Origin of the sequence: Azohydromonas australica DSM 1124 (assembly GCF_000430725.1) — a bacterium.
Lineage (GTDB): Bacteria > Pseudomonadota > Gammaproteobacteria > Burkholderiales > Burkholderiaceae_C > Azohydromonas > Azohydromonas australica.
Genome location: NZ_AUMO01000065.1, coordinates 12,292 through 62,097 on the forward strand (window position 1 = coordinate 12,292; position 49,806 = coordinate 62,097).

Consider the following 49,806-nt stretch of genomic DNA (forward strand, 5'->3'; position numbering starts at 1 on the left):
CGGGACCCTTCCGCGAACACCGTGTACTTGCCCAGCAGTTCCATGCCGAGCTGGAAGTTCTCGGTGGGCTCGCCGTCCTTGCTGATGCCCATGTTCCCCGTGGCGATGCCGCGCACGGCGCCGTCCTCGGTGTACAACACTTCCGCCGCGGCGAAGCCGGGGAAGATCTCCACGCCCAGGCCTTCAGCCTGTTCAGCCAGCCAGCGCGTCACCTCGCCCAGGCTGACGATGTAGTTGCCGTGGTTCTTGAAGCAGTCGGGCAGCAGGCCGTGCGGGGTGGTCTTGAAGCCGGTCTCGGAGAGGAACAGGAACTCGTCCTCGGTCACCGGCTGCTTCAGCGGCGCGCCTTTGTCCTTCCAGTCGGGGAACAGCTCGGTGAGCGCGATGGGGTCCATGATCGCGCCGGAGAGGATGTGCGCCCCGGGCTCGGAGCCCTTTTCCAGCACCACCACCGACACCTCGCGGTCCGCCGCGGCGGCGAGCTGCTTGAGCCGGATGGCGGTGGCCAGCCCCGCGGGGCCGGCGCCGACGATCACCACGTCATAGTCCATGGACTCGCGTGGGCCGTACTGTTCGAGCAGTTGCTGCGGCGTCATCGATTTAGGTGTTGTCTGGTGGCAAATCCTTCGATCTTAGTTCGCCCACCCCGGGTTGGCGGCTACGCAAAAGCCGCAGCGCGCCCGGTGCCGGGGCTGCTCCGGAAGGCCCTCGTCGGCGTGCTATCTTGGCCGGCCCCCTTGCCAGCAAACGAGAAGGCTGCCGCCTCATGAGTTACGAGATTGACCTTTCGGGCCGCGTGGCCCTTGTTACAGGCGCTTCAGGTGGTCTGGGCGCCCAGTTCGCGCGCGTGTTGGCGCGTGCCGGCGCGGGCGTGGTGCTCTCCGCGCGCCGCGTGGAAAAGCTCAAGACCCTGCGCGCCGAGATCGAGTCCGAGGGCGGCGATGCCCACGTGGTCGGCCTGGACGTGACCGATCCCGACAGCATCCGCGCCGCCGTGGCGCATGCCGAGACGGAGATGGGCGCCATCGACATCCTCGTCAACAACGCCGGCGTCAACGCCCAGCAGAAGCTGCTGGAGGTCACGCCCGAGGACTATGACTACGTCATGAAGTGCAACCTGCGCGGGGCCTTCTTCGTGGCGCAGGAAGTGGCCAAGCGCATGATCGGCCGCTCGCAGGGCGCCATGCCCGGCACCTTCACCGGCGGGCGCATCGTCAACATCGCCGCCATGGCCGCGCAGCGCGTCCAGGCCGAGGCCGGCGCCTTCGGCATGAGCAAGGCGGCGCTGCTCTACATGACGCGCGCCATGGCGCTGGAGTGGGGCGGCTACGGCATCAACGTCAACGCCATCTGCCCGGGCTACGTCGACACCGAGCAGAACCACCACGAGTGGACCCGCGCCAGCGCGCAGGACTTGGTCAAGATGACGCCGCGCAAGCGCATCGGCCGTCCGCAGGACCTGGACTCCGTGCTCATGATGCTCTGCGCCAACGAGAGCCACTTCATCAATGGCGCCGTGATCTCGGCGGACGACGGCTTTGGTGTGTGGTAATGGCGATGCGTGAACTGACGCCCGCCGAGGGGCGTGTGCTGGCGGTGCTGGTGGAGAAGCAGGCGACCGTGCCCGACACCTATCCGCTCTCGCTCAACGCCCTGGTGGCGGGCTGCAACCAGAAGACCGCGCGCGACCCGGTGATGAGCCTGTCCGAGGCCGACGTGCTGGAGGCGCTGGAGGGGTTGCGCGAGCTGTCGCTGGTCAACGAGGTCAGCGGCATGCGCGTGACGCGCTACGACCACAACGCCGCGCGCGGCCTGGGCGTGCCCGGCGCGGCCGCAGCGCTGCTGACCACGCTGCTGCTGCGCGGCCCGCAGACCGCCGCCGAGCTGCGCGCCAACTGCGAGCGGCTGCACCGCTTCGCCGACACCTCCTCGGTGGAAGGCTTCCTGGAGGAGCTGGCCGAGAAGGAGCCGCCGCGCGTGGTGCGCCTGGCACGTGCGCCGGGGGCCCGCGAGGCGCGCTGGGCGCAGCTGCTCACCGGCGCGCCCTTGCTGCCCGTGGCCAGCGCCGAAGAGCTGGCGGCGCCGAAGCTGGCGCGTGCCGACGAGATCGCCGCGCTGCGCGCCGAAGTGGCCGAATTGCGCGCGCTGGTGCTGCGCCTGGCCCAGGAGCTGGGCATGGAAGCCCCGCTCAAGTCCGAGTCCTGACCCGTTTTCCGCCGATGCGCTTCGACCTGCCCGAGCTCAAGCAGCCCGTCTTCGAGATGCGGATCCCGATCCGCTGGGGCGACATGGACGCCATGGGCCATGTCAACAACACCGTCTACTTCCGCTACCTGGAGATCATCCGGGTGGAGTGGCTGCAGTCGCACGGCGTGCCGCCCGACCCTGGCGGCAGCGGCCCGGTGATCGTCAACGCCTTCTGCAACTTCCTGCAGCAGCTGGAGTACCCCGGCGAGCTGCTGGCCAAGCTGTACGTGGCCAGCCCGGGGCGCACCAGCTTCGAGACCTACACCACGCTGGAGCGCGCAGACCGTCCTGGCGAGATCGCCGCCAGCGGCGGGGCCAAGGTGGTGTGGGCCGACTCGGCCACCAAGCGCTCCGTGCCGCTGCCGGACTGGGTCAAGGCGCTGATGGCGTGAGGTCCGTTCGGGCCGGGCCTGTCCAGGGGCCCGGCGCGAACGGGACAGAGGCTGGGAAGGGGGCTCAGGCGCTCAGCAGCTTGTGCACCAGCTCCGGCGTGGTCGAGGCGCCGTACTTGCGCATCAGCCGCGCGCGGTACACGTCCACCGTGCGCGGGCTGATGTTGAGCTTGCGGCCGATGAGCTTGCTGGTGAGACCCTCGATGAGCAGCGCGGCGATCTCGCGCTCGCGTGCCGTGAGTTCGCAGCCCAGGCGCCGGCGCGGGGACATGTCCTCGAAGCTCCAGATGCCCGCGGCGTGCGGCTGCGCCGGGTCCAGCGCCCGGCCCGAGACGTGGCACCAGAACAGCTCGCCGCGCTGCGGCCCGCCCACGCGCTTCATCACGCGCTCGTCGGCGTACCAGCCCTGCTGGTCCAGGCTGGCCACGATGCGCTGGCCGGTGCGCTCGAATTCCTCCACGCTCGGGTACAGCAATTCGAAAGAGCGGCCCACCAGGTCTTCCCGTTCCGCCCCGAACATGGCCAGCATGTGGCGATTGCAATCCAGCATCTGCCGATTGCGGGAAATCACCAGCCCGATGGGCGCCAGGTCGAAAGCGGTACGGTAGTCCAGGGGCGCCAATTCAGGCGCATTCGGCATCGGCAATTGCATTTGTTATGACTCCGTGATCGGCTTTAGGCAATTCTACTTAACAACTACTTAATGCGTTAAGTAGTACATTGCGATCCGTTCCAAGTAGGAGACCCCGGATGAACAAGCTCTACCCGAGCGCCGCAGAAGCGCTGAAGGGCATCGTCAGAGACGATCAGCTCCTGGCCGTCGGTGGCTTTGGCCTGTGCGGCATTCCCGAAGCGCTGATCGCCGCGCTGCGCGATACCGGCGTGAAGAATCTCACCGTCATTTCCAACAATGCCGGCGTGGACGGATTTGGCCTGGGCCAGCTGCTGGAAACCCGCCAGATCAAAAAGATGATTTCCAGCTACGTGGGCGAGAACAAGGAGTTCGAGCGCCAGTACCTCGCCGGGGAGCTGGAACTGGAATTCACGCCGCAGGGCACGCTGGCCGAGAAACTGCGCGCCGGCGGTGCCGGCATTCCGGCCTTCTTCACCCGCACCGGCGTGGGCACGCTGGTGGCGGAAGGCAAGGAGACGCGCGAGTTCGACGGCCATACCTACATCATGGAGCGCGCGCTCAATCCCGAGGTGTCGCTGGTCAAGGCCTGGAAGGCCGACCGGAGCGGCAACTTGGTGTTCCGCCGCACCGCGCGCAACTTCAACCCGGCGGTGGCCATGGCCGGCAAGATCACCGTGGTGGAAGTGGAGCAGATCGTCGAGGTCGGCGAGATCGACCCGGATGCCGTGCACCTGCCGGGCATCTACGTGCATCGCCTGGTGCTCAATCCGCATCCCGAGAAGCGCATCGAGAAGCGCACCACCCGTCCGGCCGCCTGAAGGAGAAGCAACATGCCCTGGACCCAAGACCAGATGGCCGCCAAGGCCGCGACCGAGCTGCAGGACGGCTTCTACGTGAACCTCGGCATCGGCATCCCGACGCTGGTGGCCAACTTCGTGCCGCCCGACAAGGAAGTGTGGCTGCAGAGCGAGAACGGCATGCTGGGCATCGGCCCGTTCCCGACTGAGGACGAGGTGGACGCCGACCTCATCAACGCCGGCAAGCAGACCGTCACCACCATCGCCGGCTCCAGCATCTTCGGCTCGCACGAGAGCTTCGCGATGATCCGCGGCGGCAAGATCAACCTGAGCATCCTGGGCGCGATGCAGGTCAGCGAGAAGGGCGACCTGGCCAACTGGATGATCCCCGGCAAGATGGTCAAGGGCATGGGCGGCGCCATGGACCTGGTGGCCGGCGTGCCGCGCGTGATCGTGGTCATGGAGCACGTGGCCCGCAAGAAGGACGGCACCACGGACCTGAAGATCCTGCCCAAGTGCACGCTGCCGCTGACTGGCGTGGGCGTGGTCAACCGCATCATCACGGACCTGGCGGTGATGGACGTCACCCCCGAGGGCCTGAAGCTGGTCGAGCTGGCGCCCGAGGTCACGCGCGAGTACGTGCAGGAACGCACCGGCGTGACGCTGCTCTGAAGCCGCTGCTGCACCGATGAGAAAGCCGCCCTCGGGCGGCTTTTTCCATGGCGCCGCCGCCGTTCACAGCCACCACGACCACAACCGCGCCGCCTGCTCCGCCAAGCGCTGCTTCAAGGGCCGCCGCGCCCACTCGGCCGGGTCGATGCGCTGCGAGGCCGCCAGGTCGGCGTTGAACACCTCGCGCATGCGCGCGCCGAACACCGGCCCCAGCACCACGGCGTTGAGCTCCTGGTTGTGCAGGAAGCTGCGCCAGTCCAGGTTGGTGGAGCCGACGGTGGACCACACGCCGTCGATCACCGCCGTCTTGGCGTGCAGCAGCGCGTCGCGGCGCTCGTAGAGCTCCACGCCCGCGTCGAGCAGCGCCTGGTAGTAGGCGCGCCCGGCGGCCAGCACGAAGCTGCTGTCGCTGCGGCTGGGCAGCAGCATCTTCACCTTCACCCCGCGCCGGGCGGCGTCCTGCAGCGTCTGCAGCAGCTGCGGATCGGGCACGAAGTAGGCGGTGGTGATGAAGATCTCGGTCTCCGCGCTGCGCAGCGCCGAGATCAGCGTGGCGTAGATGAAGCTGTAGGGCTCGTCGGGGGCGCTGCCGATGGCGCGCACCACCTCGCTGCCCTGCGGCTGCAGCGCCGGGAAGTAGTCGCGCGCAGGCAGCTCGGGGCCGCGCTGCGCGCTCCAGGTCTGCATGAACAGCCGCTGGTACTCGGCCACCACCGGGCCCTCGATCTGCACCTGCGTGTCGCGCCAGGGCAGGGCGTCGCGGGCGCGCTGGCGCTGCTGCTGCTCGCTCACCGAGCGCCCGCGCGAGCCGGAGCGCGAGAGCGAGCCGCCCGAGTAGACGCTGCTGATGTTGATGCCGCCCAGGAAGGCGACGCGCCCGTCCACCACCACGAGCTTCCTGTGGTCGCGCTGGTTGACGTTCCAGCCGCGGCGCACGTTGAGCGGGTTGACCGGGTTGAACTCCAGCACCTGGGCGCCGGCCTCGCGCAGCGGGTCGAAGAAGCTCTTGGGCGTGCCCAGGCTGCCCACGCTGTCGTAGAGGAGGTTGACCTGCGCGCCCGCGCGCTGGCGTTCCAGCAGCAGTTCGCGGAAGCGCTGGCCGACCTCGTCGTCCTCCAGGATGTAGAACTCCACGTTGACGTGGTCGCGCGCCGCGCGGATGGCGCTGAACATGGCCTCGTAGGTGGCCGGGCCGTCCTGCAGCAGCTGCGCGCGGTTGCCCGCCACCAGCGGCGAGCCCACCAGGGCTTCCTCCAGCGCGAGGTGGCGGTCCAGGACATTGGTGGGCGCGCCGCGCGCCTGCAGTCGCTCGAGGATCGCCTTGCTCTGCGCCGCCGACAGCGGCCCGCGCGCGCCCTCGATCTGCACCGGCCGCCGCTGCACCGCCATGTCCGGCACGATCACCGGCAGCCCGCCGCAGCCGGTGAACCACAGGCACAGCAGGACCCACGACAGACGCTGGAGCAGCCGCCGGCACCAGGGCATGGCGCTCATGGCAGGGTCCTTGCTGCGGGCGGCTCTTGCATGCCCGCGTCAGGCAAGCGGTATGCGCGAACAAGGAGAAAAACATGTCAGGGCCCTGTGTCAAGGGGATGGCCGCCACGGCCTGCGTATCTACAGCCTTCGCGTCGAAGCCCGCCCCCGGCCGCCGGAAAGCACGGCGCCAGGTGCTGCTGTCGGGCCTGGTGGCCGTGGCCCTGGCGGGCTGCTCGGCGCTCCCGTCCGGACTCCTGGGCCGTGTGTCCGGTCCCGCGGCACCGGCCGGTCCGGTGTTCAGCCGCATGGCCGTGGCCGCCGCGCACCCGCTGGCGGCGCAGGCCGGGCTGCAGATGCTGCGCGAGGGCGGCTCCGCGGTGGACGCCGCCGTGGCGGTGCAGATGGTGCTGACGCTGGTGGAGCCGCAGGCCAGCGGCATCGGCGGCGGCGCCTTCCTGCTGAGCTGGGACGGCACGAAGGTGCAGGCTTTCGACGGCCGCGAGATGGCGCCCGGCGCCGTGACGGAAAACCTGTTCCTGCGTCCGGACGGCACGCCCATGCCCTTCGCGCAGGCGGTGGTGGGCGGCCGTTCGGTGGGCGTGCCGGGCGCGGTGGCGATGCTGGAGGCGGCGCACCGGCAGCATGGCCGGCTGCCCTGGGCACACCTGTTCGAGCCGGCCATCCGGCTGGCCGAGGAGGGTTTCAGCGTCTCGCCGTACCTGCACCGCCAGCTGGTGCAGGAGAAGGCGACGCTGGCCAGCCGCCCGCAGGCCGCCGCCTACTGGTTCGGCCCCGACGGCGAGCCCTGGCCGGTAGGGCATCGGCTGCGCAACCCGGCGCTGGCGCAGGTGCTGCGTGCCATCGCGCGCGACGGCGCCGCCGCGTTCTACGAAGGGCCGGTGGCAGCGGACATGGTGGCGCGCGTGCACGGCCATCCCGGCAATCCCGGCCACCTGACGCTGGCCGACCTGGACGGCTACGTGCCCAAGGAGCGCGAGCCGATCTGCACCCTGTGGAAGGTGAGATTCAAGGTCTGCGGCTTCCCGCCGCCGTCCTCGGGGCATCTGGCGGTGATGCAGATCCTGGGCGTGCTGGAGCGGCTGCCCCGGGCCGGCGAGCCGCTGCGGCAGGGGCTGCCGGCGCCGGACTGGCTGCACGCCTACACCGAGGCGGCGCGGCTGGCCTTCGCGGACCGCGCCGCCTACGTGGGCGATCCGGACTACGTGCCCGCGCCGGGCAACGACTGGCGCTCGCTGCTCGATCCGGGCTACCTGGCCCGGCGCGCCGCGCTGGTCGGGCCGCAGAGCATGAGGACTGCGCGGCCCGGCAACCCCGGGCCGCTGCCCCAGGCGCAAGCGCCGATGGCCGAGCAGCCGGAGTTCGGCACCAGCCACGTCAGCATCGTGGACGCGCAGGGCCGGGCGGTGTCCATGACCACCACCATCGAGGCCGTCTGGGGCTCGCGGCTGATGTCGGACGGCGGTACCGGGCTGCCCGGCGGCTTCATGCTCAACAACCAGCTCACCGACTTTTCGTTCGCTCCCAGCGACGCCCAGGGCCATCCCGTGGCCAACCGCGTGCAGCCGGGCAAGCGCCCGCGCTCCAGCATGAGCCCCACGCTGGTCTTCGACGCACGCGACGGCACGCTGCTGATGACGCTGGGGGCGCCCGGCGGGGCCGGGATCATCCACTACACGGCCAAGACGCTGTTCTTCACGCTGGGGGCGGGCCTGGCGCCGCAGCCGGCCGTGGACCTGCCCAACTTCGCCAGCATGAACGGCCCCACGCTGCTGGAGCGGGGACGCTTCCCGCCGGACACGCTGCAGGCGCTGCGCGAGCGCGGGCACGAGGTGAACGAGGCGGCGCTGGACAGCGGCATCCAGGCGCTGCTGCGCACGCCGCGCGGCTGGATCGGCGCGGCCGATCCGCGGCGCGAGGGGGTGGCGGTCGGGGAGTAGTTTTCCGTTCGCCCTGAGCTTGTCGAAGGGCCTGTCGGTCAGTTGGGCAACGGGGCTTCGACAGGCTCAGCCCGAACGGGGCATTTGCAATGACGCTGGTATTCAGCCCGCCGTCGCCTGCGCCGCCTCGCGCACCAGCGCCGGGCCGCGGTAGATCAGGCCGGTGTAGATCTGCACCAGGTCCGCGCCGGCCTGCAGCTTGGCCTTGGCGTCGGCGCCGCTGAGCACGCCGCCCACGCCGATAACGGGATAGCCGCTGCCCAGGGCCGCGCGCAGCTGCGCGATGACGCGGTTGCTGGCCTCGAACACCGGGCGGCCCGAGAGGCCGCCGGTTTCCTCGGCATGCTGCAGGCCCTGCACCGCGTCGCGCGCCAGCGTGGTGTTGGTGGCGATGACGCCGTCGATGCCGTTGGCGCGCAGCGTGGCGGCGATCACCTTCACCTGCGCCTCGTCCAGGTCGGGCGCGATCTTCACGAACATGGGCACGGTGCGGCCGTGCTGGCGCTGCAGCGCCTGGCGGCGCTCCTGCAGCTGCGACAGCAGCGCGTCCAGCGCCTCGTCGCTCTGCAGCGCGCGCAGGTTCTTGGTGTTGGGGCTGGAGATGTTGACCGTCACGTAGTCGGCGTGCGGATACACGCCGTCCAGGCAGATCAGGTAGTCGTCGACCGCGTTCTCGATCGGCGTGGCGGCGTTCTTGCCGATGTTCAGTCCCACCAGCCCGCCGCCGGCGCGGAAGGACTTCGCGCGCTGCACGTTGGCCAGGAACGAGGCCAGGCCCTCGTTGTTGAAGCCCAGGCGGTTGATCAGCGCATCCTTCTGCGGGATGCGGAACATGCGCGGCTTCGGGTTGCCCGGCTGGCCCTTGGGCGTGACGGTGCCGACCTCGATGAACCCGAAGCCCATGGCGCCCAGGCCGTCGATGCAGCGGCCGTTCTTGTCCAGCCCCGCGGCCAGGCCGACCCGGTTGGGGAAGCGCAGCCCCGCCACCGTCACCGGCGCGCTCACGCGCGGCTGCGACCACAGGCATTGCGCAGGCGTGTTCTGCAGCCGCGCGATGGAGTTGAGCGTGAGTTCGTGGGCCTGCTCCGGATCGATACCGAAGAGGAAGGAGCGGGTGAGGGCGTAGGGGACCAAGGACATCCCCGGATTGTCTCAAACGGGGTCATCGATAATCCGCGCCCATGAACCAGGACGAACTCAAGGCCCTCGTGGGCCAGGCCGCTGTCGCGCACGTGGTGCCCGGCAGCGTGGTGGGCGTGGGCACGGGCTCCACGGTGAATTGCTTCATCGACGCGCTGGCCCGCATCAAGGACCAGATCGCCGGCGCGGTGTCGAGCTCCGAGCGCAGCACCGAGCGGCTCAAGGCGCACGGCATCCCGGTGCTGGACGCGGCCACGGTGGAGCGCATCCCGGTGTACGTGGACGGCGCCGACGAGATCGACCACGGCGGCTTCATGATCAAGGGTGGCGGCGCGGCGCTGACGCGCGAGAAGATCGTCGCCGACCTGGCCGATCGTTTCGTCTGCATCGCCGACGAGTCCAAGCTGGTGCCCGTGCTGGGCACCTTCCCGCTACCGGTGGAGGTGGTCGCCATGTCCGCGGCGCAGATCGCGCGCCGCTTCAAGGCCCTGGGCGGCGAGGCCACGCTGCGTCCCGGCGTGCTGACCGACAACGGCAACCCCATCCTCGACGTGCGCGGCCTGCGCATCACCGACCCGCTGGCGATGGAAACCGAGATCAACCAGTGGCCCGGCGTGGTGACGGTGGGCATCTTCGCCCGCCACAAGGCGCAGGTGTGCCTGCTGGGCACGGCCGAAGGCGTGAAGACGCTGACGTTCTGACCGGTGCGGCCTCGGGTGGCCCCGGCGCTGCCCGACGCTTCAAGTGACGGCGCCTTCAGGCGCCGTCTTCGCTTTCAGCCCCGGCCTGCGCCTTGCGTGCCTTGCGCACGCTGAAGCGCGCCGGGTCCACCGACTCCACCAGCTCCGCCTCCAGTGGGAAGGGCCCGCCGCTGGCCCAGGCCGCGATCAGCTCGCCCAGCAGCGGCGCCCAGCCGATGCCGCGCGAGGCCAGCGCGGTGCACACGTACAGGCCCGGCAGCCGGGGAAGGTCGCGCACGCGCTGCGCGGACGCGCCCGGCACGGGCACCGCGCCCACCACGGGCAGCCGGTCGTCGGCCAGCGTGCGCCAGCCCACGCGGCCGGACAGCGGCACGGCTTCCGCATCCACCTCGATGCCCAGCCGGCGCAGCCGCTGCAGGTTGAACTGCTGGTCGGCGTCGCGCAGCGCGGGATCCGGATCTTGCAAGCTGGCCGTTGCGCCACATACGAGGTTCCCATCCTTCAGCGTGAGGGCGTAGCCGCCGCCCGCGACGGGAATGCGCGGGCGCTGAAGCCCCGGCGTTTCGCCCGGCACGATGGTCACCTGGCCGCGCTGCTGGCCCAGTGGCCAGTGCGGCGTGTTGCCCAGCAGCGGTTCCAGCAACGTACAAGTTTGTCCCGCATTAGCCAACACCACGGCGCTGGCCTGCGCGATCTCCTGACCACGGGCATCCAGGACGGACCAGCCCTCATCCAGTTGCTGCAGTGCGTGCGCCAGCACGCCGGTGCGCAGCGTGATGCCGGGGCGGTCCAGCCAGTGGCGCACCAGCGCGCCCGGCTGCAGCCAGCCGCCGCCGGGGTAGAACCAGGCCGGCTCCCGCAGCGGCAGGCCGCAGCACTCCGCAGCTTCAGTGGCGGTGAGGGCCTGCACGTAATTGAGCGGCAGGCCTTGCGCCGAGGCGAGCGCCTGCATGGCCTGCAGGTCCGCATCGGCGCCGGCCAGGCGCAGCAGGCCTTCCAGCTGGCCGGGGATGCGGCCGGCGGCGATCAGCGGCGCGTAGCTGCGCTGCGCCAGCAGCGCGGCGGCGCGGTTGAAGCGGGCGTGCGGCCCGTCCTGGCCGTTGACCACGCCGTGGAACAGGCCGCCGCGGTTGCCGGAGGTTTCGCTGGCCGGCTCCAAGTGGCGCTCCAGCACCGTGCACTGCCAGCCGGCGGTGGCCAGGGCCTGCGCGCAGGCTGCGCCGGCCAAGCCCGCACCGATGACCAGCGCGGTGCGCGGCGCGTCCGGCGCGACCTGGGCCGACAGGGGATGCCCGGCCGTGCGGCGCGGCACGAACACCGGTGCGTAGCGGGCGCGCGTCATCTCGGGCTTGTAGGCGAAGCCCGGCGCGCGCTCGGCCTCGAAGCCGGCCGAGCGCAGGCCGTCGCGCACGGGGCGCGCCACGCTCCAGGTCGCGGCGGTGGCGCCCGGCGCGGCGAGCCGGCCCAGCGGCTTGAACACGTGGGCGCTCCACAGCGCCTCGTTGCGCGAGGGCGCGAAGCCGTCGAGGTAGAAGGCGTCCGCTTCCAGCATCAGCTGCGGCAGCCACTGGCTGGCGTCGCCCCAGGCCAGCTGCAGCAGCACGCGCCCGCCGTCCAGGGGCAGCGTGTGCAGCTCCGGGCTCAGCGGCGGCCAGTGGGCTGTCAGCTCGGCCGCCAGGTCCGGCAGCGGCGAGGCGGCGTGGGCACGTTTCAGGTCGTCCAGGCGCGGCGGGTGCAGGTCGATGGCGACGTAGTGCAGCCGCGCGCAGCGTTCGGGGTCGGCGCGCCAGGCGTCCCAGGTGGCGAGGAAGTTGTTGCCCAGGCCGAAGCCGGCTTCCAGGATGGTGAAGCGCGGCCGGCCGCGCCAGCGCTGCGGCAGCCCGTTGCCCTGCAGGAACACGTGGCGCGACTGCGCCAGCGCGCCGGCGCGGGCGTGGTAGACGTCGCCGAAGTCGGGCGCGTGCGGCACGCCCTGTGCATCGAACTCGATGCGGGCCGGCACGACGGGAAAGCGCTTCATGGCTGAGGCAGGAGAAAACTAGGTCCGGAAACGACAAGGGGCACCGAAGTGCCCCTTGCCAGTCGCTTGACGCGAGGAACGCGCGGCGTCTTAGACGCGCTTGCGGTACTCGTGCGTGCGGGTGTCGATTTCGATCTTGTCGCCGTTCTCGACGAACAGCGGCACGGGGATCTCGAAGCCGGTGCCGACCAGGCGGGCGGGCTTCATGACCTTGCCGGAGGTGTCGCCCTTGACGGCGGGCTCGGTCTCGATCTCGCGCACCACGGTGGTGGGCAGTTCCACGGAGATGGCCTTGCCGTCGTAGAACACCACTTCCACGACCATGTTGTCTTCCAGGTAGGAAATGGCGTCGCCCATGTTCTCGGCCTCGACCTCGAACTGGTTGTACTCGGTGTCCATGAACACGTACATCGGATCGGCGAAGTACGTGTACGTGCACTCCTTCTTGTCCAGGACGATCTGGTCCATCTTGTCGTCGGCCTTGAAGACGACTTCAGCCCCGCCGCCGTTGAGCAGGTTCTTCATCTTGATGCGGACCGTGGCAGCACCGCGGCCACCGCGGCTGTATTCGGTCTTGAGCACGACCATCGGGTCCTTGCCCTGCATGATCACGTTGCCGGCGCGGATTTCCTGAGCGAGTTTCATGGCGAGATTCCGTAAGAGAGCGGCGGCACGAATCGAGCGCTCGGTGCTGCCTGGTACTGCGCATTGAACGCTGCATCTCACGACGCGGCCGTTGCGCAAAGCCCGTGATTCTACCGCTTGGCAGCCACGAAGCCCTGGAGCTGGGCCGTCAAATCGTTCTGGATTTCAAGGCTTTGGCGCCAGCGCCCGCAGGCGGCGCGCCATGGCGCGGCCTCGGGCAGCGCCGGCGGCGCATCGCCGAAGCCGTTCCAGGACAGCCACAGCGCGCGCACCTGCGCGCTGAAATGCGCGTCGCTGCCGTGCAGGAAGCGGTCCATGAAGGCGTCGAGCTTGCCCGCGTGCACGCCGTCGTACTGCTCGTAGATCTGCCACACGAAGGGGATGCCGGCCCACTGCGCGCGCACGAAGGAATCCTCGCCGCGCACGAAGTTCAGGTCGCTGGCCCACAGCAGGTGGTCGTAGTCGCGCTGCGTGAGCCAGGGCAGGCGGTGCAGCCGCACGTCGGGCGGCAGCTCGCCAATGTCGGCCTGCGCCGCTCCGGGCGTGGCCAGCAGCAGCGTGGGCCGGTCCGCGAGCCAGTGCCACAGCGCCGCGTGCCGGCGGTAGCAGAACAGGCTCACCACGCGCTCGTGCGGCTGCCAGCCCGTGCCTTGCGCTTGCAGCCAGGCGGCGCGGTCGAAGGTGGCGCGGCGCCGGGCCAGGTCGCGCTCGCGCAGCAGCCCGCCGGTGGCGGCGGTGAAGCCGGGATAGAAGAAGTGCTTGGTCAGCCCGGCGCCGGCGCCGCTGAACTGCGGCGAGGGCAGGCCGTGCGAGCGCTCGACATAGTCCTCGGCGCTGAGGTACTCCAGGTTGATCCACACCGGCGGCCTCGCCGCTGCCGCCATGCCCGCGACGAAGCCCTGCGGCGGGTCGCAGCCGAAGAGCTCCACCACCACCTCGCCCGGCGGCGGGAACTCGCCTTCGCCGCGCCAGGGCAGCACTTCCACGCCCGCGGCGCCCTCGGGCGCCATCCACGCCAGCGCCGAGGCGTCGTCCACCCACAGCCGCGCGCGCTCGCCGCGCTCGGCCAGATCCGTGGCCAGTCTCCAGGCCACACCAAGGTCACCGTGGTTGTCGATCACACGGCAGAACAGGTCCCACAACATGGCGCGATTATCGGAAGGCCCAGAATCACGCCCCTCATGAGCTCCTCCCTCCCTTCCGAAGAACCCGCCGTGGCGCCCGGCGCCGTGCCCGAAGGCAGCACCGACAACGCCGAGGCCGCGGCCGCCTCCGGCCGCGCCGCGCTGCTGGCCGAGGTGGCGCAGCTGCCCGCGCTGCCGGGCGTCTACCGCTACTTCGACGCCCAGGGCGCCGTGCTCTACGTCGGCAAGGCCAAGAACCTCAAGCGGCGCGTCTCCAGCTATTTCCAGAAGGACCACGGCGGCACGCGCATCGGCGTGATGGTCAACCGCATCGCGCGGATGGAAACCACCGTGGTGCGCACCGAGGCCGAGGCGCTGCTGCTGGAGAACAACCTCATCAAGGCGCTGAACCCGCGCTTCAACATCCTCTTCCGCGACGACAAGAGCTACCCGTACCTGCAGCTCGTCTCGCACCGCTTCCCGCGCATGGCCTACTACCGCGGCGCGGTGGACAAGAAGCACCGCTACTTCGGGCCCTACCCGAGCGCCTGGGCGGTGAAGGAGTCGATCCAGCTGCTGCAGAAGGTGTTCCGGCTGCGCACCTGCGAGGACACCGTCTTCGCCAACCGCAGCCGGCCCTGCCTGCTGTATCAGATCCGCCGCTGCACGGCGCCGTGCGTGGGGCTGATCAGCGACGACGACTACGCGCGCGACGTGCTCAACGCCGAGCGCTTCCTGCGCGGCGAGCAGCAGGAGCTGCTGGACCAGCTGCAGCGCCGGATGATGGAGCACGCGGAAAGCTTCGAGTACGAGAAGGCGGCCGAGCTGCGCAACCAGATCCAGGCGCTGTCGCGCGTACTGCAGCAGCAGTCGGTGGAGGAGAACAGCGCCTCCTCGGCCGGCAAGGACGTGGACGTCCTGGCCGTGAAGGTGCAAGGCGGCCGTGCCTGCGTGAACCTGGCCATGGTGCGCGGCGGCCGGCACCTGGGCGACCGAGCCCACTTCCCGGCGCACGTGGAAGAGGGCGCCGTGATCGGCACCGCCGAGGACGAGGGCGAGGAGGGCATGAGCGCCGCACCCGTGCCGCCGGAAGTGCGCGTGCTGGAGGCCTTCATCGCCCAGCACTACCTGGACAGTGCCGTGCCGCCCTCGCTGGTGCTGAGCCACCCGGTGGACGCCGCGCTGATCGAGGCGCTGTCGCAGCACGCCGGCTCCAAGGTGGCGGCGCAGCATCAGCCGCGCGAGCAGCGCCGCATCTGGCTGGAGATGGCGCAGCAGGGTGCGGAGCTGGCGCTGGCGCGGCTGCTGGCGCAGGAAGGCTCGCAGCGTGCGCGAACTTTTGCCCTGGCCGAGGCATTGAGCCTGGAGGTGCAGGACCTGGACACTTTGCGCATCGAGTGCTTCGACATCAGCCACACCGCCGGCGAGGCCACGCAGGCCAGTTGCGTGGTGTTCGAGAGCCACCAGATGCAAAGTTCCCAGTACCGCCGCTTCAACATCACCGGCATCACGCCCGGCGACGACTATGCCGCCATGCGCCAGGTGCTCACGCGCCGCTACGGCAAGCTGGCCGAGGGCGTGGCCGCCGGCACCGCGCGCATGCCCGACGTGGTACTGGTGGACGGCGGCCGCGGGCAAGTCAGCATGGCGCGTGAAGTCTTCGAGGAACTGGGCCTGGACCTGTCGCTCATCGTCGGCGTCGAGAAAGGCGAGGGGCGTAAGGTCGGGCTGGAGGAGCTCGTCTTTGCCGACGGGCGGCCCAAGGTCTATCTGGGCGCGGATTCCGCCGCGCTGATGCTGGTGGCGCAGATCCGCGACGAGGCGCACCGCTTTGCCATCACCGGCATGCGGGCGCGGCGCGCGAGCGTGCGCACCAGCGGCAGCCGGCTGGAAGACATCCCGGGCGTCGGCCCCAAGAAGCGGGCCCGTCTGCTGCAGCGCTTCGGCGGTGTGCGCGGCGTGGCCCAAGCCAGCATCGACGAGCTCGCCAGCGTCGAAGGCATATCCAAGGATCTGGCGGAGGAGATCTACCGTGCGCTCCACTGAAGCCCCGCGCCCACTGCGTTGGTGGGCCCTTGTCGCAACCGCATTGGGCCTGGGGGCCTGCACCACGCCGCCTGCGCCGCAGAAGCCGGCGGACATCCCGGCCACGTCGCCCGCGGCCCTCGAACCGCCGCCGTCCCCGGCCGCCATGGCGGCGCTCCCCAAGCCGGCCCGGCCGGGAGACTGGACCTCCTACAAGATTCAGGCCGCGCTGCGCCTGGTGGCGGCCAACCCCGACCTGTCCTACACCGGCGACGTGCCCGATCCGCTGCTGGCCATCCCGGTGCTGGAGATCGAGCTCAACCGCGACGGCAGCGTGCGCAACATCAACGTGCAGCGCGTGCCCCGGCAGGCCAAGGACACGGTGCAGCTGGCCATCGACGCGGTCAAGCGCGCGGCGCCCTTCGGCGACGTGTCGCACTTGCCGCGGCCGTGGAAGTTCAGCGAGGTCTTCCTCTTCAACGACGACCGCCGCTTCAAGCCGCGCATTCTGGACCAGTAATTTTCTTGCGCCTGCCGGCCCGGCCACCCGGCCGGCCGGGCGCTGCGCAGCAGGCACAATGCCGGGATGTTCTTCAACCTGCCCACCCTGCTGACCTGGGCCCGCATCGTGGCCATACCGCTGATCGTGGCGGTGTACGAGCTGCCGCTTCGGCCCACGACGCAGAACCTGGTGGCCACGGTCCTCTTCATCGTCTTCGCGCTCACCGACTGGGCCGACGGCTGGCTGGCGCGCAGGCTCAACCAGACTTCCTCCTTCGGTGCCTTCCTGGATCCGGTGGCGGACAAGTTCCTGGTCTGCGCCTCGCTGCTGATCCTGGTCCAGCTCGACCGCGCCGACGCGCTGGTGGCACTGGTGATCATCGGCCGCGAGATCGCCATCTCGGCGCTGCGCGAGTGGATGGCGCAGATCGGCGCCTCGCGCAGCGTGGCGGTGCACATGGTCGGCAAGCTCAAGACCACGGTGCAGATGGTCGCCATCCCCTTCCTCCTGTACGACGGGCGGCTGCTGCAGGTGATCGACACGCACCTCTGGGGCACGGTGCTGATCTGGGCCGCCGCGGTGCTGACCATCTGGTCGATGGTCTATTACCTGCAGAAGGCGCTGCCCGAGATCCGCGCCCGCGCGCGTTGAGCGCCTCGACGCCGGCGGCGTCCGGCACCCCGCTGCTGCGCGCCATGCCGGCGGTGTTCGTGGTGATCTGGAGCACCGGCTTCGTGGTGGCGCGCTACGGCATGCCGCACGCGCCGCCATTGACCTTCCTGAGCTGGCGCTACGCGCTGTCGGTGCTGGCCTTCGGGCTGTGGATCGCCTTCACCCGCCCGGCCTTTCCGCGCAACGGCGCGCAGGCGCTGCACCTGGCGGTCACGGGCGTGCTGATGCACGCGGGCTACTTGGGCGGCGTGTGGGCCGCCGTGAAGGCGGGCTGCCCGGCCGGCACGGTGGCGCTGATCGTGGGCCTGCAGCCGGTGCTCACCGCGCTGTGGGTCAGCTCCAGCGGCCAGGAGGCGCGCGCCAGCGCCCGCCAGTGGCTTGGGTTGCTGCTGGGCTTCCTGGGGCTGCTGCTGGTGGTGTGGCGCAAGCTCGGCACCGGTGAGGTGACGGGGCTGAACCTGGCGCTGTCCGTCGGCGCGCTGCTGTGCATCACCGTCGGCACGCTCTACCAGAAGCGCTTCGTGTTGCCCTGCGACGTGCGCACTGCCAGCTTCGTGCAGCTGTCCGCGGCGCTGGCGGTGTCGCTGCCGCTGGCGGCGCTGGAGAGCGAGGGCATGCAGTGGCACCCGGAGCTGATCGGCGCGCTGGCGTGGTCGGTGCTGGCGCTGACGCTGGGCGCGAGCTCGCTGCTGTACCTGCTGATCCAGCGCGGCGCCGCCACGCGCGTGACCAGCCTGATGTACCTGGTGCCGCCCTGCACCGCGGTGATGGCCTGGCTGCTCTTCGGCGAGCCGCTGGGCCCCGTGGTGCTGGCGGGCATGGCGCTCACCGCCCTGGGCGTGGGCCTGGTGGTGCGCGGCGCGGGGCGCTGAAGGCGCGCCCGGGCCGCGCGGGTCGGCCAGCCTTAGAAATCCACCTGCACCGAGGCACGCAGCGTGCGCGGCGCCATGGGGTACAGGTAGATGTGGCCGTACTGGTAAGGCGACTCGCGCCAGGCGCGGCGGTCGAAAGCGTTGTCCACGCCGGCGCGCCAGGTCAGCTGCGTGTTGCCGTCCAGTCGCTGGGTGTAGCGCGCCGCCAGGTCCACGCGCGCCCAGCCGCCGATGCGCGGGCTGTCGGCCGTGGGCAGCAACGTGCGGTCACCCTCGTAGACCAGCCAGCCCTGCAGGTTCAGGCCGGGTAGGGCGCCCACGTCGTGGCCGGCCATCAGGCGCAGGGTGTGCGACGGGACGTTGGGCGGGCGCTGGCCGTTGCGGCTGGAATCGGCGCCATCTTCATAGCGGGCACGCAGCGCCATGGCGCTGGCAGCGAATTGCCAGGCACCGGCACGGCGTTCCAGCACGGCCTCCAGGCCGCGGTGGCGCTGGCTGCCGTCCACGAAGTAGTCGGTGCCGGTGTCGGTCACCACTGGGCGGTCGATGTCGAAGGCTGCCAGGGTCCATTGCACATCCAGCGGACCACGGCCCTTGACGCCGATTTCGGTCTGGCGGCTCTTCACTGCCGGCAGCGCCGCGCCATGACGGGTGTAGTCGGGCAGGTTGGGCGTTACGAAGGACTCGATGCCCTGACCCCAGCTCACGTAGACAAGGTGCTGCGGCGCAAAGGCATAGCTCACCGCCGCCCACGGTGTGGTGAAGGACTGGTTGTAGTCGGTGGGTAGAATAAAGCCATCGGTGCTTGTAGTGCCGCGCGACAACCGCGTGTGGCGCAGGCCCAGCCATCCGCTCAACCGCTCTGTGATCTTGACGGCATCGCGCACATAGAACTCGGTGGAGCGCTCGTCGCGGTTGGTGTTCCCGTAGAGGGCGGCTGGTTTGGCCTGGGTAGGTGGCAGCAAGCCGTAAACATTGCCGTTGCCAGCGAAGTTGTAGGTTTGGTTTTGGAAGCGGCTTTCAAAGCGCGTGAACAGCACGCCGGCTGTGACTTGATGCTCGATGCCACCGGTGGCCAAACCTCCGGACAACGAGAAGTCCAGCGCATCGCTGCGCCGGCGCTCGTTCTCACTTCGGAAGTCGTAGTAGTTGAAGTTGCCGTTAGCGCAATAACGATCGAACTCGATGGGTGGGTCTATTTCGTCGCCTTGAGCGTCAACGAGACTGCAGTGCGAGGCATAGGCCAGCCGGTCGTCGGTCTTGAGCCGCTGCGTCATCGCATGGGCCGTGGCCTTCCAGCCACTGCCAAGCTTCTGCGTCAGCCGCACCGAGGCGGTGTTGTTGTTGAACACCACCGGCTGCGACCAGGGCTGGTTGTTGAGGTTCAGGCGCGGGTCGAAGGCGTGCGCGTCAGGCACCACCGGGCCGAGCATGCTCAGGCCCGGCACGCTGGGCTGCGACTGGCGGCCGTGCTCGACCTCCACCTCCAGCAGCGTGTCGCGCGTGAGCTTCACGTCGCCGGCCAGGGCCAGCAGCTGGCGCTCGCCGTGGAGGCTGTAGGTCTGCGGGCGCAGCCGCTCGGCGGCGACGTTCAGGCGCAAACCGTAGCGCTCGTCCTCGCCGAAGCGCTGCGACAGGTCTGCCGCGGCCGTCACGGTGCCGTTCTCGCGCCAACCGAGGAAGGCGCTGCGCACTGTGCGGTCAGGACGCTTGACCGTGTAGTTCACCAGCCCGCCGGGCGCGCTGGTGCCGGCCTGGATGCCGCTGGTGCCCTTAAGCAGCTCGATGCCGGCCTTGTTCTCCAGGCCAATCACGGTCTCGCCGTTGATCGGCAAGCCGTCGCGCCGGTAGTTGAAGCGGTTGTCCAGCACGTACCCGCGCGCGCTCAGGTTGCCGTAGTAGCCCTCGGGGTTGTAGGCGTCGGAGAAGGAGGCGTCCAGCCGCGTGAGGTCGCGCAGGTCGCGCGCGCCCGTGTCCTGCAGCTGCGCCTCGCCCACCACGCGCGCGCTGATCGGCGTGGAGGACAGCGGCTGGTTGCCGAAGCCGCTGACTGCCGGCGCCGGGGTGCGGCCGGTGACGGTGATGGTGGTCGTGGTAGCCGGCGCGGCGGCGTCCTGCGCCAGCGCGGGCAGCGAGAACGTCAGGGCGGCCGCGGCGGCCAGGGGAGATAGCGCGAACAGGGCGCGCGGGTGGGTGCGATGGGCCATCGGTGTACAGCAGTGCCGCGACAGGGCCGCACGGCCGCCGCAAGGACTGCGGCATCCGGAAGCTTCCCTGCGCGAGGATTACCTCAATCAGGTTCAAGGGGACTCTCTCAGCCGGGCCGTCGAACGGCCCAGCACCCCCAGCGAAGAAGCCCGGATTATCGCGGTTGCCCCCGGCGCCGCTGTGGCTCGCGGGCCACGGACGGCCGCACCCGCGACGCGGCCATGGCTTGCCAGCGCCCCATGAAAAAGGCCCGCAGTGCGGGCCTCTCTGGGAGTGGGCTGGCGGGGAAGCTCAGTCGAACACCGGCGTTTCCACGCCCAGCACCTTGTGCAGCTTGGGGCTGGTGGTCGTGTACTGCAGGTGCACGCGCTTCTCCGGGAAGATGTAGGGCACGGCGCCGAAGGCGGCCAGCGCGGCCTCGTGGAAGCCCGACAGGATCAGCTTCTTCTTGCCCGGGTAGGTGTTGACGTCACCCACGGCGAAGATGCCCGGCACGCTCGTCTGGAACTTCTCGGTGTCCACGACGATCTGCTTGCGCTCCAGGGCCAGGCCCCAGTCGGCGATGGGGCCGAGCTTGGGCGACAGGCCGAAGAACACCAGCAGCATGTCCATCGGCACCACGCGCGTGACGCCGTCGCCGCCGGTGACCTTCACGCCCGTGAGCGTCTGGCCGTCGGCGCTGGTGTCGATGCCCGTGATCTGGCCGACGATGAACTGCATCTCGTAGGCGTCGCACAGCTCCTTCATCTTGGCCACCGAGGCCGGCGCGGCGCGGAAGCCGTCGCGGCGGTGGATCAGGATGACGCTCTCGGCCTTGTTCGGGCCGTCCTGCGCGAAGTTCAGCGCCCAGTCCAGCGCGGAGTCGCCACCGCCCACGATCACCAGGTTCTTGCCGGCGAACTGCGCGGGGTTCTTGACGCGGTAGAAAACCTGCTTGTCGTTGAAGGCGTCCAGCCCTTCGACCTTGAGCGTGCGCGGCTGGAACGAGCCCACGCCGCCGGCGATGAAGATCGTCTTGGTCAGGAAGCGCGTGCCCTTGCTGGTCTCGACGTAGAAGCGGCCGTCGTCCTGCTTCTGCACCGTGGTGACTTCCTGGCCCAGGTGGAAGGTCGCGCCGAAGGGCTCGATCTGCTTGAGCAGGTTGTCGGTGAGCTCCTTGCCGGTGCACATCGGCACGGCCGGGATGTCATAGATCGGCTTGTCCGGATACAGCTCGATGCACTGGCCGCCGGGGTAGGCCAGCGAGTCGATGATGTGGCACTTAATCTCCAGCAGGCCGAGCTCGAAGACCTGGAACAGGCCGCAGGGGCCGGCGCCCACGATCACGGCATCGGTTTCGATCGGGCCGTCGTGGCCAGCCGCCGTCTTGGCGACTTCGTCGTTCAGTTGGGGTTCCATCGTCGTCTGGGATTACTTCTTGAGTTCCGGCAGCTTGCCGGTGCGGTCCTTCCACTCCTCGGCATCAGGCAGCGGCTCCTTGCGCTTGGTGATGCTGGGCCACTGCTTGGCGAGCTGTGCGTTCAGCGCAATGAACTGCTGCTGGTCGGCCGGCACGTCCTCCTCGGGCAGGATGGCGTTGACCGGGCACTCGGGAATGCAGACCGCGCAATCGATGCACTCGTCCGGGTCGATCGTCAGGAAGTTCGGGCCTTCCCGGAAGCAGTCCACGGGGCACACATCGACGCAGTCGGTGTACTTGCAGCGGATGCACGATTCGGTGACGACGTGGGTCATGACTTTTGGAGTAGGAGGGGTTGAACGCACGGCCGAAACGGAATGGCCGCTGCGAAATTCGGAAAAACGATGATTTTAAGGCCTGGGGGTTTCCACTGAAACCTGCGCTACATCAAGCGCGTCGTCGCGAGCAGTCTCGACTTCGTCCAGCACCGCCGCGCCTGCGCCCACGATGACCACCGTGGGCCGGCCCGCGTGCAGCACGGTGGCCTCGGCCAGCGTGTCCACGCGGTGCACGCTGGCACGCTCTTCGGCCGTGCCGGCGGCCGAGACCACGCTCACGGCCTCGCCGCCCGGCCAGCCCGCGTCCAGCAGCCGCTGCGACAGCGCCGCCAGCGCCTGGCCGGCCATGTAGAAGACCTCGGTGTCGGCGCTGCGGCTGGCGCGCAGCGTGCCCGCGCGCGTCATGGCCGTGCTCAGGCTCACGTTGCGCCCGCGCCCGCGGCGCGTGAGCGGCCGCTGCGTCGCTGCCGCCGCCGCCATCGCCGCGGTCACGCCAGGCACCACTTCGCTCTCGATGCCCGCGGCCCGCAGCGCCAGCAGCTCTTCTTCCAGCCGGCCGAAGATGCTCGGGTCGCCGCCCTTGAGCCGCGCCACCAGCGCGTGCCGCTGCGCCTGCTCCACCAGCAGCGCGTTGATGCGCGCCTGGCCGGTGCTGTCGCGGTAGCCGCGCTTGCCCACGTCCAGCCACTGCGCCTGCGGCGCGAGCGCGCGCAGCGCGGGATCGGTGAGCGCGTCGTAGAGCACGACCTGCGCCGTGGCCAGCCGCTGCGCGCCGCGCACGGTGATGAGATCCGCTGCGCCGGGGCCGGCGCCGATGAAGACCACCCGGCCCATCAGCTCAGTGCGGCCTCAGGCCGGCAGCGGGCTCTGCTTCACGTGCAGCCCGCATTCCTTGGCCGACTCGTCCTCCCACCACCAGCGACCGGCGCGGAAGGGCTCGCCCAGCGAGATGGCCCGGGTGCACGGCGCGCAGCCGATGCTGGGGAAGAAATCGTCGTGCAGCGCGTTGTAGGGCACCTCGTGCAGCTTGATGTAGTGCCACACGTCGCCCCAGGTCCAGTCGGCCAGCGGGTTGAACTTCACCCGGCCCTTGTCGTCCTGGTCCTCGAACGGGACGCTGCCGCGGTTGTCCGACTGCTCGCGGCGCATGCCGGTGACCCAGGCGTCGCGCTCGGCCAGCATGCGCGACAGCGGCTCCAGCTTGCGCACGCCGCAGCAGCCCTTGCGCAGCTGCACGCTCTCGTACATGGCGCGCTCGCCGTGGCGGCCCACGAACTCGATCACGGCTTCCTGCACCGGGCGGTACACCTCGACCTCGATGCCGTAGCGCTCGCGGATGCGCGGCAGCACCGCCAGCGTCTCGGCATGCAGCACGCCGGTGTCCAGCGTGCCCAGCGCGATGGGCAGCTGGTGGCGGCCGATCAGGTCCGTCAGGACCATGTCCTCGGCGCCCAGGCTGTTGGCCAGCACGACGCGGCCGGGGAAACGCTCGGCGGCGTCGCGCAGCAGGTCCAGGGCACGGGCGACCTTGGACTCGAAGTCAGCGCTGGGACGGGCATGCAGGTCGATGGCGCTCATGGCAATCAGCTCCGGACGTAAGGCTGCGATTCGTTGCGGGCGAACAGCGGCTGCGGATGCACCGTGTCGCCCTGGTAGTGGCCGCCGAAGAAGCCCAGCGCGCGGCGCGCGGACTCGATCTTCTGGTCGCCGCGCAGCTGCGCGGCGTCGAAGCCGGTGCGCTGCAGCAGCGGCAGCATGTCCACCAGCACCTCGCCGGTGGCGCGGATCTCGCCCTTGTAGGCGTAGCGCGTGCGCAGCAGGCGGGCCTGCGAGTAGGCACGGCCGTCCACCCACTTCGGGAACTTCAGCGCCACCAGCGCCAGCCGCGGCAGGTCCTCGGTCAGGTCTTCCACGTCGGCATCGTTGGGCAGCATCACGCCCACCGCCACGCCCTGCGGCCACTCGGCGCGCACGGCGTGCCACTGCTCCAGCGTCAGCAGCCGGTGCGGCGCGGGGGAGGGGTGCGACTGCGGGCCGTCCTCGCCCTGGACCTGCTGCCAGCGGTCGTTCTGGGAATCGATGAATTTCATGGGGTCCAAATTCCGAAGGCTTTTTGTTGTCAGGCAGGCACGGTTTCGCCACGCACGGCGGTGGCGCTGCGCACGGCGTCGGCGGCGGTCTTGAACGGGGCGATACCCAGGCGGCGCACGCTGTCGATGAAGCGCTCGCCCTCGGTGCGCTGGGCGCGGTAGGTGTCGATGATGGCCTCGATCACGTCCGTCACCTCGTCGGCGGCGAAGGACGGGCCGATGACCTTGCCGGCCACCGTCTTGCCCGAGAGCGCGGAGCCGTCGGAGCCGCCCAGCGTGATCTGGTACCACTCGCTGCCGTCCTTGTCGACGCCGAGGATGCCGATGTGGCCGCTGTGGTGGTGGCCGCAGGAGTTGATGCAGCCGCTCATGTGCAGATCGATGTCACCGATGTCCCACAGCTCGTCCAGGTCTTGGAAGCGCTCGGTGATCGCCGCAGCGACGGGGATGGAGCGCGCGTTGGCCAGGGCGCAGAAGTCGCCGCCGGGGCAGGCGATCATGTCGGTGAGCAGCCCGATGTTGGGCACGGCGAAGCCCGCGTCCTTGGCGGCGTGCCACACGGCGTAGAGGTCGGCCTCGCGCACCCAGGGCAGCAGCAGGTTCTGGTCGTGCGTCACGCGCAGCTCGCCCAGCGAGTAGCGGTCGGCCATGGTGGCCGCGGCATCCATCTGCGCCGAGGTGGTGTCGCCGGGGGCCTGGCCCACGCGCTTGAGCGACAGCGTCACGGCGCGGTAGCCGCTGACCTTGTGCGCGTGCACGTTGCGCTCCAGCCAGCGGGCGAAGGCCTGCTGCTGGTCGCCGTAGCGGCCGGCCTGGAAGCCGCCGGTGGCCGGGCGCACGCCCGCGGGCAGGGTGAAGTGGGCGGAGACGCGCTCGAGCTCGCGCAGCGGGATCAGGTGCGCGGCGCCTTCGGCGTCCACTTCCAGGATCTTGCGGAACTCCTCGTTGACGGCGTCGAAGAACTTCTGGCCCTCGGCCTTCACCAGGATCTTGATGCGGGCCTTGTAGAGGTTGTCGCGGCGGCCGTAGCGGTTGTAGACGCGCACGATGGCCTCGATGTAGACGAGGATCTGCTGCCACGGCACGAAGGCGTTGATCTCCACCGCCACCACCGGCGTGCGGCCCATGCCGCCGCCCACGAACACCTTGAAGCCGACCTCGCCGGCCTCGTTCTTCACCAGCTGCAGGCCGATGTCATGCCACTGGATGGCGGCACGGTCCTCGGCGGCGCCAGTGATGGCGATCTTGAACTTGCGCGGCAGGAAGGCGAACTCGGGGTGCAGCGTGCTCCATTGGCGCAGCACTTCCGCGTAGGGGCGCGGGTCCACCGCCTCGTCCGGCGCGATGCCGGCCAGCGCGTCGGTGGTGATGTTGCGGATGCAGTTGCCGCTGGTCTGGATGCCGTGCATGTCCACTTCGGCCAGCAGCTCCATCACCTCGGCGGACTGGTGCAGCGGGATCCAGTTGTACTGGCAGTTCTGCCGCGTGGTGAAGTGGGCGTAGTCGCGGTCGTACTCGCGCGCGATGCGGGCGAGCTGGCGCAGCTGGCGGCTGTTGAGCTCGCCGTAGGGCACGGCCACGCGCAGCATCGGCGCGTGACGCTGGATGTACCAGCCGTTCTGCAGCCGCAGCGGACGGAACTCGTCGTCCCCGAGCTCGCCGCGCAGGTTGCGCTCAAGCTGGTCGCGGAACTGCGCGGCGCGGGCGCGCACGAACTGGCGGTCGAATTCGGTGTACTTGTACATCTCGTGGATCGCTTTCTTCCGGTGGCTCTCTGCGCCGCGTGCTGCCCCGCGTGTAGAAGTGGACCGGCCCGGAATTTAGATGTTGTGCAGACGTAACACGCTGCTCGAAGCTGAACTGTAGGAACTGCCCTTATATTAAGGAAGAACAGAAAAGTTCTTTGCTTATAAGGAAGTATAGCTATGAACTTGTGCCTGGGTGTTTCGGCAAGCACTTCTTAAAATCCGGCCTCATGTTCAGAAGCTCTTTCATGCGGCGCAGTCATGTGCTGAGCCTGTTGCCGCTGCTCGCGCTGGCGGCCTGCCAGAGCGTCCCGCCCACCGTCGTCACCAACGTGCCGCCGCCGATCGCCTCCGGGCCGCCGGGGTCCACGCCCGCCAAGCCGCCGGTGCCGCGCGACCCGCCGCGCATCGGCCTGGCGCTGGGCGGCGGCGCGGCGCGGGGCTTCGCGCACATCGGCGTGATCCAGGTGCTGGAGGAGGCGGGCATCCGGCCCAGCCTCGTGGTCGGCACCTCGGCGGGCAGCCTGGTGGCGGCGCTGTACGCCAGCGGGCTCAACGGCCGGCAGCTGGGCGAGCTGGCGCTGGCAATGGACGAGTCGGCCATCACCGACTGGGCCTACCCGGGGCGCGGCCTGCTGCGGGGCGAAGCCCTGGCGCGCTACGTGCGGGAGCACACCGGCGCCAAGACCATCGAGCAGATGAAGCTGCCGCTGGGCATCGTGGCCACGGACCTCGATAGCGGCGCGCCGATCCTGTTCCAGCGCGGCGACACGGCCACGGCGGTGCGCGCCTCCAGCGCGGTGCCGGCGGTGTTCCAGCCGGTGCGCATCGGCAACCGCGAGTACGTCGACGGCGGCTTGGTGTCGCCGGTGCCGGTGCGCTTCGCGCGCCAGATGGGCGCTGAGCTGGTGGTGGCGGTGGACATCACCAGCCCGCCCGACGGCCAGCCCACGGGCGACGCCATGCGCATGCTGCTGCAGACCTTCTCCATCATGGGCCGCAGCATCAACACCTTCGAGCTCAAGGAGGCGGACCTGGTGCTGCGCCCGCGGCTCGACGGCGTGGGCAGCGCGGACTTCACCGCGCGCAAGCGCGCCATCCAGGCCGGGCGCGAGGTGGCGCAATCGCTGCTGCCGCAGCTACGCCAGCGCATCGCGATGCAGAGCCAGTAAGCGGCAAAGCCGGCGCGAGGCCGGCTTCGTCTGCGGATGAGGCTGCCGCGCGGCGGCCAAAAAGAAAGCCCGGCGGGCGCCGGGCTGAAGGTACCCTGAAACCACTTTCCCCAGGTACCGAGGAGACAACCTATCGCGGCGGCATCGAAACCGCCTCGTCAGCCGGGCTGGCGCCCGGCCGCGCATCAAGGTTGACCAAGCGGTCAGTGATCAGGCGGCGCGCTTGGTGGCGGCCTTGGCGTTGGCGGCAACGCCTTGCGAGGCCTTGACGGCGCTGGTGGTCATGGCCTGGAAGTTGGACTCGGCCACTTCGGCAGCCTGCTTGGCGGCCTTCTGCACGCTTTCGTAGGCGTTGCTGGCGGCGGCCACGGCGGACTTCACCAGGGCGACGGCGTTCTCGGAGCCGGCCGGGGCGTTCTTCACGGCGCTGTCCACGACAGCCAGGATGTTCTTCTGCAGGTCGGCCAGCTGGGCTTCGACGACCTTGCTCACCTCGGCGTTGGTGGCGGCGGCGATGTCATACACCTGGCGGCCATAGGCCACGGCCTTCTCGGTGGCGGGCTGCAGCAGGCTGGCTTGCAGCGACAGCAGCTCTTGCGCGTCCTTGGCAGACAGGGCGGCCTTGGTGTTCTCGGCGGCGTCGTTCAGCGCGGACTTGGCGGCCTGCACGTTCAGTTCCACGACCTTTTCCACGCCTTCGAAAGCCTTGTTGGCCAGGCCGAAAGCGGTCTCGACGTTGGCCTTCTGGGCAGCGATGAATTGTTCGGCGTTCACGTTCAGCATTTCAGTCTCCGACAGGGTTGAAGGATGGGGGAGGAGCTTTTGCTGCAGTGCAGCATGGGTGCAAGTATAGAGGCATCATTCCTGCACGCAAGCACTTTTTGCTGCACTGCAGCAAGGTCTTTGGCGTTCTTGCCACGCCAGCCCGGTTGTCCCGGCCGGGAAGAGGCGGGGACCGTGCTGCGCACAATGGCCGGATGCAGGCTTTCTACGCAGACCAGTTCGTGCTGCCGCTGCCCGAGGGGCACCGGTTCCCGATGTCGAAATACGCGCTGCTGCGCGAGCGCGTGGCGACCGAGCCCGGCATCAGGCTGCGGCCGGCGCCCGCGGCCAGCGACGGCGAACTCGCGCTGGCGCACGAGCCGCGCTACGTCACCGCGGTGGCCGAGGGGCTGCTGAGCGCGGCCGAGCAGCGCGAGATCGGCTTCCCGTGGTCGCCGCGCATGGCCGAGCGGGCGCGGCGATCGGTGGGCGCCACCATCGCCGCTGCGCGTGCCGCGCTGGAGGAGGGCGTGGCGGCCAACCTGGCCGGCGGCACGCACCACGCCTACGCCTTCAAGGGCAGCGGCTACTGCGTCTTCAACGACGTGGCGGTGGCGGCGCGGCTGATGCAGGCCGAGGCGCATCGCCGCGCGCGGCGCCAACTGCGCGTGGCCGTGATCGACCTGGACGTGCACCAGGGCAACGGCACTGCCGCCATCTTTCGCGGCGACGACAGCGTCTTCACCCTCTCGCTGCACGGCGCGCGCAACTTCCCGTTCCGCAAGGAAGCCAGCGACCTCGACGTCGAGCTGCCGGACGGCTGCACCGATGACGCCTACCTGGAGGCGCTGGACGGCGCGCTGGAGCGGCTGTGGGCGCACCACGCCGACGCGCCGCCCGGGCTGGCCTTCTACCTGGCCGGCGCCGATCCGCACGAGAACGACCGCCTGGGCCGCCTCAAGCTCAGCGCCCGCGGCATGGCCGAGCGCGACCGCCGCGTGCTGCAGGCCTGCCGCGAGCGCGGCGTGCCGGTGGCGCTGAGCATGGCCGGCGGCTACGGGAACGACCTGGCGCAGATGGTGGAGCTGCAGTTCCGCACGCTGCAGCTGGCGCAGCAGAGCTGGAGCGCGTGGCTGGCCCGCGCCGGTACCGCGGGCTGGGATGGCTCGTGAAGCCGGGCCGGCGCCCGGCGGCGCCAGCCGCGGGCTGCCGCGGGCTGCCGCGCCGTGCATCCCTAGAATGCCCGGCTCCAAAAAAGCCCGGCCACCCCGCGCCGCCCCCGGTGCCCCGAGTGGCCTGAAACGCTCCGATGTACAAGCTCCCTGTCGCCGCGGCCCGCCGGGCCGCCTGCACCGCGCTGCTGTTCCTTCCGCTGTGGGCCGGTGCGGCCGAGATCGACGGCCGCGAGCTGTCCGCCTGGTGGGCCTTGCCCTTTGCCGGGATGCTGCTGTCCATCGCGCTGATGCCGCTGCTGCTGCCGCACCTGTGGCATCACCACTACGGCAAGGTCGCGCTGGGCTGGGCGTTGGCCTTCCTCGTGCCCTTCGCGGCGGTGTTCGGCCCGGGCGCCGCGGGCGCGGCCTTCATGCACACGCTGCTGGGCGAATACCTGCCCTTCGTGATCCTGCTCACCGCGCTGTTCACGACCGCGGGCGGCATCTACATCCGCGGCAACCTGCACGGCAGCCCGGGCGTGAACTGCGCGCTCATGGCCGTCGGGGCGGTGCTGGCCAGCGTCATGGGCACCACCGGCGCCTCGATGCTGATGATCCGCCCGCTCATCCGCGCCAACGACAACCGCCGCCACGTCGCGCACGTGGTGGTGTTCTTCATCTTCATCGTCAGCAACGCGGGCGGCTCGCTCACGCCGCTGGGCGATCCGCCGCTGTTCCTGGGCTTCCTGCAGGGCGTGGAATTCAACTGGACCTTCCGCCACCTGCTGCCCGAGACGCTGTTCCTGGTCGGCGCGCTGCTGGCGATCTTCTATGCGCTGGACAGCTGGTACTACCGGCGCGAGGGCGTGCTGCCGCAGGACCCCACGCCCGACACGCAGCGCCTGGGCATGCTCGGCGGCCTCAACCTGCTGCTGCTGGCGGCCGTGGTAGGGCTGGTGCTGATGAGCGGCACCTGGAAGCCGGGGCTGCGCTGGAACATTGCCGGCACCGAGGTCGAACTGCAGTCCCTGGTGCGCGACCTGGGGCTGATCGGGGTGACGCTGCTGTCCCTGGTGCTCACGCCCGCCGCGGCGCGCCTGGCGAACCAGTTCTCCTGGGCGCCGATGCAGGAGGTGGGGAAACTCTTCGCTGCCATCTTCCTGACCATGCTGCCGGTGCTGGCCATGCTCAAGGCCGGCGAGGCCGGGCCCTTCGCCGCCGTGGTGCAGGCCGTCACCAGCGACGACGGGCAGCCGCTGCCCTGGGCGTACTTCTGGGCCAGCGGGCTGCTGAGCAGCTTCCTGGACAACGCGCCCACGTACCTCGTGTTCTTCAACCTCGCCGGCGGCGATCCGCAGCTGCTGATGAACGCGCTGGCGCCCACGCTGGCGGCCATCTCCGCCGGCTCGGTGTACATGGGTGCCAACAGCTACATCGGCAACGCGCCCAACTTCATGGTCAAGGCCATCGCCGAGGACCGCGGCATCCGCATGCCCAGCTTCTTTGGCTACATGGCCTGGTCGAGCGTCGTGCTGCTGCCGCTGTTCGCGCTGATGACGCTGATCTGGCTGCGCTGAGAAGTCAGCGCCGGTTTTTCGCTACCCCACGCCATCCAGGAGACAAGCCATGTCCGACAAGCCCGCCGTGCTGGTGGCCCGCAAGGTGTTCCCCGAGGTCGTGCAGCGCCTGGCGCAGCACTTCGAGGTCGAGGACAACCCGGCGGACCGGATCTACACGCCCGATGAGCTGCGCGCGCGGCTGCAGGGCAAGGCCGGCGCCTTCGTGACGCTGAGCGAGCGCATCGACGCGGCGCTGCTGGACGCCAATCCGCAGCTGCGCGCGGTGTGCAACATGGCCGTGGGCTACAACAACATCGACGTGGGCGCCTGCAGCGCACGCGGCGTGCTGGTGAGCAACACGCCCGACGTGCTCACCGAAACCACGGCCGACTTCGGCTTCGCGCTGATGATGGCCACCGCGCGGCGCATCACCGAGTCCGAGCGCTTCCTGCGCGAGGGCCGCTGGGACCGCTGGGCCTACGACATGTTCGCCGGCAGCGATTTACATGGCGCCACGCTGGGCATCCTGGGCATGGGCCGCATCGGGCAGGGCATCGCCCGGCGCGGCGCCCTGGGCTTCGGCATGCAGGTGATCTACCACAACCGCAGCCGCCTGCCGGCCGATCAAGAGGCCCCCATCAACGCCCGCTACGTGGACAAGCAGACGCTGCTGCGCGAGGCCGACCACCTCGTGGTCGTGGTGCCGTACTCGCCGCAGACGCATCACGCCATCGGCGCCGCGGAGCTGGCGCAGATGAAGCCGACCGCCACGCTGAGCAACATCGCCCGCGGCGGGGTGGTGGACGACGCGGCGCTGGCGCAAGCACTGGCACAGGGGCACATCGCCGCGGCAGGGCTGGACGTGTTCGAGGGCGAGCCGCAGGTACACCCGCAGCTGCTGGCGTTGCGCAACGTGGTGCTCACCCCGCACATCGCCAGCGCCAGCGTCGCCACGCGCCGCGCCATGGCGGACTTGGCGGCCGACAACCTCATCGCCGCGCTCACCGGCGGCGTGTCGCCCACGCCGGTGAATCCGCAGGTGCTGGGCGGCTGAGCCGGCCCGGCCCGGCGTGCCGGCGCCGGGCATGCGTATTCGCCACAACGGCGCGGCGGGTGCCGCTTCCTAGACTGAAGCGCTTTCAATACGAGGTCTGGGCATGAGGCTGGGGTTTCAGCCGTCGCGGCGCCGGCTCCTGTGGGGCGGCCTGGCCGTCGCGCTGGCGCCATCGCTGTCGCGCGCGCAGGGCGCTGCCGCTGCACGGCCGGTTCGCCTGGTGGTCACGTCTACCGGCAGCGGCGAGGTGCTTGGGCGCGCGCTGGCGGCGCAACTGAGCCAGCAGCTGGGCGTGCCGGTGGTGGTGGAATTGCGCGCCGGTCTGGTTGGCGTGGAGTCGGTGGCGCGTGCCGCGCCCGACGGCCACACGCTGCTGCTGGCGCACACCGGCACGCTGGCGCTGCAGGCGGCTTCCAGCCCGCGCGCGGCGTCCGCGCGCGGCAGCGATTTCGTCGCGCTGGGGCCCGTGGCCAGCCAGCCGCTGGCGCTGCTGGTGGCGGCGTCCAACCCCATCCACAACGTGCCGGAACTGCTGCTGCACGCGCGCTTCGGGTCGGCACGCCTGGCCTATGGCTCCACCGGCGTGGGCAGCGCGGGCCACTTGGCGGGCGAGCTGCTGCAGGAGCTTGCCGGCGTGAAGCTGCAGCACGTGCCCTACAAGGGCTTGGCGCCGGCGCTCACGGAGCTGCTGTCGGGCCAGGTGGACCTGATGTTCAGCACGCTGCCGCCGCTGCAGTCCCAGCTCGACGGCGGCAAGCTGCGGGCGCTGGCCGTGACGGGCGCGCGCCGCAACCCGGCGCTGCCCGGCTGTCCCACGCTGGCGGAGGCCGGCCTCAAGGGCTACGACTGCGCCCCGGTCTACGGGCTGCTGGCGCAGCGAGGCACACCCGCCGACGTGGCCTCGCCGCTGAGCGCGGCGCTGGGCAAGGCGCTGGAGAGCGCTCCGCTGCGCGAGGCGCTGCGCCAGGAGGGCGCCGAGGCCCTGGCCGCCGGCACGGACTTCCATGCCCAATTGCAGGCCGAGCTCGACAAGTGGAGCCGGCTGCTGGCCAAGGCCGGGGTGCGGCCGGAGTGACATGAAAAACCCGCTGCCGCGAAGCTCGCGGCAGCGGGTTCTCTGAATGGGCCGTGGCGGGCAGGGCGCCCGCCCGTGCGTCCCGCGTGGGGCTGGCTCAGCCCGCCATGCCCTGGTGCCTCAGCAGCGCGTCGATGCTCGGCTCGCGCCCGCGGAAGGCCTTGAAGCTCTCCATCGCGGTGCGGCTGCCGCCGGCTTCCAGGATCTCGCGGCGCAGGCGCCGGCCGGTCTCGGTGTCGAACACGCCGGCTTCCTCGAAGGCGCTCCAGGCGTCGGCGCTCAGCACCTCGGCCCACTTGTAGCTGTAGTAACCCGCCGAGTAGCCGCCGGCAAAGATGTGCGAGAAGGCGTGCTGGAAGCGGTTGAAAGACGGCGGGATCAGCACCGCCACCTCCTGACGCACTTCGTCCAGGATCTGCTGGATGCGCTGCGGCGCGCCGGCCTCGGCGTGGATGCGCATGTCGAACAGCGCGAACTCCACCTGCCGCAGCGTCGCCAGGCCGCTCTGGAAGTTCTTGGCCGCCAGCATCTTGTCGTAGAGCGCGCGCGGCAGCGGCTCGCCCGTTTCCACGTGGGCGGTCAGGCGCTGCAGCACTTCCCACTCCCAGGCGAAGTTCTCCATGAACTGGCTGGGCAGCTCCACGGCGTCCCATTCCACGCCGGAGATGCCCGAGACGCCCAGGTCCGCCACCTGCGTCAGCATGTGGTGCAGGCCGTGGCCGCACTCGTGGAAGAGGGTGATGACGTCGTCGTGCGTCAGCAGCGCCGGCTTGTCGCCCACCGGCGGCGCGAAGTTGCACACCAGGTGCGCCACCGGCGTCTGCAGCGGCCCTTCAGGACGCTGCCAGCGGCCGCGCACGTCGTCCATCCACGCGCCCGGACGCTTGCCGGAGCGGGCGTAGAGATCCATGTAGAACTGGGCGATGAGCTGGCCGCCGCGCTCGACGCGGAAGAAGCGCACGTCCGGGTTCCAGGTCGGCGCCTGGTCGGGGCGGATCGCCACCTCGAACAGCGTCTCGATGATGCGGAACAGTCCCTCCAGCACCTTGGGCTCGGTGAAGTACTGCTTCACCTCCTGGTCGCTGAAGGCGTAGCGCGCCTCCTTGAGCTTCTCGCTGGCGAAGGCCACGTCCCAGGCCTGCAGGTCGGGCAGCGACAGCTCCTGCGCGGCGAACTCGCGCAGCTCCTGCAGGTCCTTCTCGGCGTAGGGGCGGGCGCGGCGGGCGAGGTGGCGCAGGAAGTCCATCACCTGCTGCGGGCTGTCGGCCATCTTGGGCACCAGCGACAGCTCGGCGTAGCTGCCGTAGCCCAGCAGCTCGGCCTCCTCCTGGCGCAGCTGCAGGATCTCCGCCATCAGCGCGCTGTTGTCGCGCTCGGCCGGGCCCTGCTCGCTGGCGCGGGTGGCGTAGGCGGTGTAGAGCTGGCGGCGCAGGTCACGGTTGGTGCCGTACTGCATCACCGGGAAGTAGCTCGGGAAATGCAGCGTGATCTTGTGGCCGTCCTTGCCCTCGGCCTGCGCGGCGGCGCGGGCGGCGGCCTTGACATCGTCCGGCACGCCGTCGAGCTGCTCCTCGGCGGCGTAGAGCGCGAACTTGTCGGTGGCGTCGAGCACGTGCTCGCTGTACTTCTGCGACAGCTCGGCCAGGCGCTCCTGGATCCTGGCGAAGCGCTCCTTGGCCTCGCCCTGCAGCTCCGCGCCGGAGAGCACGAAGTCGCGCATGGCGTTGGCCAGAGCCTTGCGCCGCGGCGCGCCCAGCTGCTGCGCGGCCGGGCTCTGCGCGATGGCCTTGTACTTGGCGTAGAGCCGCTCGTCGGCGCCCAGCCGCGTGTAGAACTCCGTGACCTTGGGCAGGTTCTCGTTGTAGGCCGCGCGCAGCTCGGGCGTGTCGGCCACGTGGTTGAGATGGCCCACCGCGCCCCAGGAGCGGCCCATGCGCTCGGTGGCCACGTCCAGCACCGCCGACATGGCGTCGTAGTCGGCCGGCACGTCCGGCCCCACGGAGCGCTCCAAGGCCGCATCGGCCTGGGCCAGCAGCGCATCCACCGCCGGGCTCACATGCTCGGGACGGATGCGGTCGAAGGCTGGAAGCTCGGAAGAGGGGGTATCGAGGAGCGGATTGGACATGGACAGGACAGGCGGGGGTTGAGGCCGCACAGGTGGTGGCAATGAGGGCCAACACAAGGCGCCGCGGCGCTGCGCGCGCCGGTCCTGCTTCAATGACAGATCAGGCCGCGGCGGCGGCCACGCGCTCGGCGGCCTCGACGGTGTTGACCAGCAGCATTGTGATCGTCATCGGGCCGACCCCGCCCGGCACCGGGGTGATCCAGGAGGCCACCTCGCGCACGCCCTCGAAGTCCACGTCGCCGCAGAGCTTGCCTTCGTCGTTGCGGTTCATGCCCACGTCGATCACCACCGCGCCGGGCTTGACCATGTCGGCCGTCAGCACGTTGCGCTTGCCCACCGCGGCCACCACGATGTCGGCCTGGCGCGTGTGCTGCGCCAGGTCCGGCGTGGCGCTGTGGCACACCGTGACGGTGGCGTTGGCCTGCAGCAGCAGCATCGCCATGGGCTTGCCCACGATGTTGCTGCGCCCGATCACCACCGCGTGCTTGCCGCGCGGGTCGCAGCCGATGGCCTTGAGCATCTGCATGCAGCCGTAGGGCGTGCAGGGCTTGAAGCCTTCCTGGCCCACCATCAGCGCGCCGGCGCTGGCGACGTGGAAGCCGTCCACGTCCTTGACCGGCGAGATGGTCTCGATGACCTTGTGCGCGTCGATGTGCGCGGGCAGCGGCAGCTGCACCAGGATGCCGTGGATCGATGCGTCCTCATTGAGCGCGCGCACGCGCGCCAGCAGCTCGGCCTCGCTCATGCTGGCCGGGTACTGCTCCAGCACCGAGTGCATGCCGGTGTCGTGGCAGGCCTTGACCTTGTTGCGCACGTACACCTGCGAGGCCGGGTTGTCGCCCACCAGGATCACGGCCAGGCCCGGCGTGTGGCCCCGGCTGGTGAGGGCAGCGGCGCGCTGGGCGAGCTCGGTACGGATCTGGCGCGAGAGGGCGACGCCGTCGATCAGCTGCGCGGTCATGGTGGGGAACTCCTGGCAATGAAAAAGGGCCGCGTGGCGCGGCCCTCGGGGGGTTGGCGAAAAGGTCAGGCGGCCTTGCTGTGCGCGCCCAGCGCGATCTTGAGCAGGTCGGCCACGGTGTTGGCGTTGAGCTTTTCCATGATGTTGGCGCGGTGCGCCTCCACCGTCTTGATGCTGATGCCCAGGTCGTCGGCGATCTGCTTGTTCAGCCGCCCGGCGACGATGCGCTCCAGCACCTGGCTCTCGCGGGTGGTCAGGCGCGACAGCAGCGCGTCGCGGCTGGCCTGTTCCTGGTGCTGGCTGAAGGTGCTGCGCGCCTGCTCCAGCATGCGCTCCACCAGCGACAGCAGCTCCTCTTCCTTGAAGGGCTTCTCGATGAAGTCCATCGCGCCCTTCTTCATCGTCGTCACCGCCATCGGCACGTCGCCGTGGCCGGTGATGAAGACCACGGGCAGCGGGCTGCGGCGCTCCAGCAGCCGGTCCTGCAGCTCCAGTCCGCTCATGCCTTCCATGCGGATGTCGGCGATCAGGCAGGCCACCTCGCGGGGGTCGAAACGGGAGAGGAAGGATTCGGCCGAATCGAAGCACTTGACCCGGTAGTCCTTGCCTTCGAGCAGCCACTGCAGCGAATCGCGAACCGCCTCGTCATCGTCGACGACGTAAACGGTGCCTTTCTTGGGGATCAGGCTCATGGGCTGGTTGTCTCTGTCGTTGAGTTGGGATCGGTAGCCGGTGCCGCAGGCTCGATGCGGGCACCCGGCTCCACCGGCAGGGTGAACGAAAAACGACATCCCACGACTGCGGTGCCATTGTAAATGTTCTCCGCACGCATCCTGCCGCGGTGCGACTCGATGATCGAACGGCACAGCGATAGCCCGATGCCCAGGCCTTCGGCCTTGGTCGAGAAGAAGGCCTCGAACATGCGGGCGAGCACTTCCTCCTTCATGCCCGGGCCCTTGTCGGTGACGCTGAACTCGATCACGCCGCCTTCGTCCGGCGTGTGCCGCGGCACCACGCGCAGCTCGATGTGGCGCCGCGCCTGGGGCAGCTTGGCCATGTCGATGGCCTCGGCGGCGTTCTTGACCAGGTTGAGCACCACCTGCTCGATGAGGATCGGGTCCACCATCAGCGTGGGCAGCCGCTGCGCGACGTAGGTGTGGATCTGCACGTGGCGGCGGCGCAGCTCGATGCCGGCCAGGTCCACCGCGTCCTCCACGATGGCGTTCGCCTGCGAGGGCTGGCGCTGGGGCTCGCTCTTCTTCACGAAGGCGCGGATGCGGTGAATGATCTGCCCGGCGCGCTCGGCCTGGCGCGCCGTCTTCTTCAGCGCCGCGATCAGGTCGTCCTTGGTAATGGTGTCGGCCTGCACGCGCGAGACCATGCCGCTGCAGTAGTTGGCGATGGCCGTGAGCGGCTGGTTGAGCTCGTGGGCCACGGAGCTGGCCATCTCGCCCATGGTCACCAGGCGGCTGGTGACCTGCGCCTTCTCCGCCTGCAGCCGCTGCTGCTCCTCGGCTTGGTGGCGCGCGGTGATGTCGGTGGCGATGAGCATCTGCGCCAGGCGCCCGTCGGTCCACTGCAGGTAGCGCGAGCGCACGTCGAACCACTTCTGCAGCGACTCGATGAAGACCTCGCGCGGGTCCGAGCCGGCCTGCGTGAGCTCCTGCACCGGCAGCCCGCCGAAGGTGTCCACCGAGTCCTCCACCGGCCCGGGCTGCGGCGGCGAGCCCGCCAGCAGCGCGTGGCCGCGCGCGTCGGCGCTGAACCACAGCCGGTAGGAGCGGTTGGCGAACAGCAGCTCGCTCTGCTCCACCGAGAGCACCGACACCGCCGCGTCCAGGCCCTCCAGCACGGTGGTGAAGCGCTCGTGCGAGGCCGAGAGCTGGTCGCGGATGCGCTTGGCCTCGGTGATGTTGGTCATCGAGGTCATCCAGCCGGTCTGCTGGCCCTTGGGGTCGATCAGCGGCGAAACGTACATGCGCGCATCGAACATCTGCCCGTCCTTGCGCATGACCTTCACCTCCACGCCGCCGGCGGGGCTGCGGCCCTGCAATTCCTGCCGCAGCAGCCGCGCGTTCTCCTCCAGGCGGTCGGGCGGCCAGTGCGGGTAGGGCGGGCGCCGGTCGATGAGCTCCGACTCGGCGAAGCCCGTCATGGCGCAGAAGGCCGGGTTGACGTAGGTGATACGCCCCTGCAGGTCCATGGCGCGCATGCCGGTGAGCATGGAGTTCTCCATGGCCCGGCGGAAGTTGGTCTCCTGGATCAGCGCGTTTTGGATCTGCGTGCGCCGGCGCATGTGGCGCCACGCGCCCAGCAGCATCCACACCGTGAGCACCGACAGCGCCACCACCATCCAGAACAGCGTGTTGCTGATGAGGCCGATGGAGGTGCGCCAGCCGATGCCGCGCAGCACCAGCCCGGTGCCGCCCGGCGACAGCGGCACGTCGTGGACGATGGCGGCGCGCTTGCCGGCGTGGCCGCCCGGCGCGCCGCCGGTGCCGGCGATCTCGTTGCCGGCCTCGTCCAGCACCGAGATGGCATGGCGCTTGGTGACCTCCGCCGGCACCAGCAGCCGCTCCAGCGCCTGCACCGAGTACTCCGCCACCAGCGCGCCGACGAAGCCGTTGCGGTCGATCAGCGGCACGTGCACCTGGAACACCGGCATCCCCGCGCCGTTGCTGAAGGAGCGCGAATACACCGGCGCCTGCAGGTCGCGCGCGGTGCTGAAGGCGCGCTCGGGCTCGCTGCGGCGGCCCTCCAGCGGCAGCGAGGGGTCGGGCGCGTCGCCGCGGGCATAGCTTTCGACCCCCGGCGCCAGCCATTGGCCCTGGAGCTGGCGCTTCGGGGCCAGCCACAGCAGCTGCGTGAGCTCGGGCCGCTCGGCGGCGAAGCTGCGCGCCTGGCCCTCGAAGCCGCGGCTGTCCACGGTGCGGGTGGCGAGCTCGCGGGCAAGGCGCAGCAGTTGCTCCTGACTGTCGATCAGGCGCAGCTGGATCTGCTGCTGGGCGATCTCGGTGTCGCGCTTGAGCGAGTCCGTCTCGCGCTCGATCTCTTCGTTCCGCAAATACCAGAAGGCCGAAATGATCGCCGCCAGGAACAACAACACGGAGACCAGAGGCCCCACGGTGACGAAGCGATCCTGGCGCGCGGGCGACTGGCTTCGCCACCAGTGGCCGAAAAGACGCCGGCGCGCAGCCGGCGCGGCTCGGACAGGAGAGGGTGGGGGCGGAGCGGACATCACCCGGATTATCAAGCCCCCAAAGGAGGGCGCCGCGGCACCTGGACATGCCGCAGCGCAGCAAAATTTCACATCATGAGATCGAAGCGCACTATTTGAAAAATGAAAAGCTTGTGCGACACTGCGCCACCTTTTAGCCCGACCCCCCAAACAGGAGACACCCCATGTCGGCATTGCCTGAACAGTTCATCGGTGCGGCAGCCAATGACCAGGACCCGCAGGAAACGCGTGAGTGGCTGGACGCCTTGTCCGCCGTGATCGAGAGCGAGGGCCGCGAACGCGGTCACTTCCTGCTGGAGCAGCTGCTGGAGCACGCGCGCCAGAACAGCATCGACATGCCCTTCTCCGCGACGACGGGCTACGTCAACACCATCGAGCCGCAAGAAGAAGAGCGCTGCCCCGGCAACCTCGAGATCGAGGAGCGCCTGCGCGCCTACATGCGTTGGAACGCCATGGCGATGGTCGTGCGCGCCAACCGCCACAACCCCGCGGACGGTGGCGACCTGGGCGGCCACATCTCCAGCTTCGCCTCGCTGGCGACGATGCTGGGCGCCGGCTTCAACCACTTCTGGCATGCCGCCACGCCCGAGCACGGCGGCGACCTGCTCTACATCCAGGGCCACTCGGCGCCCGGCATCTACGCTCGCGCCTACCTGGAAGGCCGCATCACCGAGGAGCAGCTGCTGAACTTCCGCCAGGAAGTGGACGGCAAGGGCCTGTCCAGCTACCCGCACCCGAAGCTGATGCCCGAGTTCTGGCAGTTCCCGACGGTGTCCATGGGCCTGGGCCCCTTGATGGCCATCTACCAGGCGCGCTTCCTGAAGTACCTGCACGCCCGCGGCATCGCCGACACCTCCAAGCGCAAGGTCTGGGTGTTCCTGGGCGACGGCGAGATGGACGAGCCCGAGAGCCTGGGCGCCATCGGCCTGGCCGCGCGCGAGAAGCTGGACAACCTGATCTTCGTCGTCAACTGCAACCTGCAGCGCCTGGACGGCCCGGTGCGCGGCAACGGCAAGATCGTGCAGGAGCTCGAGGGCGAGTTCCGCGGCGCGGGCTGGAACGTGATCAAGCTGCTGTGGGGCGGCTACTGGGATCCGCTGCTGGCGCGCGACAAGGAAGGCATCCTCAAGAAGGTCATGATGGACACCCTCGACGGTGACTATCAGGCCATGAAGGCCAACGACGGCGCCTTCGTGCGCAAGAACTTCTTCGGCCGCCATCCCAAGCTGCTGGAGATGGTGTCCAAGATGAGCGACGACGACATCTGGCGCCTGCAGCGCGGCGGCCACGACCCGCAGAAGGTGTACGCCGCCTACCACCGTGCCGTGAACACGACCGGCCAGCCCACCGTGCTGCTGATCAAGACCGTCAAGGGCTACGGCATGGGCAAGATCGGCGAGGGCAAGAACACCGCGCACCAGACCAAGAAGATGGCCGAGGACGACATCCGGGCCATGCGCGACCGCTTCAACATCCCCATCCCGGACGACAAGCTCGAAGAGGTGCCGTTCTACAAGCCGGCCGACGACATGCCGGAGATGAAGTACCTGCACGAGCGCCGCCAGGCGCTGGGCGGCTACCTGCCGGCGCGCCGCCCGAAGGCCGAGGAGCAGCTGACCGTGCCGCCGCTGGAAACCTTCAAGGCCGTGCTGGAGCCCACCGCCGAAGGCCGCGAGATCAGCACCACGCAGGCCTACGTGCGCTTCCTCACGCAGCTGCTGCGCGACAAGGAAGTCGGCCCGCGCGCCGTGCCCATCCTGGTGGACGAGGCCCGCACCTTCGGCATGGAAGGCCTGTTCCGCCAGATCGGCATCTACAACCCGGCAGGCCAGCAGTACACCCCGGTCGATAAGGACCAGGTCATGTACTACAAGGAGGACAAGGGCGGCCAGATCCTGCAGGAAGGCATCAACGAGGCCGGCGGCATGGCGTCATGGATCGCCGCGGCGACCTCCTACGCGACGAACAACCGGATCATGGTGCCGTTCTTCGTGTACTACTCGATGTTCGGCTTCCAGCGCATCGGCGACCTGGCCTGGGCGGCGGGCGACATGCAGGCGCGCGGCTTCCTGCTGGGCGGCACCTCCGGGCGCACCACGCTCAACGGCGAGGGCCTGCAGCACGAGGACGGCCACAGCCACATCCTGGCCGGCACCATCCCCAACTGCGTCAGCTACGACCCGACCTTCGCGCACGAAGTCGGCGTGATCCTGCACCACGGCCTCAAGCGCATGGTGGAGAAGCAGGACAACGTCTTCTATTACCTGACGCTGCTCAACGAGAACTACCCGATGCCCGGCCTGAAGGCTGGCACCGAGGAGCAGATCATCAAGGGCATGTACCTCCTGGAGGAGGCGCCCGCGGAAGCCAAGGTCACGGTCAACCTGCTGGGCAGCGGCACCATCCTGCGCGAGTCGATGGAAGCCAAGAAGCTGCTGGAAGCCGACTGGGGCATCGGCGCCAACGTCTGGAGCTGCCCGAGCTTCAACGAGCTGGCCCGCGACGGCCAGGACGCCGAGCGCTACAACCTGCTGCACCCGACCGAGACGCCGCGCGTGGCCTACGTCACCGAGCAGCTGGCCGCGCACGCCGGCCCGGTGGTGGCCTCCACGGACTACATGAAGAACTACGCGGAGCAGATCCGCGCCTTCATCCCCAAGGGCCGCAGCTACAAGGTGCTGGGCACGGACGGCTTCGGCCGCAGCGACTTCCGCTTCAAGCTGCGCGAGCACTTCGAGATCAACCGCCACTACGTCGTCGTGGCCGCGCTCAAGGCCCTGGCCGACGAGGGCGTGGTGCCGGCGCGCACCGTGGCTGACGCCATCGCGAAGTACGGCATCAACGCCGACAAGATCAACCCGCTGTACGCCTGACGCGGCGCCGCACAACAACAAACGGAGATATCCCCATGGCTTTGGTGGATGTGTTGGTCCCGGACATCGGTGACTTCAAGGAAGTGGCGGTCATCGAAGTGCTCGTGAAGCCCGGTGACACGGTCAAGGAAGAGCAGAGCCTGATCACGGTGGAGAGCGACAAGGCCTCCATGGAGATCCCCTCGTCGCGTTCCGGCGTGGTCAAGGAGATCCTGGCCAAGATCGGCGACAAGGTGAGCGAGGGCTCGCTGGTGGTGCGCATGGAAACCGGCGCGGCCGAAGCCGCTGCTCCGGCTCCGGCCCCCGCGGCGGCTGCGCCGAGCCCGGCGCCCGCTGCAGCGCCTGCGGCTGCTGCACCCGCCCCGGCGCCCGCCGCCGCCGGCGGCACGATCGAGGTGAAGGTTCCCGACATCGGCGACTTCAAGGAAGTCGCCGTGATCGAGGTCTTCGTCAAGCCCGGCGACCAGATCAAGGTCGAGCAGAGCCTGATCACCGTGGAGTCCGACAAGGCCTCCATGGAGATCCCGTCCTCGCACGCCGGCACCGTCAAGGAAGTGCTGGTCAAGCTGGGCGACAAGGTGAGCGAGGGCTCGCTGGTCGTGGTCCTGGAAGGCGCCGCCGGTGCCGCTGCCCCGGCTCCCGCCCCGGCGGCCGCCGCGCCCGCTGCGGCCCCGGCCGCCACCGTGTCGGCGCCCGACGTGGCCCCGCCCGCCACACGCACGCCGCCCACCGCCGCGCTGCCGGCGCACGAGCCGACGGCGGCCAAGGGCGTGCTGCCGCACGCCTCGCCCTCGATCCGCCTGCAGGCGCGCCAGCTGGGCGTGCCGCTGGAGGAGGTCAAGGGCAGCGGCCTCAAGGGCCGCATCACCCAGGACGACCTGCAGAACTTCGTCAAGTCCGTGATGGCCGGCACGACGCTGACCAAGGCCGCCGCCGCCAAGGCGCCCGCCGCGACGGTTGGCGCTGCCGCGGGCGGCGCCTTCCCGGGCCTGCTGCCCTGGCCGCAGGTGGACTTCGCCAAGTTCGGCCCCGTCGAGCGCAAGGACCTCTCGCGTATCAAGAAGATCAGCGGCGCCAACCTGCACCGCAACTGGGTCGTGATCCCGCACGTCACCAACCATGACGACGCGGACATCACCGAGCTCGAAGCCTTCCGCGTGCAGCTGAACAAGGAGAACGAGAAGTCCGGCGTCAAGGTGACGATGCTGGCCTTCCTGATCAAGGCCGCCGTGGCCGCGCTCAAGAAGTTCCCCGAGTTCAACGCCTCGCTCGACGGCGACCAGGTGGTGCTCAAGCAGTACTTCCACATCGGCTTCGCCGCCGACACGCCCAACGGGCTGATGGTCCCGGTGATCAAGGATGCCGACAAGAAGGGCATCTTCCAGATCAGCCAGGAGATGAGCGAGCTGGCCAAGAAGGCGCGCGACGGCAAGCTGGGCCCCGCCGAGATGACCGGCGGCTGCTTCAGCATCTCGTCGCTGGGCGGCATCGGCGGACGCTACTTCACGCCCATCATCAACGCGCCGGAAGTCGCGATCCTGGGCGTGTGCAAGAGCACGATGGAACCGAAGTGGGACGGCAAGCAGTTTGTGCCGCGCCTGACGCTGCCGCTGTCGCTGTCGTGGGACCACCGCGCGGTGGACGGTGCCGCCGCGGCCCGCTTCAACGCCTACCTGTGTCAGATCCTGGCGGACTTCCGCCGCGTGATGCTGTAAGGGGACCACCAAGATGGCACTCATCGAAGTCAAGGTTCCCGACATCGGCGATTTCAAGGAAGTCGCGGTCATCGAGGTGCTGGTCAAGCCCGGCGACACGGTGAAGGAGGAGCAGAGCCTCATCACCGTGGAGTCGGACAAGGCCTCCATGGAGATCCCGTCCTCGCACGCCGGCACCGTCAAGGAACTCAAGGTCAACCTCGGCGACAAGGTCAGCGAGGGCTCGCTGGTCCTGATGCTGGAGGCCGAGGGCGCCGCCGCAGGCGCGCCCGCGCCGGCCCCGGCCGCGGCGCAGCCGACCGCACCCGAGTCCTACTCGAAGGGGCAGGAAGCGTCCTTCCCGCCGGCCGCGCCGGTGGCGCCCACGCCCAACGCCGCTACCTACGCCGGCTCGGCCGACCTCGAGTGCGACATGCTCGTGCTCGGCGCCGGCCCGGGCGGCTACTCCGCCGCCTTCCGCGCTGCCGACCTCGGCATGAAGGTCGTGCTGGTGGAGCGCTACGCGACGCTGGGCGGCGTGTGCCTGAACGTCGGGTGCATCCCGTCGAAGGCGCTGCTGCACGTGGCCGCGGTGATGGACGAGGTGAAGCACTTCGCCGACCTCGGCGTCACCTTCGCCGCGCCCACGGTGGACCTGGAAAAGCTGCTGGCGCACAAGAACAAGGTCGTCTCCAAGCTCACCGGCGGCTTGGGCGCAATGGCCAAGATGCGCAAGGTCACGATCGTGCGCGGCTACGGCAACTTCGTGGATCCGCACCACGTCAAGGTGCTGGAAACCACGGGCGAGGGCACCGAGCGCTCCGGCGGCGAGAAGGTCATCCGCTTCAAGAACTGCATCATCGCGGCGGGCTCGCAGGCGGTGCGACTGCCGTTCCTGCCCGACGATCCGCGCATCGTGGACAGCACCGGCGCGCTGGAGCTGCGCCAGGCGCCCAAGAAGATGCTGATCATCGGCGGCGGCATCATCGGCCTGGAAATGGGCACCGTGTACTCCACGCTGGGCGCGCGCCTGGACGTGGTCGAGATGCTCGACGGCCTGATGCAGGGCGCCGACCGCGACCTGGTGAAGGTGTGGCAGAAGATGAACGCCCCGCGCTTCGACAACATCATGTTGAAGACGAAGACGGTGGGCGCCGAGGCCACGCCGGAAGGCATCAAGGTGCAGTTCGAGGGCCTGGACGGCACCAAGAGCGAAGGCGTCTACGACCTGGTGCTGCAGGCCGTGGGCCGCTCGCCCAACGGCAAGAAGATCGGCGCGGAGAATGCCGGCGTGGTCGTCAACGACCGCGGCTTCATCCCGGTGGACGTGCAGATGCGCACCAACGTGCCGCACATCTTCGCCATCGGCGACGTCGTGGGTCAGCCCATGCTGGCGCACAAGGCGGTGCACGAGGCGCACGTGGCGGCCGAGGTGGCGTCCGGGGACGAGCACGCGCGCTTCGACGCGCGGGTGATCCCCAGCGTGGCCTACACCGACCCCGAGGTGGCCTGGGTGGGCCTGACCGAGGACGAGGCCAAGCAGCGCGGCATCAAGGTGAAGAAGGGCCTGTTCCCGTGGACGGCTTCCGGCCGCGCCATCGCCAACGGCCGCGACGAGGGTTTTACGAAGCTCCTCTTCGACGCCGAAACGCATCGCATCCTGGGTGGCGGCATCGTGGGCACCCACGCCGGCGACATGATCGGCGAGATCGCCCTGGCGATTGAAATGGGCGCCGACGAGGTGGACATCGGCAAGACCATCCACCCGCACCCGACGCTGGGCGAGAGCATCGGCATGGCCGCGGAAGTGGCCCACGGCTCCTGCACCGACCTGCCGCCGCAGAAGCGCTGAGCGCAGCGGGTCGCGCCCCTCGGGACGCGACCCCCGCCGCCACCATGAAAAACGCGCCGCAATTGCGGCGCGTTTTGCAATGAGGCAGTAATCGGTACGGGGTGGGGCGGTCCGGCGCCTGTCCGCTATTCAATATCAGCGGCGTGCAGCCCGAAGTGGCCGCGCTTGCGGTCCTCGAAGTAGCGGCGCAACGTCTCGCGCACAGTGCGGAAGGCGATCTGGTCCCAGGGCACCTCGGCTTCGGTGAACAGCTTGGCCTCGATCGTTTCCGGGCCGGGGTCGAAGCGGGTGTCCTGCAGCTTGGCGAGGTAATAGAGGTGAACCTGCCCGACCTGGCGCACGTTCATCACGCTGAAAAGCTGGCCCAGCTCGATGTGGGCGCCGGCTTCTTCCACGGTCTCGCGCAGGGCGCCCTGCGAGGTGGTCTCACCGAGTTCCATGAAGCCGGCCGGCAACGTCCAGAAGCCGCGGCGCGGCTCGATGTTGCGCAGGCACAGCAGCACCTGGTCGTTCCACGTCGGCAGCGTTCCGACGACGTTGAGCGGGTTCTCGTAGTGGATGCGGCTGCAAGCCGGACAGACCGCGCGCTCCCGATTGTCATCAGGTGGAATGCGGTATTGCACGTGGCTGCCACATGCGGGGCAGTGCTGGATCCTGCTGCGCTCGGACAAAAGCATGGGCCGAGTTTAGCGCGCGCCCTCGGACGCCCCCGGCAGCGTGCAGGGTTCACGCCATGTTCAAAAGCGCTGTGAGGCAGGTATGCTGCACTGCGTCAATCCCGCAGTTCCGCAGTCATCCCAGAAATGCAGCTGTACAACTACTTTCGCTCCTCGGCGTCCTACCGCGTCCGCATCGCACTGGCCCTGAAGGGTCTGGCCTACGAATACAAGCCGGTGCACCTGCAGAAGAAGGAGCAGTTCGCGGAGTCGTATGCGGCCGTGTCGGCCTCGCGCCTGGTGCCGCTGCTGCGCGACGGCGACGCGTCGCTGACGCAGTCGATGGCCATCATCGAGTACCTGGACGAGACCCATCCGCAGCCGCCGCTGCTGCCCTCGGACCCGCTGGGCCGCGCCCGCGTGCGTGCGCTGGCGCAGGACATCGCCTGCGAGATCCACCCGCTCAACAACCTGCGCGTGCTGCGCTACCTGGCGCACGACCTCAAGGTCGGCGAGGACGACAAGAACCGCTGGTACCGCCACTGGGTCGAGACCGGCCTGGAGGTGGTGGAGCGCCAGCTGGCGGATCACCCGTCCACCGGCCGCTTCTGCCATGGCGACACGCCCGGCCTGGCCGATTGCGTGCTGGTGCCGCAGATCTTCAACGCCCAGCGTTTCAACTGCCGGCTGGAGCACGTGCCCACCGTGATGCGCGTGTACGAGGCCTGCATGCAGCTCGACGCCTTCGACAAGACGCAGCCCTCCGCCTGTCCCGATGCCGAGTAAGGCTCTGCAGGGCGTGCTGAGGCCCGAGTGGCCGGCACCGGCCGGCGTGGGCGCATTCATGAGCACGCGCGAGGGCGGCGTCAGCGCCGCGCCCTGGGACGGCGCCAACCTGGGCGACGCCGTGGGCGACAGCCCGCAGGCTGTGGACACCAACCGCGCCCGCTTCGCCGCCGCCGCCGAGGGCGGCACGCCGGTGTGGCTGCGCCAGGTCCACGGCACGCGGGTGCTGCGATTGCGCGCCGGCGAGGCCTTGCCGGCGCAGCCGCCCGAGGCCGATGCCGTGGTCACCGCCGACCCCGGCCTGGTGTGCGTGGTGCAGGTGGCGGACTGCCTGCCCGTGCTCTTCGCAGCGTCCAACGGCCGTGCCGTCGGCGCTGCGCATGCGGGCTGGCGCGGCCTGGCCGGTGGCGTGCTCGAAAACACGCTGGCCGAGGTGTGCGCGCTGGCGCGCTGCGAGCCCTCCGATGTGCTGGCCTGGATGGGGCCCTGCATCGGGCCGGAGAGTTTCGAGGTGGGGCGCGACGTGCTGGAGGGTTTCGGCGTGGATCCGGACGGTCCGGCCGACCCGGCCTTCGCCTGGCGTCCGCGTGCCGACGGCAGCGCGCGCTGGCTGGCGGACCTGCCGGGGCTGGCGCGGCGCCGGCTCGAATTGGCAGGTCTGCGTCAGATCAGTGGCGGACAGTGGTGCACGGTGCAGGATCGTTCACGGTTCTTCTCGTTCCGGCGGGACCGGGTCACGGGGCGGCAGGCTGCCGCCGTCTGGCTGCGCGGATGAGGCGGTGTCCTCGGCGCGCTTGCGCGCCCGTCGCCGCGCCGGCGTCCCCAGGAGGTACAGGACGATGGACAAGGGCAGTACGCCATACAGCAGCAGCGTGAACACCGCGCCGAGCAAGGTGCCGTTGGGCGCCATGGCTTCGGCCACGGCCATCATCAGCACCACGTACAGCCATGCCAGAGCAACCAAGTACATAGCAAAAACCCGCAATTACGCAGAATGACGTATTTCGTACAATGAAAACTGTTGTCATGATGCGGTAAGACACGAAGCCTACAACGCGATCCAGCAACGGTTTTCGTGAAAAAGTCCTCAGGAGACGAGCGTGACACTGCATCCCATTCCCGCACTGCAACAGCTTGGCGACAACGCCACGGCGCTGAGTGCCGCCATCTCGGAAGCGCTGCGCGCGATGTCGGGCCTGAACCTGCCGATGCAGGCCATGACCAAGCTGCAGGGCGAGTACCTCAACGAGGCGACGGCGCTGTGGAACCAGACGCTGGGCCGCCTGCAGCCCGACGGCAGCGCCCAACCGGCCAAGCTGGGCGACCGGCGCTTCTCGGCCGAGGACTGGGCCAAGAACCCCGCCGCGGCCTACCTGGCGCAGGTCTACCTGCTCAATGCCCGCACGCTGATGCAGATGGCCGAGTCCATCGAGGGCGACGCCAAGGCCAAGGCGCGCGTGCGCTTCGCCGTGCAGCAGTGGATCGACGCCGCGGCGCCGAGCAACTTCCTGGCGCTCAATCCCGAGGCGCAGCGCAAGGCGCTGGAGACCAAGGGGGAGAGCATCAGCCAGGGCCTGCAGCAGCTGTGGCATGACATCCAGCAGGGCCACGTGTCGCAGACGGACGAGAGCGTGTTCGAGGTGGGCAAGAACGTCGCCACCACCGAGGGCGCGGTCGTGTACGAGAACGACCTGTTCCAGCTCATCGAGTACAAGCCGCTGACGCCCAAGGTGCACGAGAAGCCGATGCTGTTCGTGCCGCCGTGCATCAACAAGTACTACATCCTGGACCTGCAGCCGGACAACAGCCTCATCCGCTACACCGTCGCCCAGGGCCACCGGGTGTTCGTGGTGAGCTGGCGCAACCCCGACGCCTCCGTCGCCGGCAAGACCTGGGACGACTACGTGGAGCAGGGCGTGATCCGCGCCATCCGCGTGATGCAGCAGATCACGGGGCACGAGAAGGTCAACGCGCTGGGCTTCTGCGTCGGCGGCACCATCCTGAGCACGGCGCTGGCGGTGCTGGCCGCGCGCGGCGAGCAGCCCGCGGCGAGCCTGACGCTGCTGACCACGCTGCTGGACTTCAGCAACACCGGCGTGCTGGACCTGTTCATCGACGAGGCCGGCGTGCGCCTGCGCGAGATGACCATCGGCGAGAAGGCGCCCAACGGCCCGGGCCTGCTCAACGGCAAGGAGCTGGCCACCACCTTCAGCTTCCTGCGCCCGAACGACCTGGTCTGGAACTACGTGGTGGGCAACTACCTCAAGGGCGAGGCGCCGCCGCCCTTCGACCTGCTGTACTGGAACTCCGACAGCACCAACATGGCCGGGCCCATGTTCTGCTGGTACCTGCGCAACACCTACCTGGAGAACAAGTTGCGCGTTCCCGGTGCCCTGACCATCTGCGGCGAGAAGGTGGACCTCTCGCGCATCGAGGCGCCGGTGTACTTCTACGGTTCGCGCGAGGACCACATCGTGCCCTGGGAATCGGCCTACGCCGGCACGCAGATGCTGAGCGGCCCCAAGCGCTATGTCCTGGGTGCGTCTGGCCACATCGCCGGCGTGATCAACCCCCCGCAGAAGAAGAAGCGCAGCTACTGGACCAACGAGCAGCTCGACGGCGACTTCAACCAGTGGCTGGAAGGCTCCACCGAGCATCCTGGCAGCTGGTGGACCGACTGGAGCGACTGGCTCAAGCAGCACGCGGGCAAGGAAATCGCCGCACCCAAGACTCCCGGCAACAAGACCCACAAGCCCATCGAGCCCGCCCCCGGGCGTTACGTGAAGCAGAAGGCCTGAGCCGCGGCCCCTGAGCCTTCTTTAACCCGACCTTGACAAACGAGGAGATAAGCATGACCGACATCGTCATCGTCGCCGCAGCCCGCACCGCCGTGGGCAAGTTCGGCGGCACGCTGGCCAAGACCCCCGCTCCGGAGCTGGGCGCCGTGGTCATCAAGGCCCTGCTGGAGAAGACGGGCGTCAAGCCCGACCAGATCGGTGAAGTCATCATGGGCCAGGTGCTGGCCGCCGGCGCGGGCCAGAACCCCGCGCGCCAGGCGATGATGAAGGCGGGCATCGCCAAGGAAACGCCGGCGCTGACCATCAACGCCGTGTGCGGCTCCGGCCTCAAGGCCGTGATGCTGGCCGCCCAGGCCATCGCCTGGGGCGACAGCGACATCGTCATCGCCG

Annotated in this window: 44 protein-coding genes and 1 riboswitch; of the genes, 24 read left to right on the plus strand and 20 right to left on the minus strand. The window is 69.5% G+C overall.

What is annotated here, in order from left to right; translation table 11 throughout:
• A partial coding sequence (locus tag H537_RS42325) for an NAD(P)/FAD-dependent oxidoreductase (protein ID WP_043458569.1) occupies positions 1 to 596 on the minus strand: 596 nt, incomplete at its 3' end.
• A 170-nt stretch (positions 597 to 766) separates the two neighbouring features.
• Between H537_RS42325 and H537_RS0111075 the strand changes: the two genes are divergently transcribed.
• From H537_RS0111075 to H537_RS0111085, 3 genes are read left to right on the plus strand one after another with little or no spacing between them, the layout of a single operon-like run.
• Complete coding sequence (locus H537_RS0111075; protein WP_028997977.1) at positions 767 to 1,552, plus strand: SDR family oxidoreductase; 786 nt, start codon at positions 767 to 769, stop codon at positions 1,550 to 1,552.
• A 5-nt stretch (positions 1,553 to 1,557) separates the two neighbouring features.
• Positions 1,558 to 2,205: a YceH family protein gene (locus H537_RS0111080; RefSeq protein WP_043458559.1), complete on the plus strand. Its 648-nt coding sequence runs from the start codon at positions 1,558 to 1,560 to the stop codon at positions 2,203 to 2,205.
• Positions 2,206 to 2,219: 14 nt separating this feature from the next.
• Positions 2,220 to 2,639 (plus strand): acyl-CoA thioesterase, encoded by a 420-nt coding sequence (locus H537_RS0111085; protein ID WP_028997979.1) that lies wholly within the window; start codon positions 2,220 to 2,222, stop codon positions 2,637 to 2,639.
• A 64-nt stretch (positions 2,640 to 2,703) separates the two neighbouring features.
• Here the strand turns inward: H537_RS0111085 and H537_RS0111090 are convergent, their stop codons facing one another.
• The gene (locus H537_RS0111090) at positions 2,704 to 3,291 is read right to left on the minus strand and encodes a LuxR C-terminal-related transcriptional regulator (protein ID WP_238446660.1); all 588 of its coding nucleotides are present in this window, start codon (positions 3,289 to 3,291) and stop codon (positions 2,704 to 2,706) included.
• Between the two features lie 98 nt (positions 3,292 to 3,389).
• Here H537_RS0111090 and H537_RS0111095 point away from each other — a divergent pair, with 98 nt between their 5' ends.
• Both H537_RS0111095 and H537_RS0111100 read left to right on the plus strand, forming a co-directional pair.
• Positions 3,390 to 4,091 carry a CoA transferase subunit A gene (locus tag H537_RS0111095; RefSeq protein ID WP_028997981.1) on the plus strand — a complete coding sequence of 234 codons (702 nt, stop codon included), beginning with the start codon at positions 3,390 to 3,392 and terminating at the stop codon, positions 4,089 to 4,091.
• A 12-nt stretch (positions 4,092 to 4,103) separates the two neighbouring features.
• Positions 4,104 to 4,742, plus strand: a complete 639-nt coding sequence (locus H537_RS0111100) for a 3-oxoacid CoA-transferase subunit B (RefSeq protein ID WP_028997982.1) — start codon at positions 4,104 to 4,106, stop codon at positions 4,740 to 4,742.
• 63 nt (positions 4,743 to 4,805) lie between these two features.
• Here the strand turns inward: H537_RS0111100 and H537_RS0111105 are convergent, their stop codons facing one another.
• Positions 4,806 to 6,236: a phospholipase D-like domain-containing protein gene (locus tag H537_RS0111105; protein WP_051242370.1), complete on the minus strand. Its 1,431-nt coding sequence runs from the start codon at positions 6,234 to 6,236 to the stop codon at positions 4,806 to 4,808.
• A 74-nt stretch (positions 6,237 to 6,310) separates the two neighbouring features.
• Here H537_RS0111105 and H537_RS0111110 point away from each other — a divergent pair, with 74 nt between their 5' ends.
• Positions 6,311 to 8,176 (plus strand): gamma-glutamyltransferase family protein, encoded by a 1,866-nt coding sequence (locus H537_RS0111110; protein ID WP_169516988.1) that lies wholly within the window; start codon positions 6,311 to 6,313, stop codon positions 8,174 to 8,176.
• A gap of 102 nt (positions 8,177 to 8,278) precedes the next feature.
• Here the strand turns inward: H537_RS0111110 and H537_RS0111115 are convergent, their stop codons facing one another.
• A complete protein-coding gene (locus H537_RS0111115; RefSeq protein WP_028997985.1) occupies positions 8,279 to 9,316 on the minus strand; it encodes a quinone-dependent dihydroorotate dehydrogenase in 1,038 nt (345 codons plus the stop codon).
• A 41-nt stretch (positions 9,317 to 9,357) separates the two neighbouring features.
• Here H537_RS0111115 and rpiA point away from each other — a divergent pair, with 41 nt between their 5' ends.
• On the plus strand, positions 9,358 to 10,017 hold the full coding sequence (gene rpiA / locus H537_RS0111120) for a ribose-5-phosphate isomerase RpiA (RefSeq protein ID WP_028997986.1): 660 nt from the start codon (positions 9,358 to 9,360) through the stop codon (positions 10,015 to 10,017).
• Between the two features lie 55 nt (positions 10,018 to 10,072).
• Here the strand turns inward: rpiA and mnmC are convergent, their stop codons facing one another.
• The 3 genes from mnmC to earP all read right to left on the minus strand — a co-directional run bounded on the left by mnmC (position 10,073) and on the right by earP (position 13,827).
• Complete coding sequence (gene mnmC, locus H537_RS0111125) at positions 10,073 to 12,037, minus strand: bifunctional tRNA (5-methylaminomethyl-2-thiouridine)(34)-methyltransferase MnmC2/FAD-dependent 5-carboxymethylaminomethyl-2-thiouridine(34) oxidoreductase MnmC1 (RefSeq protein WP_028997987.1); 1,965 nt, start codon at positions 12,035 to 12,037, stop codon at positions 10,073 to 10,075.
• Between the two features lie 90 nt (positions 12,038 to 12,127).
• Entirely contained in the window at positions 12,128 to 12,682 is a 555-nt protein-coding gene (gene efp, locus H537_RS0111130) for an elongation factor P (RefSeq protein WP_028997988.1), read from the minus strand.
• Between the two features lie 110 nt (positions 12,683 to 12,792).
• Positions 12,793 to 13,827 (minus strand): elongation factor P maturation arginine rhamnosyltransferase EarP, encoded by a 1,035-nt coding sequence (gene earP, locus H537_RS0111135; protein ID WP_028997989.1) that lies wholly within the window; start codon positions 13,825 to 13,827, stop codon positions 12,793 to 12,795.
• A gap of 36 nt (positions 13,828 to 13,863) precedes the next feature.
• Between earP and uvrC the strand changes: the two genes are divergently transcribed.
• From uvrC to H537_RS0111155, 4 genes are all read left to right on the plus strand, one after another.
• On the plus strand, positions 13,864 to 15,852 hold the full coding sequence (gene uvrC, locus H537_RS0111140) for an excinuclease ABC subunit UvrC (RefSeq protein WP_084150591.1): 1,989 nt from the start codon (positions 13,864 to 13,866) through the stop codon (positions 15,850 to 15,852).
• The gene (locus H537_RS0111145; protein WP_043458562.1) at positions 15,839 to 16,351 is read left to right on the plus strand and encodes a hypothetical protein; all 513 of its coding nucleotides are present in this window, start codon (positions 15,839 to 15,841) and stop codon (positions 16,349 to 16,351) included. Before uvrC ends, H537_RS0111145 begins: the two co-directional genes overlap by 14 nt.
• Positions 16,352 to 16,417: 66 nt before the next feature.
• Positions 16,418 to 16,984 carry a CDP-diacylglycerol--glycerol-3-phosphate 3-phosphatidyltransferase gene (gene pgsA, locus H537_RS0111150; RefSeq protein ID WP_028997992.1) on the plus strand — a complete coding sequence of 189 codons (567 nt, stop codon included), beginning with the start codon at positions 16,418 to 16,420 and terminating at the stop codon, positions 16,982 to 16,984.
• A gap of 44 nt (positions 16,985 to 17,028) precedes the next feature.
• Positions 17,029 to 17,877: a DMT family transporter gene (locus tag H537_RS0111155; RefSeq protein ID WP_051242375.1), complete on the plus strand. Its 849-nt coding sequence runs from the start codon at positions 17,029 to 17,031 to the stop codon at positions 17,875 to 17,877.
• A gap of 32 nt (positions 17,878 to 17,909) precedes the next feature.
• Here the strand turns inward: H537_RS0111155 and H537_RS0111160 are convergent, their stop codons facing one another.
• The 7 genes from H537_RS0111160 to H537_RS0111190 form a co-directional block, all read right to left on the minus strand.
• Positions 17,910 to 20,084 (minus strand): TonB-dependent siderophore receptor, encoded by a 2,175-nt coding sequence (locus tag H537_RS0111160; RefSeq protein ID WP_028997994.1) that lies wholly within the window; start codon positions 20,082 to 20,084, stop codon positions 17,910 to 17,912.
• A 47-nt stretch (positions 20,085 to 20,131) separates the two neighbouring features.
• Positions 20,132 to 20,233, minus strand: a riboswitch (TPP riboswitch).
• A 143-nt stretch (positions 20,234 to 20,376) separates the two neighbouring features.
• Positions 20,377 to 21,483 carry an NAD(P)/FAD-dependent oxidoreductase gene (locus tag H537_RS0111165; RefSeq protein WP_028997995.1) on the minus strand — a complete coding sequence of 369 codons (1,107 nt, stop codon included), beginning with the start codon at positions 21,481 to 21,483 and terminating at the stop codon, positions 20,377 to 20,379.
• A gap of 12 nt (positions 21,484 to 21,495) precedes the next feature.
• A complete protein-coding gene (fdxA, locus tag H537_RS0111170) occupies positions 21,496 to 21,819 on the minus strand; it encodes a ferredoxin FdxA (RefSeq protein WP_028997996.1) in 324 nt (107 codons plus the stop codon).
• A 75-nt stretch (positions 21,820 to 21,894) separates the two neighbouring features.
• Entirely contained in the window at positions 21,895 to 22,656 is a 762-nt protein-coding gene (gene cobA / locus H537_RS0111175; protein WP_028997997.1) for a uroporphyrinogen-III C-methyltransferase, read from the minus strand.
• Positions 22,657 to 22,671: 15 nt separating this feature from the next.
• Positions 22,672 to 23,400: a phosphoadenylyl-sulfate reductase gene (locus H537_RS0111180; protein ID WP_028997998.1), complete on the minus strand. Its 729-nt coding sequence runs from the start codon at positions 23,398 to 23,400 to the stop codon at positions 22,672 to 22,674.
• 5 nt (positions 23,401 to 23,405) lie between these two features.
• Positions 23,406 to 23,912, minus strand: a complete 507-nt coding sequence (locus H537_RS0111185; protein ID WP_028997999.1) for a DUF934 domain-containing protein — start codon at positions 23,910 to 23,912, stop codon at positions 23,406 to 23,408.
• A gap of 29 nt (positions 23,913 to 23,941) precedes the next feature.
• A complete protein-coding gene (locus tag H537_RS0111190; RefSeq protein WP_028998000.1) occupies positions 23,942 to 25,657 on the minus strand; it encodes a nitrite/sulfite reductase in 1,716 nt (571 codons plus the stop codon).
• Between the two features lie 248 nt (positions 25,658 to 25,905).
• Here H537_RS0111190 and H537_RS0111195 point away from each other — a divergent pair, with 248 nt between their 5' ends.
• Complete coding sequence (locus tag H537_RS0111195) at positions 25,906 to 26,829, plus strand: patatin-like phospholipase family protein (protein WP_028998001.1); 924 nt, start codon at positions 25,906 to 25,908, stop codon at positions 26,827 to 26,829.
• A 210-nt stretch (positions 26,830 to 27,039) separates the two neighbouring features.
• Here H537_RS0111195 and H537_RS0111200 read toward each other — a convergent pair whose 3' ends face one another.
• Positions 27,040 to 27,612 carry a phasin family protein gene (locus tag H537_RS0111200; RefSeq protein ID WP_043458564.1) on the minus strand — a complete coding sequence of 191 codons (573 nt, stop codon included), beginning with the start codon at positions 27,610 to 27,612 and terminating at the stop codon, positions 27,040 to 27,042.
• Between the two features lie 194 nt (positions 27,613 to 27,806).
• Between H537_RS0111200 and H537_RS0111205 the strand changes: the two genes are divergently transcribed.
• From H537_RS0111205 to H537_RS0111220, 4 genes are all read left to right on the plus strand, one after another.
• The gene (locus H537_RS0111205; protein WP_028998003.1) at positions 27,807 to 28,763 is read left to right on the plus strand and encodes a histone deacetylase family protein; all 957 of its coding nucleotides are present in this window, start codon (positions 27,807 to 27,809) and stop codon (positions 28,761 to 28,763) included.
• A 137-nt stretch (positions 28,764 to 28,900) separates the two neighbouring features.
• The gene (locus H537_RS0111210) at positions 28,901 to 30,322 is read left to right on the plus strand and encodes a sodium:proton antiporter (RefSeq protein WP_051242372.1); all 1,422 of its coding nucleotides are present in this window, start codon (positions 28,901 to 28,903) and stop codon (positions 30,320 to 30,322) included.
• A 49-nt stretch (positions 30,323 to 30,371) separates the two neighbouring features.
• On the plus strand, positions 30,372 to 31,358 hold the full coding sequence (locus H537_RS0111215) for a 2-hydroxyacid dehydrogenase (protein WP_028998005.1): 987 nt from the start codon (positions 30,372 to 30,374) through the stop codon (positions 31,356 to 31,358).
• Positions 31,359 to 31,461: 103 nt separating this feature from the next.
• Positions 31,462 to 32,433 (plus strand): Bug family tripartite tricarboxylate transporter substrate binding protein, encoded by a 972-nt coding sequence (locus H537_RS0111220; protein WP_043458565.1) that lies wholly within the window; start codon positions 31,462 to 31,464, stop codon positions 32,431 to 32,433.
• A gap of 97 nt (positions 32,434 to 32,530) precedes the next feature.
• On the opposite strand, the gene H537_RS0111225 is transcribed toward H537_RS0111220, so the two are convergent.
• From H537_RS0111225 to H537_RS0111240, 4 genes are all read right to left on the minus strand, one after another.
• Positions 32,531 to 34,558: a M3 family metallopeptidase gene (locus H537_RS0111225; RefSeq protein WP_028998007.1), complete on the minus strand. Its 2,028-nt coding sequence runs from the start codon at positions 34,556 to 34,558 to the stop codon at positions 32,531 to 32,533.
• Positions 34,559 to 34,658: 100 nt separating this feature from the next.
• On the minus strand, positions 34,659 to 35,519 hold the full coding sequence (gene folD, locus H537_RS0111230) for a bifunctional methylenetetrahydrofolate dehydrogenase/methenyltetrahydrofolate cyclohydrolase FolD (RefSeq protein WP_028998008.1): 861 nt from the start codon (positions 35,517 to 35,519) through the stop codon (positions 34,659 to 34,661).
• A gap of 65 nt (positions 35,520 to 35,584) precedes the next feature.
• Positions 35,585 to 36,211: a response regulator transcription factor gene (locus H537_RS0111235; RefSeq protein WP_028998009.1), complete on the minus strand. Its 627-nt coding sequence runs from the start codon at positions 36,209 to 36,211 to the stop codon at positions 35,585 to 35,587.
• Positions 36,208 to 38,757, minus strand: coding sequence for a PAS domain-containing sensor histidine kinase (locus tag H537_RS0111240; RefSeq protein WP_028998010.1), 2,550 nt, complete (start codon positions 38,755 to 38,757; stop codon positions 36,208 to 36,210). Before H537_RS0111240 ends, H537_RS0111235 begins: the two co-directional genes overlap by 4 nt.
• Before the next feature lie 164 nt (positions 38,758 to 38,921).
• Between H537_RS0111240 and aceE the strand changes: the two genes are divergently transcribed.
• Genes aceE through lpdA form a run of 3 tightly spaced genes read left to right on the plus strand, consistent with a single transcriptional unit; the run spans position 38,922 to position 45,176 of the window.
• Positions 38,922 to 41,630 carry a pyruvate dehydrogenase (acetyl-transferring), homodimeric type gene (gene aceE, locus H537_RS0111245; protein WP_028998011.1) on the plus strand — a complete coding sequence of 903 codons (2,709 nt, stop codon included), beginning with the start codon at positions 38,922 to 38,924 and terminating at the stop codon, positions 41,628 to 41,630.
• A 35-nt stretch (positions 41,631 to 41,665) separates the two neighbouring features.
• Positions 41,666 to 43,345: a dihydrolipoyllysine-residue acetyltransferase gene (gene aceF, locus H537_RS0111250; RefSeq protein WP_028998012.1), complete on the plus strand. Its 1,680-nt coding sequence runs from the start codon at positions 41,666 to 41,668 to the stop codon at positions 43,343 to 43,345.
• Between the two features lie 13 nt (positions 43,346 to 43,358).
• Positions 43,359 to 45,176, plus strand: coding sequence for a dihydrolipoyl dehydrogenase (lpdA, locus tag H537_RS0111255; protein WP_028998013.1), 1,818 nt, complete (start codon positions 43,359 to 43,361; stop codon positions 45,174 to 45,176).
• A 125-nt stretch (positions 45,177 to 45,301) separates the two neighbouring features.
• On the opposite strand, the gene H537_RS0111260 is transcribed toward lpdA, so the two are convergent.
• Positions 45,302 to 45,853, minus strand: a complete 552-nt coding sequence (locus tag H537_RS0111260) for an NUDIX hydrolase (RefSeq protein ID WP_211234993.1) — start codon at positions 45,851 to 45,853, stop codon at positions 45,302 to 45,304.
• A gap of 126 nt (positions 45,854 to 45,979) precedes the next feature.
• On the opposite strand from H537_RS0111260, the gene maiA reads away from it, so the two are divergent.
• The 5 genes from maiA to H537_RS0111285 form a co-directional block, all read left to right on the plus strand.
• Positions 45,980 to 46,618 carry a maleylacetoacetate isomerase gene (gene maiA / locus H537_RS0111265; protein ID WP_028998015.1) on the plus strand — a complete coding sequence of 213 codons (639 nt, stop codon included), beginning with the start codon at positions 45,980 to 45,982 and terminating at the stop codon, positions 46,616 to 46,618.
• Positions 46,608 to 47,393: a peptidoglycan editing factor PgeF gene (pgeF, locus tag H537_RS0111270; RefSeq protein ID WP_043458566.1), complete on the plus strand. Its 786-nt coding sequence runs from the start codon at positions 46,608 to 46,610 to the stop codon at positions 47,391 to 47,393. The genes maiA and pgeF overlap by 11 nt, the downstream gene beginning before the upstream one ends.
• 64 nt (positions 47,394 to 47,457) lie before the next feature.
• Positions 47,458 to 47,616 (plus strand): hypothetical protein, encoded by a 159-nt coding sequence (locus H537_RS54905; RefSeq protein ID WP_211234994.1) that lies wholly within the window; start codon positions 47,458 to 47,460, stop codon positions 47,614 to 47,616.
• Positions 47,617 to 47,772: 156 nt separating this feature from the next.
• Positions 47,773 to 49,416 carry a PHA/PHB synthase family protein gene (locus tag H537_RS0111280; RefSeq protein WP_375136318.1) on the plus strand — a complete coding sequence of 548 codons (1,644 nt, stop codon included), beginning with the start codon at positions 47,773 to 47,775 and terminating at the stop codon, positions 49,414 to 49,416.
• 53 nt (positions 49,417 to 49,469) lie between these two features.
• On the plus strand, positions 49,470 to 49,806 hold a 337-nt coding region (locus tag H537_RS0111285), incomplete at its 3' end, for a thiolase family protein (protein ID WP_028998019.1).

Coding starts and splice junctions, on each gene's coding strand:
- H537_RS0111160 (WP_028997994.1), bottom strand. CDS start 20,084: ATGGCCCATCGCACCCACCCGCGCGCCCTGTTCGCGCTATCTCCCCTG.
- cobA (WP_028997997.1), bottom strand. CDS start 22,656: ATGGGCCGGGTGGTCTTCATCGGCGCCGGCCCCGGCGCAGCGGATCTC.
- lpdA (WP_028998013.1), top strand. CDS start 43,359: ATGGCACTCATCGAAGTCAAGGTTCCCGACATCGGCGATTTCAAGGAA.
- H537_RS0111110 (WP_169516988.1), top strand. CDS start 6,311: ATGTCAGGGCCCTGTGTCAAGGGGATGGCCGCCACGGCCTGCGTATCT.
- H537_RS0111090 (WP_238446660.1), bottom strand. CDS start 3,291: ATGCAATTGCCGATGCCGAATGCGCCTGAATTGGCGCCCCTGGACTAC.
- aceE (WP_028998011.1), top strand. CDS start 38,922: ATGTCGGCATTGCCTGAACAGTTCATCGGTGCGGCAGCCAATGACCAG.
- mnmC (WP_028997987.1), bottom strand. CDS start 12,037: ATGAAGCGCTTTCCCGTCGTGCCGGCCCGCATCGAGTTCGATGCACAG.
- H537_RS0111195 (WP_028998001.1), top strand. CDS start 25,906: ATGCGGCGCAGTCATGTGCTGAGCCTGTTGCCGCTGCTCGCGCTGGCG.
- H537_RS0111085 (WP_028997979.1), top strand. CDS start 2,220: ATGCGCTTCGACCTGCCCGAGCTCAAGCAGCCCGTCTTCGAGATGCGG.
- efp (WP_028997988.1), bottom strand. CDS start 12,682: ATGAAACTCGCTCAGGAAATCCGCGCCGGCAACGTGATCATGCAGGGC.
- rpiA (WP_028997986.1), top strand. CDS start 9,358: ATGAACCAGGACGAACTCAAGGCCCTCGTGGGCCAGGCCGCTGTCGCG.
- H537_RS0111240 (WP_028998010.1), bottom strand. CDS start 38,757: ATGTCCGCTCCGCCCCCACCCTCTCCTGTCCGAGCCGCGCCGGCTGCG.
- H537_RS0111220 (WP_043458565.1), top strand. CDS start 31,462: ATGAGGCTGGGGTTTCAGCCGTCGCGGCGCCGGCTCCTGTGGGGCGGC.
- pgsA (WP_028997992.1), top strand. CDS start 16,418: ATGTTCTTCAACCTGCCCACCCTGCTGACCTGGGCCCGCATCGTGGCC.
- H537_RS0111155 (WP_051242375.1), top strand. CDS start 17,029: ATGCCGGCGGTGTTCGTGGTGATCTGGAGCACCGGCTTCGTGGTGGCG.
- H537_RS0111205 (WP_028998003.1), top strand. CDS start 27,807: ATGCAGGCTTTCTACGCAGACCAGTTCGTGCTGCCGCTGCCCGAGGGG.
- earP (WP_028997989.1), bottom strand. CDS start 13,827: ATGTTGTGGGACCTGTTCTGCCGTGTGATCGACAACCACGGTGACCTT.
- aceF (WP_028998012.1), top strand. CDS start 41,666: ATGGCTTTGGTGGATGTGTTGGTCCCGGACATCGGTGACTTCAAGGAA.
- H537_RS0111115 (WP_028997985.1), bottom strand. CDS start 9,316: ATGTCCTTGGTCCCCTACGCCCTCACCCGCTCCTTCCTCTTCGGTATC.
- H537_RS0111105 (WP_051242370.1), bottom strand. CDS start 6,236: ATGAGCGCCATGCCCTGGTGCCGGCGGCTGCTCCAGCGTCTGTCGTGG.
- H537_RS0111100 (WP_028997982.1), top strand. CDS start 4,104: ATGCCCTGGACCCAAGACCAGATGGCCGCCAAGGCCGCGACCGAGCTG.
- H537_RS0111200 (WP_043458564.1), bottom strand. CDS start 27,612: ATGCTGAACGTGAACGCCGAACAATTCATCGCTGCCCAGAAGGCCAAC.
- H537_RS0111260 (WP_211234993.1), bottom strand. CDS start 45,853: ATGCTTTTGTCCGAGCGCAGCAGGATCCAGCACTGCCCCGCATGTGGC.
- H537_RS0111095 (WP_028997981.1), top strand. CDS start 3,390: ATGAACAAGCTCTACCCGAGCGCCGCAGAAGCGCTGAAGGGCATCGTC.
- fdxA (WP_028997996.1), bottom strand. CDS start 21,819: ATGACCCACGTCGTCACCGAATCGTGCATCCGCTGCAAGTACACCGAC.
- folD (WP_028998008.1), bottom strand. CDS start 35,519: ATGACCGCGCAGCTGATCGACGGCGTCGCCCTCTCGCGCCAGATCCGT.
- H537_RS0111165 (WP_028997995.1), bottom strand. CDS start 21,483: ATGGAACCCCAACTGAACGACGAAGTCGCCAAGACGGCGGCTGGCCAC.
- H537_RS0111180 (WP_028997998.1), bottom strand. CDS start 23,400: ATGAGCGCCATCGACCTGCATGCCCGTCCCAGCGCTGACTTCGAGTCC.
- H537_RS0111210 (WP_051242372.1), top strand. CDS start 28,901: ATGTACAAGCTCCCTGTCGCCGCGGCCCGCCGGGCCGCCTGCACCGCG.
- maiA (WP_028998015.1), top strand. CDS start 45,980: ATGCAGCTGTACAACTACTTTCGCTCCTCGGCGTCCTACCGCGTCCGC.
- H537_RS54905 (WP_211234994.1), top strand. CDS start 47,458: ATGGACAAGGGCAGTACGCCATACAGCAGCAGCGTGAACACCGCGCCG.
- H537_RS0111185 (WP_028997999.1), bottom strand. CDS start 23,912: ATGAAATTCATCGATTCCCAGAACGACCGCTGGCAGCAGGTCCAGGGC.
- H537_RS0111215 (WP_028998005.1), top strand. CDS start 30,372: ATGTCCGACAAGCCCGCCGTGCTGGTGGCCCGCAAGGTGTTCCCCGAG.
- H537_RS0111235 (WP_028998009.1), bottom strand. CDS start 36,211: ATGAGCCTGATCCCCAAGAAAGGCACCGTTTACGTCGTCGACGATGAC.
- H537_RS0111190 (WP_028998000.1), bottom strand. CDS start 25,657: ATGTACAAGTACACCGAATTCGACCGCCAGTTCGTGCGCGCCCGCGCC.
- pgeF (WP_043458566.1), top strand. CDS start 46,608: ATGCCGAGTAAGGCTCTGCAGGGCGTGCTGAGGCCCGAGTGGCCGGCA.
- H537_RS0111080 (WP_043458559.1), top strand. CDS start 1,558: ATGCGTGAACTGACGCCCGCCGAGGGGCGTGTGCTGGCGGTGCTGGTG.
- H537_RS0111075 (WP_028997977.1), top strand. CDS start 767: ATGAGTTACGAGATTGACCTTTCGGGCCGCGTGGCCCTTGTTACAGGC.
- H537_RS0111225 (WP_028998007.1), bottom strand. CDS start 34,558: ATGTCCAATCCGCTCCTCGATACCCCCTCTTCCGAGCTTCCAGCCTTC.
- uvrC (WP_084150591.1), top strand. CDS start 13,864: ATGAGCTCCTCCCTCCCTTCCGAAGAACCCGCCGTGGCGCCCGGCGCC.